We start from the raw sequence: 56479 nt of genomic DNA, 5'->3' as shown, positions 1-56479 counted from the left end.
CCGGCGACCGGCTGGTTGCGACGCTACCGCGTGCGCGTCCACGGCAAGGTCGAGGAAAGCGCACTCGCGGGGCTGCGCGAAGGCATTGCCGTCGACGGCGTCTTTTATGGTGCCATCGAAGCGACGCTCGACCGCGAGCAGGGCTCAAACGCCTGGCTGACACTCGGCCTGCGCGAGGGCAAGAACCGCGAGGTCAGGAACATCCTGGGCGCGCTCGGTCTCGACGTGACGCGGCTGATCCGCATTTCCTATGGGCCGTTCCAGCTCGACGATTTGCCGGAGGGGCATGTGCTGGAGATCAAGGGCCGCGTGCTGCGCGACCAGCTCGGCGAGCGCCTGGTCGAAGAGTCCGGCGCCAATTTCGATGCCGATATCGCCAAGCCGTTTTCCAACAAGCCGGTCAGGCGTGAGCGCGAGGAGGAGCCCGAGCGGCCGAAATTCACCCGCGACGGGGAACGCCGGCCGATCGGCGAGGGCGGCCTGATCAAGAACCGCAAGCGGCGCGAGGGCAGCCGCGACGAAGCGCTCGGCAAGCTGTCGACAAGCCCTGACAGGAGCTTTGGGCCGAAAAAGAGCTTTGGCGAGCGTGGCCCCAGACCTGAACGCAGCGACTTCGCGGACAAACCCCGTGGCGACAAACCTCGTGGCGGCTTCGGTGGGAAAAAATCCGAACGCGAGCAGCGGCCGATCGAACCGCCGGGCCAGCGCAAGGCCAATGTCTGGATGGCGCCGGGCGCACGGCCGATCGGCAAGGGCAGGGCAGAGGCAGACGCCGCCAAGGCGGCAGAAAACAAGGCGCGCAAGGCATCGTTCAAGCCGTCTTACGGCAAGCCCGGCGGCAAACCGCAAGGCGGCGATGCAAAGCCGTTCGGCAAACCGCGTGGCGAGCGCCCGGATAGTGGTGGCGACCGGCCGCGTGGCGGCCCGAAGGGAAGCAATGCGGATCGTCGGCGGTGAGTTTCGCGGGCGTCCGCTGGCGACGCCCCGCACTTTTGCCATCCGCCCGACCACCGACCGCACGCGTGAGGCGATCTTCAACGTGCTGGCGCATCGCTTTCCTGAAAAACTGGACGGCGCGCGCGTGCTCGACCTGTTCGCCGGCACCGGCGCGCTCGGCCTCGAAGCGCTGTCGCGCGGCGCCTCCTACGCTGTCTTCATCGAGGAATCCGCCGAAGGGCGCGGCCTGATCCGCACCAATGTCGAGGCCTTCGGCCTCACCGGCCGCACCAAGATATTCCGCCGCGACGCGACGGGCTTGGGCGAGGCGGGCACTATCGCCGCATTCGGCCTGGTCTTTGCCGATCCGCCCTATGGCAAGGGCCTTGGCGAACAAGCCTTGCGCTCCGCCAAGGCAGGCGGCTGGCTCGCCCCCGGCGCGCTCTGCGTCATCGAGGAAGCGGCGGCGGCGCCGTTCGAGGCAGGGCCGGGCTTTTCGGTTGTCGACGAGCGCAACTATGGCGAGACGGTCATCCGGTTCATCGAGGCCGCCTGAGTTCGGCTTCCGCGATGGCGCCTTCAAAATGACGAACAATTCGCTTTGCCTCGACCAGCAACCCCGCCTATCGTCCCACCACGAACCGGAGCCACCTATGACATTTCAGGCTGAATGGCTGCGCGGAACGCTCTTGGGGCTGGCCTTGGTGATTGCCGCGCCGGCTCTGGCGGATAACAATCCTGACGACGGCGTCGTCACCGATTTCCTGCTCGACAACGGCATGGAGGTCGTCGTCATCCCCGATCACCGCGCCCCGATCGTCACCCATATGGTCTGGTACAAGATCGGCAGCGCCGACGAGCCGCCGGGCAAGTCCGGCATTGCCCATTTCTTCGAGCACTTGATGTTCAAGGCGACCAGCAACCATGCGGCCGGCGAGCTCGACCGCGCCGTCGCTTCCATCGGCGGTTCGGACAACGCCTTCACCTCCTACGACTACACCGCCTTTCATGAGACGGTGGTGCCGCAGGCGCTGGAGCAAATGATGGGTTTCGAGGCCGATCGCATGCGCAATCTCATCCTCAACGACGACGTCATCAAGACCGAGCGCGACGTCATCCTCGAGGAGCGCCGCTCGCGCATCGATTCCAATCCGCAAGCGGTGCTCGACGAGGAGGTCGACGCCACGCTGTGGCAGAACCAGCCGTACCGCATTCCGGTCATCGGCTGGATGCAGGAGATGGAGAAGCTGAACCGCATCGACGCGATGGCTTTCTACAACAAATATTATACACCCAATAACGCCGTGCTGGTGGTGACCGGCGATGTCGAGCCGGAAACGGTCAAGGCGCTGGCCGAAAAGACCTATGGCAAGATCGCGCGCGGCCCGGATCTGCCGCCGCGCATCCGCCCGGTCGAGCCGGAGCAGAACACCAGGCGCACGGTGACGCTGACCGACGGGCGTGTCAGCGTGCCGAGCTTCACCACGCAATGGGTGGTTCCGTCCTATCACACGGCAAAGCCCGGCGAAGCCGAAGCGCTCGACGTGCTGTCCGAAATCCTCGGCGGCGGCAACCGCAGCCGGCTCTACCAGGAGCTTGTCGTCAGGCAAGGCATCGCCGCCGAGGCCGGCGCCTTCTTCCAGGGCACCATGCTCGACGACACCAATTTCACTGTCTATGGCGCGCCGCGCGGCGATGCCAAGCTTGCCGACATCAAAGCCGCGGTCGACGCCGAGATCGCCCGCATCGCGAAAGACGGCGTTACCAGCGACGAGCTGGAAAAATCCAAGGACCGTTTCGTACGCTCGATGATCTTTGCCCGCGACAAGCAGGAGGACATGGCCAACATCTACGGCTCGACGCTCGCCACCGGCGGCAACGTCCAGGACGTCCAGCAATGGCCGGACCGCATCCGCAAGGTCACCGCCGACCAGGTCAAGGCGGTCGCTGCCCGCTATCTCAATCTCGACCACGCAACCACCGGCTATCTTCTGCCGCAAACCCAGGCTGGGAATTGATGTGATGATGAGCCAGCATGGTCCCGCTCTGCCTTCTCCCCTCGTGGGCTCCTTCCCTTCTCCCAAAAGGGGAGAAGGGAAGCGCGCTCTCACCGGTCCTCTTCTAGCAACCCTGTTCCTCTCCCTTCTCTTCCTCATTCTGCCGGCGCTGTCGGCCCGCGCCGCCATGAACATCCAGGAGGTGACCTCGTCCAAGGGCATCACCGCCTGGCTGGTGGAGGATTATTCGGTGCCGATCGTCGCCATCCGCTTCGTCTTCGATGGCGGCGCGACGCAGGATCCGCCCGGCAAGGAAGGGCTTGCCAATCTGATGAGCGGCCTGTTCGACGAAGGTGCCGGCGACCTCGATAGCGAGGCCTTCCAGATCAAGCTCGACGATGTCGGCGCCGAGATGAGCTTCGATGCGCAGCGCGACGGCATCTACGGCTCGATGCGCATGCTGGCCGAGCAGCGCGACGGCGCGTTCGACCTGCTGCGGGTGGCGGTGAACCAGCCGCGCTTCGACCAGGTGCCGATCGACCGCATCCGCGCGCAGATCCTGTCCGGCATCATCGCCAACGAGCGCGATCCCGATACGCTCGCCCAACGCAAATGGCTGGACGCGATCTACGGCCGGCATCCCTACGCGCGGCCCGACCAGGGCACCAGGCAAAGCGTCGCGACGATCACGCCGGCCGATCTCAGCGCCTTCCACAAGGCGAATTTCGCCCGTGACGGCCTGCATGTCGCGGTGGTTGGCGCCATCGACGCCGAAACGCTGAAGCAGAAGCTCGACCTGGTGTTCGGCAGCCTGCCGGAAAAGCAGGCGCTGACGCCCGTTCCCGACATCGACCTGAAGCTCGGCCAGCAGCTCGAGGTCGTTTACGACCAGCCGCAGGCCTCGCTGCAACTCGCCTATCCCGGCGTGAAGCGGAATGCGCCGGATTTCTTCGCCGCGGTGCTGATGAACGAGATCCTCGGCGGCGGCACCTTCACCTCGCGGCTGTTCGATGAGGTGCGCGAAAAGCGCGGCCTGGCCTATAGCGTCAGCTCCGACCTCGTCGACCACGAGCACTCCGAGGCGCTGTCCATCACCACTTCGACCCGCGCCGACAGGGCGGCCGAGACGCTGGCCGTGGTGCGCGACGTGGTCAAGCGCATGGCCGAGGAGGGGCCGACCGAAGCCGAGCTGGCGGCGACCAAGAAATACATGATCGGCGCCTATGCCATCAACAATCTGAATTCCTCCGGCGCGATCGCCTCAACGCTGGTCGAGATCCAGCTCGGCAAGCTCGGCATCGACTACATGCAGCGCCGCGCCGCGCTGATAAACGCGGTGACACTGGACCAGGTCAAGGCAGCCGCGAAAAAGCTGCTCTCCGCCGAGCCGGCCATCATGGTGGTCGGGCCGAAGCTCGGCGCGGCCAACAAGGGATGAGCCCTAGCTTCGGCATCGCCTTTGGCGGCGGCGGCGCGCGCGGGCTGGCGCATATCCATGTCATCGAGGTGCTGGACGAGCTGGGCATCAGGCCGGCGGCAATCGCGGGTTCGTCGATCGGCGCCATCATGGGCGCCGGCATGGCCTCGGGCATGACCGGCAAGGACATCCACGACTACACGCGCTCGATCCTCGGCCGCCGCGCCGAAGTGGCGACGCGCATGTGGCGGGCGCGGCCCGGCACTTTTGCCGAGGCGGTGCAGGGTGGCCTGCGGGTCAGCCAGTTCAATGTCGAGCGCATCCTCAAGGCGTTCCTGCCCGACGCCATTCCCGAGACCTTCGCCGAATTGAAGATACCGCTGAAGGTGACGGCAACCGATTTCTATGGCCACCAGCTCGCGGTGCTCGACGAAGGCGAGCTGCATTCGGCGCTGGCCGCCTCGGCGGCGATCCCGGCGGTGTTCCGCCCGGTGATGCGCGACGGCAGGCTGCTGATCGATGGCGGCATCTACAATCCCGTGCCGTTCGACCTGATCGAGCTCGACGCCGACATCATCATTGCCGTCGACGTGGTCGGCGCGCCGAGCGAGGCGGGCCGCAAATTCCCGACCTCCGTCGACCTGATGTTCGGCGCCACCCAGCTTATGATGCAGTCGATCATCGCCAGCAAGCTGAACCAGAGTCGCCCCGATATTCTGATCCGGCCGGCGGTGTCGAAATACCGGGTGCTCGATTTCATGAAGGTCGAGGCGCTGATGGCCGAGACGGCGGCGATCAAGGACGAGCTGAAGCGCGAGATCGAAAAGGCGGTCGAAGCGCGCGCCAAAGCCGAAGCCAGCAAGCGCACCAACCGTCTCGGCGGATGATAGGCGTCAGGCGTCCGGCGTCAGCGCCCGCTGGACCATGAGCGTGTCGACATCAGGCGGGCAGGGGCGGTAAGATTGGGCGCGAAGGCCGGCGTTCCTTCGCGCCCCCCTCTGCCCTGCCGGGCATCTCCCCCACGAGGGGGGAGATTGGCTGTCATCGGCGCTTTCGCCTATCACCAGCGTTGCAGGATTGAGCGCCGAGGCTGAAGCTTCCGATCTCCCCCTCGAGGATCGAGATCGGCGCCGTTCTCAGCCCCACTTCATCTCGCCGGTGGCAACCTTGGAGCCGATGTCGAGCGCAACGCCCATGCCGAGGCCGGGAAAGCGGGCTTCCATGGCGCTCTTCAGCGCGGCAGCGTCCTTGGCCTTGGCCAGTTCTTCCTCGAAGGCGATGAGATAGGTCTTGGTGTGCTCGACGCCTGAAAGGTCCGTAGCGGCCTCAGGCGTCATGTGCCCGGGCACGACGATCGCCGGCTTGCGCGCCGCGATCTTTTCGAGATTGGCCAGCCAGGCGGCGCGCAGTTCCCTGGTCGGCGTATCGGCGGTCCAGACATGCACGCCAGCAAAGATCATCACCCCGCCGAACACCGCGTTCAGTGCCGGCACGAAGAGATAGCGCCGATTGGCGAGGCCCTCCGCGGCGACGATCTCGATGCTCTCGCCATCGACGCTGAGCGTCTTGCCGTCGAAAGCTTCGGGGATGACGACATCGGCGAGCGCCTGCGGGCCATTCTCCTTCAGCTGCGGCCCCCAAACGGCGAGTTTCTTTTCGACATTGCCGTTGATGGCGGCCACTGTCTCGGCTGCGGCAATCACCCGTGCCTGCGGGAACGCCTGCTTAATCGGCTTGAGGCCGAAATAATAGTCGGGGTCGGACTGGCTGACATAGATGGTGGTGAGCGTCTTGCCGGTCGCCTTGATCGCCTCGGCCACGGCTCGCCCGTCGGGGTAGGTGAAACCGCCGTCGATCAGCACGGCTTCAGTCGCCCCGGAGATCAGCACCGGCGCGCGGAAGAAGCCGTTTTGCCCGGCCGGAAAATGCTTCCAGGAAAGCCCGCCGGCCGCATGGCCGAACCCGGCGGGAGCAAAGACCGCGGCAGCGCCGGCGGCGAGGGTGGTTTTCATGATGGCTCTCCGTGTGAACATGGATGTCTCCTGGGAATGCGGTACTCGGCGGCGCGCAGCCTCGATGCCTGCAAGATGGCAAAAACGGAATGCGTATTGAAGGCCGACAAAATAGACGTAATGTATGCCATTGCCTGACAATGAGGGATCTGCCATGAGCGAAGCATGAACCTGAACCGGCTGGCCTATTTCGCGGCGGTGGTCGACGCCGGCTCGTTCACGCGGGCTGCCGAGCGGCTGGGCATCACCAAGGCGGTGGTCAGCCAGCAGGTGGCGCGGCTGGAGCGCGATGTCGGAACGACGCTGCTGATCCGCACGACGCGGCGCGTCCATCCGACCGAAGCCGGCCGGACATTCCATGCCCGCTGCCTGCAGGTCCTGCAGCAGGCCGAGGACGCCTTCAACGAGCTCGCGCAGGCGGCAGCAGAGCCGACCGGCACGCTGCGCATCGCCGCCTCCAACGACTACGGCACGTCGGCGGTGGTGCCGGTGGTCGCCGCCTTCAGCGCGCGCTATCCCGCCTGCCGGGTGGAGCTGACGCTGGGCGACGAGACGATCGACCTGGTTTCCGGCCACATCGACGTGGCCATCCGCGTCGGCTGGCTGGCCGATTCCAGCCTGCAGGCGCGGCGCATCGGCACCTTCCAACAGTTCATGGTATGCGGCGCCGGCTTTGCAGACCGGTTCACCGCCGGCGAACCGCAAGACCTTGCCGGGCTGCCCTTCGTCGCAAATATGGCGCTGCGCGAACCGCTGCTATGGCAATTTTCGCGCGGCGACAACGAGCAGCAGGCCGTGCGCATGCAGGCAACGATTTCGATCGACGCGACGCCGGCAGTGCTGGCGGCCGTCCGCGCCGGCGCCGGCCTGTCGGTGCTGCCGGACTTTTTGGTGCGGGACGACCTTGCCGCCGGGCGGCTGGTGCAGATCCTGCCCGAGTGGCGGCTGCCCTCCGGCGGCATCTACACAGTCTACCCCGCCGCCCGCTTCCGCCCGCCCAAGGTGACGAGGTTTGTCGAGATGCTGATTGCGGCCGTGCAGAAGGTGGAGGCAGGCGGGCGGGGGCTGATGGCCGAAGCTGCCAATCTCCCCCCTTGAGGGGGAGATGTCGCCGAAGGCGACAGAGGGGGTCGTCTCGCGTGATGCGCCAACCCCCACTATTGCAAAAGAGGAGCCGCGCCCGGTCAAACCGAACCCCTCTGGCCTGCCGGCCATCTCCCCCTCGAGGGGGGAGATCGGCTGTCACGACCCCAGCCCAGCCGCGTACTCCAGCGCCACCACGCCGTTGCTGAATTGCTTGGCGGAGATCAGCTCGAGCGGCAGTTGCGCGCCGGGCGGGAACAGCAGCTTGCCCTGGCCGACGGCACCGGGGTAGCTGAGCAGCCTGATGCGGTCGACCAGGCCGTGGCGCAGCAATTCCTGCGCGACGCTGAGGCTGCCATGCACATAGATGTTGCCGCCGCTGCCTTGCTTCAGCCCTCTGACCGCGTCCGGCAAGGCGCCCTGCAGCAGCTCTGCCGGCTGCCAGTCGAGCGCCGTCAAGCTGGTCGAGGCGATATATTTCGGCAGCGCGTTGAACCGGTCGGCGAAGTCTCCGGTCTCCTTGGGCCACGAGCCGGCAAAGATCTGATAGGTCGTGCGCCCCAAAAGCATGGCGCCGCTGTCGGCCAGCTCGTCGTCCTTGAATTTTTGCATCTCATCGTTCCAGGCGACGCTCGGCAGCTTCTCGACCTCGGCGATGCCATCGACGCTGATGAATTCGGTGACGATGAGTTTTCGCATGGCGGGTTCCTTTCTGCCGGAGGCGGGCGCGGGTCTTGTGCGAACTGCGCCGTCAACTAGCGCCGCGCTTTGTCAGGGGGAGGGGCTTTCCCCTTCAAAGACCGATACCGTGGGAAAAGCTTCTCCGGCCCGCCCGTCGTTCGGTCATGCCGCAAGGTCCGCTTCGGGTGGGGCCGGTCTTTTTGCCTGTCCCCGATTGGATCTGGTCGTAATCACGGGCTGCCTACAGCTTGGCAATACCGGCTTTCAGCAGTCCTTCGCGGACGTGCTGCACATCAGACTCCTGGGCATAGTGCAGGGTGGCGATAAATGAATCGAGGTCGAATTGGGGATCGAGCGTTCTGATCTTGCCCAGATGCGCCGCGGCCGCGATTTCGTCGCCGAGCCAGCCGTAGCAGGCAGCGGCGAAAGCGTGCTGAGCCGAGTCCATGGTCGACAGATGCATGAAAGCTTCGATCGCCTCGCCATACTGGCGCGCGGCGAAATGCGCCTTTCCCAGATGGCTCCAGAACCTCTCCGGGTGGTGCGGGTTCAACTGCATGGCCTTGCGGATCCATTCGATTCCCTCTTCCGGCCTCCCCAGCCACGTCAATAACTCGCCTTGCTGCACCACCACGAGGTCGTAATTGGGATTGAGGGCCAGTGCCCGCTCTTGATGGTAGCGCGCTGTGGTCAGCTCATTGTTGTTCACGTTCACTGCCGCGAGGATGCGGTGGACATCGGCATCGTTGTTGTCCAGCGCCAGCGCCCTGTCCAGCGCTGCCGAAATGTTGTTCCAGACGGCATCCCTGTCTTTGCACCAGTTATGGACCCAGGCCTGGCCAAGAATGCAGGCCCGCCAGGCATGGGCATGGGCATAATCGGGGTCGAGCGTGACGGCCCTTTCTATCAAGGTTTGCGCGCGTTCATTATCCGCAATCGTGCTTCGGTGATGCAGCACCTTGGCAGCAAGCACACATTCATACGCGGCCATGTTTGCAGGTTTCGCCCGCGCGAGCTGGTCCCGCTGAGCCGCCTCGACACGACCGGGCAGCGTGGCTGCGATCGCCGCCGTCACCTCATCCTGAATCGCGAATATGTCGTCCAGCTTCCGGTCATATTTGTCTGCCCAGATATGAGCGTCATTCGCCGTGTCGATGAGCTGAACCGTCACGCGCACCCTGTCGCCGATCTTGCGGACGCTTCCCTCCACCAGGTATTGGACGGCGAGTTTTTCGGCCACCTCGCGCACATTCACGGCGCGGTTCTTGTAGACGAAGGCGGAATTGCGCGAGATGACGAACAACTCATGGTGGCGAGACAATTCGGTGATGATGTCCTCGGTCAGTCCGTCCGCGAAAAATTCCTGCTCGGGGTCGCCGCTCATGTTGCTGAAAGGCAGCACCACTATCGAAGGTTTCGAGATGGATCGCTTTGCCTCGACTTCTGGCAGGGCAGGACTGTCAAACCCAACGCGATAGAGGCGAACCGGGCGGCTGATGTTCTTTAACGTCTTCTCGCCCAGGTCCTCCATGGCAATTTCGAGCCGGTCGGCAATTTGGGTCGCCACCGCTGCGGTCACGCAGATACCGCCGACGTCGGCGAGTTGCTCGATGCGCGAGGCAATATTGACGCCGTCGCCGAAAATATCATCATCGTCGAAAATGATGTCGCCGAGATTTATGCCGATCCTGAATTCGATACGCCGTTCTTGCGGCACATCCGAATTGCGGCGTTTCATGCGCTGTTGGATTTCCACGGCGCATTTCACGGCATCGGTCACGCTCTGGAACTCAACGAGCATGCCGTCCCCGGTGGTCTTGATGATCCGGCCCTTGTTCTTGGCGATGGCGGGATCGACCAGTTCTATGCGATGGGTCCGAAGACGTGCGAGCGTGCCGGATTCGTCGGCCTCCATTAGCCGACTGTAGCCCGCCATATCGGCAGCCAGAATTGCGGCTAGTCTCTGTTCCATCGCTGAACCAAGAACCAAGCCTACGCTTCCTGGGCTGCCAAATCCAGCACTTTGGGCTTGTGGCTGGAATCAAGAAGTCTTCCTACCGCAGCAGCAAGAAAGGGCGCCTTCCGCCTGGTGGCTGCGAACTCGATCGCATCAATCGCGGGAGGCGCCCCGATCCGCGCGCCAGACCACGCTCGGCAGCTTCTCGACCTCGGCGATCCCGTCGACGCTGATGAATACGGTGACGATGAGTTTTCGCATGGCGGGTTCCTTTTGGCGGGGGCGGATGGCGCTGGTCTTGTGCGAACTGCTCCGTCAACTAGCGCGGCACTTTTCAAGGGGAGGGCTTTCCCTATTCGCTCCCAAAGACCGATGCCGTGGGGAAAAGCTTCTCCGACCTGGACTAAGCTCCCAAGATCGGATTGGTATCTGAGGCAGATATCTCCAAAGAACGAATTGTAAAAAGATCATGGGATTCGGGGTCTTCATTCATCGGTCAGATTCGATCTACAACGACCGCCCCGCTGAGCAATACCAGTTTCCTAGCCAGTATCTGCGCCGCGTCGAAGCATGCGTCGGCGACTGGATTATCTACTACGAGCCAAGCAAAGTAGACGAGAGCCGCGGGTATTTCGCGGTGGCCAAGGTCCAATACGTCATCCCAGACCCCGCGAAGCCTGACATGTACCTCGCTCTGATTGAGCCCGGGACCTATCTCGACTTCGCCAATCCTGTTCCGTTCAACGGGGCGAATGGCATCGTGGAGAAGAGTGTACTCAACGAGGAAGGACGGATTTCCGGTCGCGCCCAATCTGCCGTCCGCCCAATCGGTCCAAGTGATTTCAATCGCATTATCGATCTCGGCCTGGACAACAGTGGGGCATTGCTCCCGCGCATTGATGAGATCGGCACGTCTTTCGGCTTTCAGGATGAGCAGGCGCCATTTGAGTTGGAGCTGAGCCGCGACCGCGTGAGTTACATTGGCTCGCGAATCGTACGGGATCGTATTTTCCGCCGCATCATCTTGCGGGCCTATGACGAACGCTGCGCGATTACGGGACTCAAGTTGATAAATGGTGGCGGGCGAGCAGAGGTTTCTGCCGCGCATATTCGACCGGTTGAAGCCAATGGACCCGATATCATCAACAATGGAATCGCACTGTCTGGTACAGCGCATTGGATGTTCGATCGCGGGTTGATCAGCCTATCCGACGATCTGGAAATCATGATCTCCCGGCAGGTTAACGACCTCGAGAGCGTGCAGGGATTTATAAACAAAACCGGTCGAGCACTTACGCCCAGTCGACATTTTGAACGCCCGCATCCTCATTTCCTACAATGGCACCGCGAGCACTGCTACAAGCAGTGAAAGCACCGTCGGCGTGGGAGTGTGTTGGTGGGCACTTCTGACTCGTCGGAGGCCTTCATTCTCTCGTTGCGAATGGCAGCAATGCGCCCAATATCGGCCGTCGGGATCAGTTTTGCTCTTCCTGCAAGCAGACAGACCGTGGGCCAGTCGTGTTTGCGCCTGATGTCGGCCGTAGGGCAAGCTTTGCCGTCGCCCGAAAGTCTGACGTCGGCGAATACGCTGTAGGTCGCGGTTGCACCATGAGCCGACATTCCGTCGAACATCACCTTTTCGGAATTCAAGGCGAACGCTCGTAGCCGATTTTGTAACGTACCTCATCGGAGAAACGGGTGTGGCTGCTAAGTGTGTATGGTCTTGCCATTGGGCTTTCCTTATAATTCTGCCCAGTGGAACAGGTTCAACATCTCGAACGGAAGTTGGTCGCTATCCTCGCCGCCGACGTGGTGGGGTACAGCCGGCTGATGGGGCTGGACGAGACGGGCACACTCTCGCGGCTCAAGGCGCTCCGGCGCGAATTCATCGAACCCGCGATCGAGGGCTATCATGGCCGCATCGTCAAGCTCATGGGCGACGGCGCTTTGGTCGCGTTCGAGAGCGTCGTCGATGCCGTAGCATGCGCCGTTGAAATCCAACGGGTCACCGCGCAGCAGAACCTCGGTCTTCCCGAAGATACCCGGATCGTGTTCCGCATCGGGATCAACCTTGGTGACGTGATCCCCGACAAGGACGACTTCTACGGCGACGGCGTCAACATCGCGGCCCGGTTGGAAGGACTGAGCGATCCTGGCGGCATCGTCATCTCGGGAACGGCCTACGATCAGGCTCACAACAAGCTCGGCCTGACCTTCAAGTCTCTCGGCGAACAGCGTCTCAAGAACATTCCAGAGCGGGTCCGCGCCTATCGGGTTCTGCTGGAACAGACCGCAGGAGCCAATAAGTCGCGCTCTCGGCGATGGCCTGTGATCGGCGCCACGGTGCTCGTTCTGGCTCTGATAGCGGGGATTGCGGTGATTCTCTGGCCGCAAGCGATTGCCCTGCTGCCCGGTCACGGTTCCACCCCGGTCGGTTCGTCGGTCGGCGAGCCCTCCATCGCCGTGCTGCCGTTTACGGATCTTAGCGAGAAGGCAGGCCAGGATTATTTTGCGGAAGGGCTCGCAGACGATCTCATCACCGATCTCTCGAAGATCTCGGGGCTCCTCGTCATCGCACGCAACTCCGCGTTCTCCTTCAAGGATCGATCCCTCGACGTCGACGAGATCGCGGCGCAGTTGAACGTCCGTTACGTGGTCGAGGGCAGCGTCCGGCGGGAGGAAGATCTAGTCCGCATCAATGTCCAGCTCATCGATGCCCAAACGGGGAGCAACATCTGGGCCGAGCGATACGACCGCGACTACTCCAGGATATTTGCACTTCAAGACGAAGTGATCGGGCGTATCGTTGAGGCACTTTCGGTGCGTCTGACGGAAGGCGAACGAGCACAGATTGCTCGCCTCCCCACGCGAAGCCTGGAGGCATACGATTTCTACACCCGAGCCGAGCAGAAGGTTTATGTGGTCGACAACAGGTCTCTCGGAGAGACCCTGTCCCTGTATCAAAAGGCGATCAAACTCGATCCTACGTTTGCAGATGCTTACTCGGGCTATGCCCGCGCCACGGTGGACGTGCTCGGCTTCGACTACCAGGTGCTCATGCTCAGCGCCGTCGCTCGCCAGCGCTCCTACGAAGCGGCAGGGCGGGCGCTGGAGCTCAATCCGCAATCTGCGCGCGCCTATGCCGTGCTCGGCATCCTGCAGATGCTGGACGGCGAATGGGACCAGGCGATCGCGTCGGTCCAGAAAGCCGTCGCGCTGGACCCGAATGGCGCGGAGGCGGAGCTCAATCGGGCGATCGTGCTGACCTACGCAGGACAGAACCTGGAGGCGCTGGCAGCGATGGAACGCGTGTTGCGGCTCGATCCCAAGCCGCGCGCTCAGGTCTTCGACTATTACGGCTTCGTGCTCTACATGAACCATCAGTACGAGAAGGCTTTGCAGGCGCTGAGCAAGGTCCAGCCGGGAGAGCGCAGCGACCTTGGTCTCGAAACGCTGGCCATGGCAAATGCGCGGCTTGGCCGCATGGCCGAGGCGCACGATGCGGCTGCAGCTATCCTGAAAGAGATACCCGAACAGAACCTCGCTGGTTATCGTGTCGTTTACGCCCACCATCGGCGGCAAGAGGACCTCGATCACCGGCTGGGCGCCCTTCGCGCCGCGGGGATTCCCGAGCGGAGCTTCGATTTTCGCGGGCGGGAGGAGGACCGCCTGGGTGCCGCCGCGATCCGAGCCCTAACGGGCGATCGGACATGGGTAGGACATCAACACAATGGCGCAGCCTTCGTCATGGAGCTGAGTGCAAATGGAGATGTCGCACTGAGCTCGCAAAGCAGCATCATCACCGGCACGTCCAGCGTGGATGGCGACCTCTTCTGCACGCAATCCACCGCGACCTTGCTCGGCCGCAAGTTCTGCGCCCCGGTCTATCGCAATCCCCAAGGGAGCAGCGATAAGCAGGACGAGTATGCTTGGCCGGACTCCGTCACAGTCTGGTATTTCTCGGTGTCTCCGTGACGGGCGCCATTCAACTTGCGGGCTCACGACATCGCGCCGGAGCTAGTTGGCGGCCGCTCTAGCCTCGAATTCCTTCGCCTCCACTGCGGGCCATTCGGCTTCCCCTTTCGCAATGACAGGCGCCGGGTTGGCATCGAAGTCTTCCTCCAGGCCCTCCTTTCCGGAGAACAGGAAGAGCTTGCCATTGACGATGCGGAAGGCTTCCGGGTCAAGGTTCGCGGATGCCTCCTTAACTGACATTCCCCCGGTGCAGAAGCCGCCGAACTGAGGGGCATAGCGCACCGGCTCGGAAACAAAGGCATCCCGGTGTTGGACGCTGGCGAAGTACCACGTTGCTCCGAGCCACTTCCTCGAGATCTTGGGCGAACCCATCGTCGCGCGACCGTCGGTGAAATATGCTACCGGATCATAACCCAGGATGGCGACATTGCCGAAGTATCCGGTGTTCACTCCGTCGCCGGCGTGGGATCCACCGGTGCCGAAGAGGAGGAAGGCGGCGGCTACTCCCGCGCAAAGCAAACTGTCAAACGTTCTGGAACGGTTCTCTGTCATGTTCTCCTCCAGTAGCCTTTCTCGATGTCAGTTGCCGAGGGCGATGCACACCTTGTACGACGACCCCATCGTTTCCTTGGGTTGGCATTTTGCGCCGTGCTTCTTGAGCAAAACCATCACGTCGGTGCTCTGATAGAATGTCGCGCGGCTGAGAGGCGTGTACCCGTATTCCTGGATTGCCTCGACCTGTGCGCCGTGCGAGATCAACAGCTCCGCGATGGCCGTCTGGTTCTCTTCTGCTGCCACATGCAGCGGCGTGATCTTGTGCGTGCTCAACGCGTCGACCTCGGCCCCGTGGTCGAGCAGCAATTTTGCTATGTCCAGGCTTCCTGAGTAGGCTGCCGCATGTAGCGCGGTGAAGCCGCGATCGTTGCGGGCTTCGATGTCCGCCTTGGCCCCGATCAACGCAATGGCGACCTCGGTCTTGCCGGCAAGCGCCGCATCGATCAGCGGGGTCTGACGGCTCTCGTCGCGATCGTTCACATTGGCGCCTTGTGCCAGGAGTTCGGCAACCTTTCCGGCGTCGCCCTCCCGAGCAGCGTCGTTGAGCGGCCCGGCCGTCACCGCACCGACGGCAAACCAAGAAATGAAAGCAACGACCAGAGCCCGACTGACAAGCCGAAGCCAACCGGTTTCGAAAAGCCTGACCCGGATCGGGAAGGCCCTCGGCAGCAACAATCGCCTGTAGACCGTCATCGTCTGACCCTCCGGGCGCGCTCGCCCGCGGATGGACGTGTATGAGATCAGTCTAATACATTTGGCGCAGCGGAGCCATAGGGTGTCCGGGTTATGCGCGAGTCGAAGTCGCGCGAGGCGCCCTGTGTCACCCCCGGCAGCGGGCTATCCGGGCACCAGCACCACGACCGCTAGAATGGCCATCAGCAGGCAGGCGGCCAGGCCGATCATATCGTGCTGCCGGAAGCGCCAGACGGCGTGGCGAGCATTAGGACGCCGATGACGGCGATTTAGAGTGGAACGAGGTTCATCCTTTAAAAGGGCAGCCCACCAGCCTTGCGCTTGTGCGTAGGCGCGAAGTTTAGTGTCAGCTTCTTGATGGGCGCGCTGGCAGTGTCGCTTGGGGAGAACCCTGTGTTTCCGTAGAAAAAGGCGATGTCGAACTGACCATCCTTCGCGAAAAAGGGGGCCGAATGTCTGGAATGGGTCAAACCCGGGGGCCGCCTAACCCAGGCAATGTCCGCTTATGCGCCTTTAGTTACCCAAAGTGGACCGACGGCTTCCGGCCCGATTGAGACGTCCACAAAGCTTCGTGCGATGCCAAGCCGCGCGCGAGCGGATGCGGGCAACGTCGGCAAAGTGGAACAATCCGGCAGCCGGCGGGTTTGTAGGATGAAGGGCGATCTGTTTCGGAGGAAGATTACGATGAAACGCGTCCTTGCCCACCATGCGGTGCGACTGATGCTCGGCGGCGTAACCGCCTGTCTGCTGACGGTCGCCCAAATTCCCAACCCGATTGCGCCATCGTCGCTCGTGTCCGAGGCAAGGGCTGCCACCACCGTTTCGATCAGCACATTCTACGAAGACCTGTCTTCCTATGGTGATTGGGTGTCGTATCACGGAGCGACCGTTTTCGTGCCGGTTGATGTACCTGACGGTTGGCGTCCGTATACCGTTGGACACTGGGCCTATACCGAGCAGTATGGCTGGCTGTGGATATCCGACGAGCCATTCGGCTGGGCGACGTACCATTACGGCCGGTGGGGCTATGCCGACGATATCGGCTGGTACTGGGTTCCAGGCACCCGTTGGGCGCCGGCTTGGGTGAGTTGGCGTCGTGACAGGGAGCATATGATTTGGGCTCCGCTGCCGCCGCGCCGCGATCCGGATTTGATTTCGATCGAGGTGACCTTCGACACGACGCCGGATTATTACTGGGTTGTGGTCCCCACCCGCGAATTCCTTGCTGCGGACATTTCTACCGTCGTCATCCGTGATGAGCCGGAGTTTGTGCGCATTGTCGAGGCGGCCGAGCCGGCCGGCGACGTGACGATCCAGAACAATGTGGTGATCAACAAAGTCATCGATGTTGATGTGATCGAGAAGGAGACGGACCAGAAGGTGACTGCCGTCAAGGTCAGCAAGACCGACGCACCCGAGCAGTCCGGCAAATTGAAAAACGATACGGTCACGGTCTTTCAAGGTGAGGTGAAAGCCGATGCCGATGCCAAACCAGCTAAGCTCAAAGACATCGAGGAGGTGAAGCAGGTTCAGGCTGGCCGCAAATCGAAGCCGACCGAAGGCGCAGCAACGACCGAGCAGGCCGAGCCGGAAAAAACCGCCAAGCCTGAGAAGCCGACGACCAAGGAGCAGCCCGCCGCCGGGCAGCAGCAGACCGAGCCCGAGCAGGCGGCCAAGCCTGAGAAGCCGAAGACCAAGGAGCAGCCGGCCGCAGAGCAGCAGGCCGAGCCTGGCAAGGCGGCCAAGCCTGAGAAGCCGAAGACCAAGAAGCAGCCCGCCGCCGAGCAGCAGCAGGCCGAGCCGGAACAGGCGGCCAAGCCTGAGAAGCCGAAGACCAAGAAGCAGCCCGCCGCCGACCAGCAGCAGGCCGAGCCGGAACAGGCGGCCAAGCCTGAGAAGCCGAAGTCCAAGAAGCAGCCCGCCGCCGAGCAGCAGGCCGAGCCCGAGCAGGCGGCCAAGCCTGAGAAGCCGAAGACCAGGAAGCAGCCCGCCGCCGAGCAGCAGCAAGTCGAGCCGGAACAGGCGGCCAAGCCTGAAAAGCCGAAGGCCAAGGAGCAGCCCGCCGAGCCGGAACAGGCGGCCAAGCCACAGAAACAGAAAAACAAGGCGTGCGATCCGCAGACTGAGAGTTGCTAGCCGTACGGGTAGACTGCGGCACCGCGATTATTCGATCGCGGTGCCCGCTGAACGGCCATTCCCCCCTTGCAATCCCCACATCCTTCGTCCTAATCTCCCTGAGAAAACCTTTTCCCAACCGCCCTCGTAGCTGCTGACCTCACCAATCAGCACTCCGCAGGGCCATAAGAGAAAAGCTTTTCTCAATGGGGAGGATCGATATCCAAATCATGGCGTCCGATGCGCAGCCAACGCCTGTCAAGCAGCCCGTCACTCTCCGTGAGGTGGCAGCCATTGCTGGCGTCAGCGTTGCCACGGCGTCGAAAGCGCTGAACGGGCAGGGGCGGATGACGGCCGAGACGCGAACCCGGATTCGCGAGACGGCGCAGCGGCTTGGCTTTCGCCCGAACAGCCTGGCGCAGAGCCTGCTCAGGCGGCGCTCCTTTACCGTCGGGCTGTTGACCAACGACACCTATGGCCGCTTTTCGCTGCCGCTGATGGCCGGCGTTTCCGATGCGCTGGTCGATGCCGGCGTCTCGGTGTTTTTGTGCAATGTCGAGGACGACCCGCGCCTTGCCCAGCTGCATGTCGATGCCATGCTCGACAAGCGCGTCGACGGCATCATCGCCACTGGCAAGCGCATCGACCGCCACCTGCCGGTCGACCTCGCCAATCTCGGCATTCCGGCGATCTACGCCTTCACCGAGCCCGATCCCAATGCCATCGCTTTTGTCTCTGACGATGCCGGCGGGGCGCGGCTGGCGGTCGAGCATTTTTGCCGGCTTGGACGCCGGCGCATCGCCCATGTCAGCGGTCCCGCGAGCTTTGCCGTGGTGCATGCGCGGGCCGAAGCCTATCGCGAGGTGCTGGCCGAAAACGGCCTGCCGGTCATGGAACCGCTGCTCGGCCCGTGGTCGGAGGCCTGGGGCCACGAGGCGGTCAGAAAACTGTTCGACGGCGACGACGGCACGCGCGAAAAGCCCGATGCGGTGTTTTGCGGTAACGACCAGATCGCGCGCGGCGTCATCGATGCCTTGCGTGAGCGCGGTATCGGCGTGCCGGACGAGGTCGGCGTCATCGGCTTCGACAATTGGCAGATCGTGGCCGAGGCGACCCGGCCGCCGCTGACCTCGGTCGACATGAACCTGGCCGCGCTCGGCCGCGAGGCCGGCCTTGCCTTGCTTTCGCTCGTCGGCGGCGAACCCGCTTTGCCGGGCATCAGAAAACTGCCGTGCCGGCTGGTGGTGCGTCAGTCATGCGGCCGTCCGCCGGACGGCTGAACGAAACGGGCCGTGTCGATAGTCACCCGCTTGGGGGCGCGGCTGAATTAAAACCATGTGGAGGAGAAGCATGAGAACCACCATTACCGGGCTCGCCATCGCCGCGAGCATTCTGGGCACGCTGGCAACAGCCGGCTCGGCCGCCGCCGACACCGCCAACATCTGGGTTCGCGCCGACGGCTCGAACTTCATGCCGCGCATTGTCGATGCCTTCAACAAGGGGCATCAGAACCAGATCAAGCTCGACATCATCCCCAATGCCGAGATCATCCCGAAATACGGCGCAGCCGCCGCCGGCGGCACCGCGCCCGATGCGCTCTCGCTCGACCTGATCTACACGCCGTCCTTCGCCGCCGCCGGCCAGCTCGAAGACATCACCGACTGGGCGAAATCGTTGCCTTATTTCGCCAGCCTGTCGCCGGCGCATGTCAAGACCGGCACCTATAAGGGCCGCATCTACGGGCTGCCGTTCTCGGCCGATAGCTCGGTGCTGATCTGGAACAAGAAGCTGTTCAAGCAGGCCGGCCTCGATCCGGAAAAAGGCCCGACCAACTGGGCCGAGATCGAAGCCGACGCCGAAAAGGTCAACGCGCTCGGCGGCGACATCAAGGGCTTCTACTTCTCCGGCAATTGCGGCGGCTGCAACATCTTCACGTTCACGCCGCTGATCTGGGCCTCGGGCGGCGATATCCTGACCGAGGACGGCTCCAAGGCGACGCTGGATACGCCGCAGATGCGCGGCGCCATCGACCTCTACCGTTCGATGGTCAAGAAGGACCTGGTGCCATCAGGCGCGCAGACCGACACCGGCTCCAACTTCTTTGCCGCCTTCGCCACCGGCAATATCGGCATCTCGCCGTCCGGCGCCTTCGCCATCGGCGCGCTCAACACGCAATATCCCGATATCGACTACGGCATCACCTTCCTGCCCGGCAAGGATGGCGGCTGGTCGTCGTTTGCCGGCGGTGACAATTTCGTCGTCACCAAGGGCACCACCAAGGTCGCGGTGGTGAAGGAGTTCCTCGACTTCGCCTATTCGCTCGAAGGCCAGACCATCCTGGCGAAGTACGGCAGTCTGCCGGTGCGCGGCGACATCGCCAATGAGGCGCTGAAGGACCTCGACCCGCGCTACAAGGTCGCCGCCGAAGCCATGTCCAAGGGCCGCACGCCCTATTCGGTGGTGTTCAACGATCTGATCAACTCGGCCAACGGGCCGTGGAACCAGATGATGAACGAGGTCTTCTTCGGTGAAGACGTCGACGGCGCCATCGCCAACGCGCAGGAGACCATGCAGTCGATCATCGATTCGGCGCCGCAGAAGTAAAGCGCCCACCTCCCCCTCGAGGGGAGGTCGGACCGCAGGTCCGGGTGGGGTCGTTGCGGCAGTGCTCGACGTTCTTTTCTGTTGGCGCACTTCGCAGGCGACCCCACCCGCAGCACTCCACCTCCCCTTAAGGGGAGGTCGGACCGAAGGTCCGGGTGGGGTCCTCAGTGAAACGCGCCGACAGAAAGAAAACGTCGGCGCACGTCGCAGAGGACCCCACCCCCGGCCTTCGGCCGGACCCTCCCCTCAAGGGGAGGGGGACGTCCCACTAATGGAAGACCCGCATGACCACCATCACAGCAATCTCCGCCCCGGCACGCCCCCGCAAACTGGTCGGCGCCGGGCGCCGGCAGTGGATCGGCCTGCTCTATGTCGCGCCGGCCGTTGCCCTTGTTGTCGTCTTCTTCATCGTGCCGCTTTGCATGACCGCATGGATGTCGCTGCACAACTGGCCGCTGATGGGCGCGCATAGTTTCATCGGCCTCGACAATTACTGGGCGATCCTGCGCGATACCCGCTTCTGGAACGCGCTGAAGTTCACCGGCTATTACACCGTGGTGGTGACGATCGCGATCTTTGCCGTCGCCTTTCCGCTGGCGCTGTTCATCGAAAGGCCGCGGCAGCTGACCGGCTTCTACCGCACGTCCTTCTTCATGCCGGCGGTCATCGGTTTTGCCTCGGCCAGCCTTTTGTGGTCGTGGCTGCTCAACGTCGATTCCGGCCTGTTCAGCCCGGCCGCCTTCGAGCTTGGCCTGACCGAGAAGAAATTCAACCTGCTGGCGACCTTCCAGCCGGCCTTCTGGTCGATCATCGCCATGGTGGTGTGGAAGGTGGCGGGCTTCACCATGATCATCCTGATGACGGGCCTGCAATCGATCCCGCCCGACCTGCAGGAGGCGGCGATGATCGACGGGGCAGGGCCATTCGCGCGGTTCCGGGCGATTACCTTGCCGCTGATGCGCCGCACGCTGGCGCTGGCGCTGATCCTGTCGGTCGCCGGCTCGATCCTCGCCTTCGACCAGTTCTACATCATCCTGCGCGGCGGCCCGCGCAACCAGACGCTGACCGCCGTCTACTGGATCTTCAACCAGTCCTTCGTGTCGTTCAAGCTCGGCTATGGCGCCGCCCTATCGATGGTGCTGCTGGTCATCCTGGTGGCGCTCAGCCTCATCCAACTGCGGCTGCTGCGCCAGCACGAGGGGGTCGACTGATGGCGCAGGCAAGGAGCCGCAAACGCCGCATCGGCATGCAGATCGCCGAGCACGCGACCGGCATCATCGCGTCGATATTGTTCCTGGCGCCGATCGCCTGGACGGTGCTTTCGGCCTTCAAGCCGGCGCAGGAGGCGCGCCAGCCGCCGCTGCCGCCCTGGCCGACCAGCGGCATCTCGCTCGAGAACTACGCCACGCTCAACACCTTCGGCGATGGCCTGTGGCTGCCGGCGCAAAACAGCATCTATGTCTCGGTGATGACGGTGGTGCTGTCGGTAATCGTCAGCGTGCTCGCCGGCTACGGTTTCTCGCGCTTCCGCTTTCCGCTGAAGAACCTGCTCTTCGTCGTCATCCTGTCGACGATCATGATCCCGTTCCAGTCGATCCTGACGCCGATCTTCCTGGTGCTGACAAAAATCGGCCTGCACAACACACTGACCGGGCTGGTCTGCGTCTACGTCACGCTGCAGCTGCCGTTCTCGATCTTCATGATGCGCAACGCCTTCGACGCGGTGCCGCGCGAGATCGAGGAGGCCGCGCGCATGGACGGCGCCAACAATGTCACCATGCTGCTCAGAGTGATGCTGCCGCTGGTCTGGCCGGGCATCGTCACCATCGCGCTGTTCGCCTTCCTCGGCGCCTGGAACGAGTTTCTGGCGGCCCTGGTGCTGATGACCGACCAGTCCAAATTCACGCTGCCGATCATGATGACCGCGCTGCAGTCCGGCCGCTTCGGCGCCATCGACTGGGGCGCGGTGCAGGCCGGCGTCACCGTGATGATGGTGCCGTGCCTGGTGCTCTTCTTGGCTCTGCAGCGCTTCTACATCCGCGGCCTCATGGCAGGGGCCGTGAAGTGACCACAAGAAATCGAACGGAGTAAATTGATGACCGCATCGCAATCCGCCAGTCAGGGCGCCAAGCCGAAACTCGCCTTCCGCCCGCTGCCGGTGCCGCAGGTCGACGTGCGCGGCTTCTGGGGCGACCGCGTCGATGCCGTCGCCTCAAAAACCGCCGGCATCCTCTACGATCGCTGCGTCGAGGCGTGCATGCTCGAGCAGATCGACCCGGACCGACCGTCGCCCGGCGTCGTCATTCCGTTCCACTCACCCTCGCCGGACGAGGCCGCCACCGCCGGCAACGAGTTCACCGGATCGACGGTGACCACTCAGATGTTCTGGGACTCCGATTGGGGCAAGACCATCGAGACCGCCGCCTATTCGCTCTACCGCCGGCGCAACGACGAGCTCGAAAAGAAAATCGATGCCGTCATCGACATGTACGGCAGGCTGCAGCAGCCCGACGGCTATCTGTCGAGCTGGTACCAGCGCATCCAGCCCGGCCTGCGCTGGACCAATCTGCGCGATTGCCACGAGCTCTATTGCGCCGGCCACCTGATCGAAGGCGCCGTCGCTTACTACCAGGCCACCGGCAAACGCAAGCTGCTCGACATCATGTGCCGTTATGTCGACCATATCGCCGAGACGTTCGGTCCCGAGCCCGGCAAGAAGAAGGGCTATTGCGGCCATGAGGAGATCGAGCTGGCGCTGGTCAAGCTGGCGCGGGTGACCGGCGAGCGCAAATACATGGAGCTTGCCAGATATTTCATCGATCAGCGCGGCCAGCAGCCGCACTATTTCGACGAGGAGGCGCGCGCCCGCGGCGCCGACCCCAAGGCCTATCATTTCAAGACCTACGAATATAACCAGTCGCACAAGCCGGTGCGAGAGCAGGACAAGGTCGTCGGTCACGCGGTGCGGGCGATGTATCTCTATGCGGGCATGGCTGACATCGCCACCGAATATGGCGACGACACGCTGCGGGTGGCGCTCGACCGGCTGTGGGACGACCTCATGACGAAGAACCTCTATGTCACCGGCGGCCTCGGGCCGTCGGCGCACAATGAAGGTTTTACTGCCGACTACGACCTGCCCAACGACACCGCCTACGCCGAGACCTGCGCTTCGGTCGGCCTGGTGTTCTGGGCAAGCCGCATGCTCGGCATGGGTCCCAATGCGCGCTACGCCGACATCATGGAGCGGGCGCTCTACAACGGCTCGATCTCCGGCCTGTCGCTCGACGGCTCGCTGTTCTTCTACGAGAACCCGCTCGAAAGCCGCGGCGCCCACCACCGCTGGAAATGGCATCGCTGCCCGTGCTGCCCGCCAAATGTCGGGCGCATGGTCGCCTCGATCGGCAGCTATTTCTATGGCCTGTCGGACGACGCACTCGCCGTCCATCTCTATGGAAACGGCACGGCTCGTTTCGATATTGCGGGCACGCAAATAGAGCTCACCCAGACCAGCAATTATCCGTGGGACGGCGCGGTCTCGATCTCCGTCGAACCGGAAGCTCCGACCGAGTTCACCTTGCATCTGCGCATGCCGGGCTGGTGCCGCAAGGCAGCGCTCAAGGTCAACGGCGCAGATGTCGATCTGGCTGCCATCAGCAGCGACGGCTATGCCGCGATCCGCCGCGAATGGCGCAAGGGCGACCGCGTCGAGCTCGATCTCGAAATGACCGTCGATCGCCTCTACGCCAACCCGCAGGTGCGGCAGGATATCGGCCGCGTCGCGCTGGCGCGGGGTCCGCTGATCTATTGCGTCGAGGAGACCGACAATTCCAGCCAGCTGCATCGCATCGCTCTGCCGCGAACGGCCGACATCGAGGCGCATCAGCAGCCGAACCTTCTGGGCGGCGTCGTGACACTTTCGGCGATTGCCAAGAAGGAAGCTTTCGAAAACTGGGAAGAGGGGCTCTACCGCACCGAACCACCGGCGGTCGAGGAAGCGAAGGTCACCGCCGTGCCGTATTTCGCCTGGGACAACCGCGACCCCGGCGAGATGCTGGTCTGGCTCAGGGACGAATGAAGCCCGACGGCGGCGCCCGACCGATCTCCTCGGCCACAAGTTCCTGAAGCTGCCAGAGGTTGCGGTCGCGGATGCCGCAGGCGTCGAGATGGCGAATGGTCTCGAACAGATATTCGGCGCCCGAACCCCAATGGCCGACGGCCGTGGCCAAGGTCGCCGCTATCGCTCGCTTTTCGAGCTTGCCGGCATAGCGCGGATTGGTGGGATCGACAACGAAACCAAGCGCTTGGCACGTGCCGTCGCTTGTCCTGACCTGCAGCCAGCGCGGCACGTTGACGGCCGGCAGGATGGTCATCTCGCGGCGCAGCAGCTTTTCGAGATTGGTCGCCACCGGCTCGGCGATCTCGAACACCATACCCTGGCATTGGCCGCCGCGGTCGAGCGCCATCATCAGGCCGGGCTGCTCGACGGTGCCCCTGAAGCGTTGCACCGTAAAACAGAACGAACGGTGCCAGCCCGTCGCTACAGCCCGTTCGCCACCGCTGACCTCGCCGGCCGGCTTCCACAGCAGCGAGCCGTAGGCGAACAGCTTCATCGGCCCGGCCGGCGCGCCGGCCAGCACCTCGTCACGAATGCGCGCGTAGTCGGCATCGGTCATGTAGACCATGCCCGGCGTCGGCCCGGCGTCCTCAACCGCCCGCAAGGTGCGGGCGACCAGCGCCTCGGTCAGCGCCATCGGTGACTTGCGCGATGCCGACTGGCGCCGCGATGCGGCGGAAATGACCTTGCTCATCCTCGTGCTCTCAGCCCTGCCGCCATGTTGCCGAAGGCTGAAGGATTCTCAAGGGCCGAATACACCGGCGCAGTCGGCAATTGCCGAAGAGGAGGCATTCGAAAACCGGGAAGGAGGCTGTACCGCACCGAACCGCCGGCGGTCTAGGAAGCGAAGGTCACCGCTGTGCCGTATTTCGCCTGGGACAACCACGACCCCGGCGAGATGCTGGTCTGGCTCGGGGACGCCGGATAGGTATCGCAGAATTGAGCCGCAATGCATGCCTTGAATTCGCCAGGGCGCGCGTCATCTAGCTTTGAGTGGCGCCGGCCACTTGAACGGGTGGAGGCAGATTTTGGCGCTCGAAGCTGTGGCGCGTCCGAACGCCGGTCGCCGCTTTATTGCGGTAGCCGTCGTGGCGGTGCCGTTGCTGTTCGTCGTCAGTGGACTGGCCATTCGCTATGCCGCATTCACTTCGGTCTCGTCGGAGGCAGGCTTCGCGGCCTACGCCCAGGCGCTCTGCCGCTGGGATTGCGCGTGGTATGTCGACATTTCCGAACTCGCCTATGAGCGCTTTCCCATTCCAGGCCAGAGCAATGTCGGACGCTGGGGCTTCTTCCCGCTCTATCCGATGCTGGTGGCGGCCATCCGGTCTGTTTTCCCTTTTCCGACCATCCTGGTCGCATCGATCACATCGATTGCGTGCAGCTATGCCGCCTGTCTGGTGGCGTGGCCGCTGCTCGAGAAGAACATGCGCGCCTATGTGCTGTATTGCGCCTTTCTGCTCAGCGGCCCGTTCTCCTATCACTTCACGACTTTCCTGACCGAACCTCTTTTCGTGCTCCTGACGTCGTGCGTTTTTCTGGCGCTCAAACGCTCCAGCTATCTGGCCGCGGGACTATCGTCGGCTCTCCTGTCGGCAACCAGGCTTGTCGGGGTGCTTGTTGTATTCGCGACCGTCATTCAGATGTTCAGGGATTACCGCGCCAAGGGCGGGTCGACGCTGTCGTTCCCGCGTTGGCTGCTCGGCCGACCGGATCTGCTTGTCGCGATCTTCATCTCGCCGGCCGGTCTATTCGCCTACATCCTGTTCCTCTATCTGACGGTCGGCGACGGCTTTGCCTTCCTGCACGTGCAGCGCGCGTTTGGACGGGTGCCGGGTAATCCGCTCGCCTTTATATGGGATGGGCTCTCGGCCGTTCCGACGGATGGATGGCTCCCCACAGCCCCGCAATGGAGCGCGCTCGCCGCACTCATAGGACTGGCGCTATCGGCGGTTCTGGCGGTTCGCAGGCAATATGGCGCTGCGTTGTTCTGCGCCTGTTGCATCATCCTGCCGCTGATCACGAACCTGGCCTCAATGGTCAGATACGTCGTTGGGCTTGCACCTCTGACAATGTTGCTGGCCATGCTGTTGTCGGCGTCGAAGCTGACATTTCTTGCGGCTCTGGCTCTCTTCCTGGGCGCCTGTTATTTCATGACCGTGGCATGGATCGGGGGCTATCTTGCCCTGGTCTAGCACTCCGGACCCATATCGGCGCTCCGCCTTCGTCGGCGGCTACGCGCTCGCGGCGGTTCTGGCCGGGTCCGAGGTCGTCATCCTTACGCTTGCTCTCAATCCGAACGTCAACGCCGATTACCGCGCCTACTACATTGATCGGACAACGACCTGTCTCAATCGCGATGCGGTCGGCAGCTACACACTTGGCGAGACGGTGTCGTTCCGGTCCGACGGCGCCAAAAAGACAGCCGGCATGATGGTCTGCGGCTGGTCGGGCCCGGTTGCCGACGGCACCCATTCGCTGGGCGAGACTTCGCGGCTTCGCCTGAAGATATCGCCGCTCCGCGACGGCCTGACGGCCACGCTGCAAATGGCCGCCGTCATTCGCTCGCCACAGGTCACGCAAAGAGTGGTGATTTTGGTGAATGGCGTTCGGGTGCATGCGGTGACGTTGTCCGGCAAAGAGCCGCGAACGGTCTCGTTCGTCATCCCACCAGCGACTCTCGCCGAGGCTAAAACACTCGACATAGCTTTCGACTACCTCGACGGCATTCCGCAAACTCCGGCCGCCAGCAACATCTACAAACGCTCGATCAAATTGTTGTCGTTACGGCTCGATCCCATTGAGGCGAGTTAGGGCGGGCGATCACGCTGCTGGATGCGTCTTCGCTGCTGAAAAACCCAGCGGTCGAGCATGAGAAGATTGACCGCTGGAACAAGCAGGCATGTAACCAGAATGGCAATGATCGGCGGCAGGCCGAGTTTGGCCGTCAGAAGCGCCGGCGCCGCGTAGGCGACGGCGAAGCCTGTCGCCGTCAGCAAGAAAAAACGCGGAGCTTCAGTTCGATGCGATCCGCTCGACGCGAAGGTTACGAACTTATGCGCGAGGTAAGAAAACAGGGCGGCTACCGTGTAAGCTACGAGCGAGGCACCGACCGGCGAGAGGTCGAACCGTTGCGATTTTACCAAAGCGGTGGCCATCACGGCATACAGGATCGTTGCAGCAATGCCGACCGACCCGAAACGCGCCAGTAGCCTCAGCCCGGCGTTGCTGGTCGAACGGCGCTCAGACATGCGCACTGCACGCATACTGCGCCCCAAGCGGCAAAGGCGCGAATACCCGCTCGACTCTTCTGGCCAAGGGCCTTGCCGATGGCAGCAGCAGGAAATGCTCGGATCGGATGTCCCTGAAGCCTGTGTCCTGAAAAAGAGACCTTGCTCTCGCCGCGTTGAGCAGGACCGCGTCCTGGTCGAAAGGGCACCGAAACACCGCAAGGCGCGTCATCGGATTGTAGGGGTTGTGCTCGATGACACAGGCGACGCCGCCTGGCCGCACGACGCGCCGCATTTCCATGAAGAAATCGAGCCAGGAGGAGGGCGGAACGTGATGGACGACGCAACTGGCGAAAGCCAGATCGAACGCGCCATCCTCGTAGGGCAGTCTCGGCGTGGTGCAGGCCCTGTAGGTCACACCTGGATTGTCCTGGCCGGCGCGCAAAATTGATTGCTCCGACACGTCGCAGCCATCGAGGCTGTCGAAAGCGCCGTCGAGGTAGGGGTGGAGCGAACCGACGCCGCAGCCGACATCCAGCGCCCTTACAGCCGACCCACCCTGGCGAAGCTTTCGCTCGACCACCAGACGCCGCAGCAGGTCCGCCTTGGCGACAAGGAAGAAGTCGTGGCTGAGCCCGGAAAACCGGATGGAGCCTTCGACCGCCTCGCCATATTCGGATTCATAGCTGTCGAAGAGTTCGGCCATTGGCGGGGACTCCACTCCTGGACTTGTGAAATGACCGGCGGCGCTCACCAGAGGCGGCACGCATCGGCTCGTCGAAGCCGGTGAGCCGATCGATCACATAAAGCGGGCGGCGTTTGACCTCGGCGTGGATGCTGCCGACATAGAGTCCGACCACGCCGGTCATGAAAAGATTAATCCCGCACAGAAGCGACACGATCACCACGGTTGATGTCCAGCCGGCAATGATGCCGGTTTCAAAAAACCAGGCAAAGACGGCGTAGGCGCCGAAGGCCCCTGCAAGCGCGGAAATGGCCAATCCGCCCCAGAGCGCCAGGCGCAACGGCTTCTCGGAGAAGCTGACGATGCCGTGAACTGCGAGGTGCATCATTTTCCAGAATGGGTATTTGGTCTGGCCCAGGGTTCGCGCGTGGCGCTCAAATGGCACAGCCGTCTGCTTGAAGCCCATCCAGCCGAACATGCCCCTGACGAAGCGGTCATGTTCGGGCATACGCTTGAAGGTTTCCAGGGCCTTGCGGCCGACCAGGCGGAAGTCGCCGACGTCGCGCGGAATATCGACCGAGGTCATTTGCTCCAGCAGTCGATAGAATAGACTTGCCGTAAAGACCTTGAACCAGGATTCGCCGTCGCGCTTGACCCGGCGGGCATAGACGATCTCAAAGCCTTCCTTCCACTTAGCCACCAGATCGAGAACGACTTCCGGCGGGTCCTGCAGGTCGGCATCCATGACGATGACGGCATCGCCCGCAGCGGCGTCCATACCGGCGGTAATCGCCACCTGGTGGCCGAAATTGCGGGAAAATTCGATCAGCCGAAAGCGCGGCTCGGCGGCGACCACTTTTTGAAGGTATTCGACGCTTCCATCGACGCTTCCGTCATCGACGAAGATGGCCTCCGTTTCGCCGTCCAGCCGGCGGATAAGCGAACTGATCCGCTCGATCAGCCGAGGCAGCACCTGTTCTTCATTGTATATGGGCAAGACCAGCGAGTAGCGCGGCGGTGACCTGTTCACCGTCATTCCAGCCCGTTGCACCACAGAATCTCGCATGCGGTTGAAAATGGAACGCAAGCTACAAAGTTCCAAAGGCACTTAAGAAATTGCTAATTTAGCTAATTCTGAAGGGGATATGGTGCTCGAGGAGGACTGAAGGGTGTCGTGGTGACGTCGGACGTCCGCATCGAAGCGTGGAATTGTCGGTAGGCTGCCGGCGCAATCGGCCTGAAGGGAAGCAGCCGCTGAGGCATATCCCTTTGACCGCCTTGCCTACTCCCGGGCTTGCCGGTTGAAGCAGCGCTACGGGTGACCTGAGCGTGCGGGCCGACCGCTTTTGCTGCATGTCAGACATGGCTCATGGAACATGGTGGCCGAGCCCGGCCGAGTATCGCGCTTGCAAGGCCGGCGAGCGTCCGGACCGGCAACCTATCGTACCGGCCGAGCCGGCCGGTACGATACAACACTTGCCGGCCTGACGAGGGCCGCCGTCAAGCAGCCGGCCGGATGTTCTGGTTCACCCGGAAGAGGTTGTTCGGGTCGTATTTCTTCTTCAGCGAGGCCAGGCGCTCGTAGTTATCGCCATATGCCGCCTTGATTCTTGCATCGCCCTCGTCATCCATCATGAAGTTCAGGTAGGCGCCACCCAGATCGAATGGATGCACGGCCTCCCAGTAGGCCTTGGTCCAGCGTGTCACCGGTCCCGCTTTCTGTGGGTCCGGATCGATCCCGGCGATGACCATCGACCAGGTCGCATCGCGGTAATTCCAGGGTGTCTCGTCTTTGCCGACGCGATGGACCGCGCCGTCGATCGGATAGAGATGCATGAGCGATAGCTCGCTCGGTGTTTTCGCCGCCTGCTCGAGATGGGCGTCGATCGCCTCGTCGGACAGCGTCTTGACGAAATCGCCCCGCCAGTACCACTGCATTCCCTTCGGGTAGAGCCCATCGAACATGCTCTGCACGGCGGGATAGGGCATCATTCCCATCCAATTGAACCAAGGCGCGGGGAGCGCATCGAGTAGCGGAGCCAGCGCCTCTCTGCCCTTGTCCTCCGGGCCGTTATAGCAGCACATCAGCAGACACATCCGCTTTCCCCAAAACTCTTCCGGGAACGGTGCGCTCGAGAGGATGGTCTTGAGCCCGAGAAAGATGCCGAGTTCTTCGGGCGCGTTCGGCAGGAATTCGCGATAATGCTGCATGATGGTACGGGCGTGGCGCTGATCCCATGCGATCGGCCCCGCAAAGACCATGCTGACCCGGTGAAGCTGGAACACAAAGCTGGTGACGATGCCGAAATTGCCGCCGCCGCCGCGAAGCGCCCAGAACAGGTTGGGGTTCCGCTCCTTGCTGGCGGTGACGAAGCTTCCGTCGGCAAGCACGACATCGGCCTCGACCAGATTGTCGATGGTCAGGCCATATTTGCGCGTCAGATAGCCATGGCCGCCGCTCAGCGTCAGTCCGGCGACCCCGGTGGTCGAGATGATGCCCGCCGGTACGGCCAGGCCAAACGCATGGGTGGCGTGATCGAGGTCGCCCTGGGTGCAGCCCGGACCCACCCGCGCCGTACGGGCGTCCGGATCGACGCGCACGCCGTTCATCGCCGACAGGTCGATCACCAGACCGTCGTCGCAGCTCCCCAATCCGGGTCCGTTATGGCCGCCGCCACGTACCGCAACCAGCAAATTGTTGTCGCGGCCGAAATTCACCGCTGCGATCACGTCTGCGACGTCCACACAGCGGGCGATGATCAGCGGCCGCTTGTCGATCATGCCGTTGTAGAGCTTGCGGGCCTCGTCATAGCTGGCGTCGCCGGCGCGGATGACTTCGCCCCGCAGGCTTGCTGCGAATTTGGTGATGTCTTCATCGTGCATGACATTCCTCCCTATTATTGGACCTGTCGGCCGGCTGATGAAACGCTAGTCCCGTCCGTTGTTCCCGCAAATGTCACATCGTCCATTTCTGTTGCCCGATCGTTCAGGGGAGGATCAGCCATATGTGCGCTTGCTCATATGGCCATATTGCGCTCTTCAAACCGCCGTCCCGGACGATTGCGAGCGCAATGTTCCCGCCAAGTTTCATGAAACCGCTGCGGTGTCGCGAGGCGGTCTCATCCAACTGTCTGACGCTCATTCGGCAATGCCCGACGCAATTGCCGCACTTGGCCCAAATCCTCAGTCGACGCGTAGGCGGCGCGTCACTTGGCCATTGCTTTCCCAATATGTGTGTTTCTTGGCGATCCACGGATCGTTCATCGCCGGCTGAATGTTGCCGCTCATGTCGATCGCGCGCGAGGTCACGGTGTGCTCCCCGGGCGAAGGCTTGGGCCAGTCAAGAGACCACATCTTCCAGGCGAATTCCGCCTCGTCGCTGCCGATTGTCGCCGGCATCCACGGCCCATCGTCGATCTTCACCTCGACCCGGTCGATCGGCGCGCCCCAGGCGGCTCCGACGATCCGGTAATCGTTGCCGATATGGGTGACCCGGGCCGGCGCCGATTTGAGGCGCGCCCGTCCGACGGACGTTTCTACCCACACGGTCTCGCCGTTATGGTCTTCCTCGCGGAGCGTGACGTAGTCGCGTCCCATGAACCGGTTCTCGAAGCGCTGGTCGCGCACGTCGATGCGCTTGAGCCATTTCACGTTGGCGACCCCGTACCAGCCCGGCGCTATCAGCCGCAGCGGGAAGCCATTATCGGCCGGTAGGGCAGCTCCGTTCATCTCGTAGCAAAGGACATTCTTTGGGTCCATCGCATCTGCCAGCGACATGCTGCGCGCGAAATTCTGCTTGAACTTGACGTCGTCGGTCCGCTTGATCTCGCCTTCGTCGGCGGCCCAGAAGACCACTTCGATGCCGCTGTCGAGGACGCCGGCCTCCTTTAGGATCGGGGCGAGCGGCGTACCCGCCCAGCGCGCATTACCGATGCCGCCATTGAAAAACGGAAGGCCGGTATTGCCCGAACATTCGATCGTGAACGTGACTTCCTGGCGCGGCCGTGCCTTGATATCGGCAAGCGTCAGGGTCGTCGGCTTTTTGACCAGGCCGCCGATTTCGAGCTTCCAGGTGCCTGCGTCGATGACTGGCCGGTTGAAATGCGCGATTGAAAAGAACTTGTCATTGGGCGTTACCCAGGAATCGAGATCCTCCCAAACGAGCTGATTCTTGATGACCTCCGGAACCGGGTTCGGTGGCAGTTGGTCGAGCCATTTGACGACTTTCTCGCCGGGCCGGCTTGGAAAGGCATAGGCGTGTTGGCTCGCGAAGAATGCCGCTAGGCCCGCCAGCGCCGCGCTGCCCTTTGTGATGAATTCTCGACGCGGAATCCGCAGGCTTGCTGCGGATTTGGTGATGTCTTGATCGTGCATGGTATTCCTCCCCGTTAGTGGACCTGTCGGCCGGTCGATGAAACGCTAGTCCCGTCCGTTGTTCCCGCAAATGTCACATCGTCCATTTTTGTTGCCCGATCGTTCAGAGGAGGATTAGACCGGATGGGTAGTTGCTCGGGCGGCTGTATTGCCGGATAGTTCGAGATGCCTGGCCGAAAAACGCGTTGTCAAAGGGAGCAGCCGATCGTTTCCGGAGGTGTAGTGCATGGATGTCCTTTCCGATGTGCTCCGAGCCGTTCGCCTCACCGGTGCGATCTATTTCGACGTCGACGCCAGCTCTCCCTGGGTCGGCGAGTCGCCGGGCACGGCCGACATTGCCGCCGCCGTCATGCCGGAGGCAGAGCACATCATTTCTTTTCATGCCGTGATGTCGGGCTCGTGCTGGGCCGCGCTGGCAGACGATTCGGTGCCCCCGGTGCTGGTGAACGCCGGTGATGTCGTTGTCTTCCCCGGTGGTGTTCCGAACGTGTTGAGCTCCTCGCCCGGGGCGCGGGGCGAACCCAATATGGCGATGTATTATCGGCCGATAGACGAGAGCCTGCCGTTCGCGGTGATCCATGGTGGCGGTGGAGACGAGCGGACCCGGTTCATTTGCGGGTATCTTGGCTGCGATGCGCGTCCCTTCAATCCTCTCCTCGCCGCGTTGCCGGCCATCCTGTGTGCCCGCAAGCCCGCCGATGGAAGCAGCTGGGTTATCGACCTTTTTCGGCTGGCGCTGGCCGAAGGTGGCAGTGGGCGGGCGGGCTGTGAAACGATCCTCGCCAAGCTGAGCGAGCTGATGTTCGTCGAGATCATCCGCCGCCATCTCGAGACCCTCCCCGACGATTCGCGCGGCTGGCTGTCAGGCCTGCGGGATCAACATGTCGGCGAGGCGCTCCGGCTCATCCACGCTCGCCCCAGGGAGGAATGGACATTGGACCGGCTCGCCCGCGAAGTAGGGCTCTCGCGCACGGCCTTTGCGAGCCGCTTTACCCACTATGTCGAGGTCTCGCCCATGCACTATCTTGCTCGTTGGCGTCTGCAACTGGCAGGACGTTTGCTCGAACGGCCCGAAATGAGCATCGCGCAAGCGGGGGCCGAGGTCGGCTACGAGTCGGAAGCCGCCTTCAATCGTGCCTTCAAAAAGTTCGTCGGCATTCCACCTGGCACCTGGCGAAAGGGGCGGTCGGCGTTGCTGGAGGCTCAGAGATTGCCCGCTGGCGTCGTGCAATAGGCGAAGCCCTGGCACAAAGAGGAAGACGTGACCGGCAGCCTCGACGTTTTCGGCGAGGCGTTTCAGGTTTCGCGCCTCAATCCTTCGCGCGCTCGACATAGGCGCCATCGGCGGTCATCACCACCACGCGGGTGCCGGCGCTGATGTGTGGCGGCACCAGGGTGCGCACGCCGTTGGACAGCGTTGCCGGCTTGTAGGACGAGGACGCCGTCTGGCCCTTGGTCACCGGCTCGGTCTCGACCACCTCGAAAGTGGCGCGCTGCGGCAGCACCAGCGAGATGGCGATGTTGTTGTACTGCGAGATCTGCACCGGCATGCCTTCGACCAGATAAGGCGCCATGTCGCCGACCACGCTTTCCGGCACCGCGACCTGGTCGTAAGTCTCCGGATTCATGAAGTGAAAGCCTTCGCCGTCGCGGTAGAGGAACGTGTGCTCGCGCTCCTCGACATAGGCGCGCTCGACCTGCTCGGTGGTGCGGTAACGCTCGGAAACCTTTACCCCGTCGGAGATACGCCGCATGTCGAGCTGGGTGACCGGCGTACCCTTGCCAGGATGAATGTTTTCGGCAAAGAGGATCACATAAAGCTTGCCGTCCTTTTCGACGACGTTGCCTTTGCGTAAGGAGCTGGCGATGACCTTCACGGGTTTCCATCCTGATAAAATTTGTTGGCGCAAATCGGCTGGAGAGGCCGTTGCGTGCGGCCTAGCGCATCTTGGCCGCAATCGCCAGCCCTCTGTGCAATTCCCCTGAAGCCGATGACCGTCGCCTCGCCGTGGTGGACGCCGCATGTCCACGCCGACCGCCGGCCGCGGCTGATCCTGCGCAATGCCATTGCCGCCGGCATGCGCGATTGGTTCGCCCGCCGCGACTTCGTCGAGGTGGAGACATCGGCCCTGCAGGTCTCGCCCGGCAATGAAGCGCACCTGTCGGCCTTTGCCACCGAGGCGATCGGGCCGGACGGGCGGCGCCAGCCGCTCTACCTCCACACTTCGCCGGAATTCGCCTGCAAGAAGCTGCTTGCCGCCGGCGAGGAGCGCATCTTCAGCCTCGGGGCTGTCTGGCGCAACCGCGAGCACGGCCCCTTGCACCATCCTGAGTTCACCATGCTCGAATGGTACCGCGTCGGCGAGACCTATGAGAGCCTGATGCGCGACTGCGCCGAGCTCGTCGCGCTGGCGGCCGAACGGACCGGAGCGAAGCGTTTTAGCTTCCGCGGCCGCGAGGTCGACCCGTTTGCCGAGCCGGAAAGGTTGAGCGTCGCCGAGGCCTTTATGCGTCACGCCGGCATCGATCTGCTGGCGACGGTTGCAGCCGACGGCAGCACCGACCGCGCGGGGTTGGATGCCGCCCTGGTCCAGGCCGGATTGCGGACCGCGCCCGACGACAATTGGGCAGACCTGTTCAGCCGGGTGATGGTCGAAAAAATCGACCCGGCGCTGGGGCAGGGCCGCGCCACCATCCTTTTCGGATATCCGATCTCGGAGGCGGCATTGGCCCGGCCGAGCGCCGACGATCCGCGCACCGCCGAGCGCTTCGAGCTCTATTGCTGCGGCGTCGAACTCGCCAACGCCTTCGGCGAGTTGACCGACCCGGCCGAGCAGCGCCGGCGCTTTGCCGCCGAAATGGACGAAAAGCAGCGTGTCTACGGCGAACGCTACCCGATCGACGAGGACTTCCTCGCCGCGCTCGCCATCATGCCGCAGGCGAGCGGCGCGGCGCTCGGCTTCGACCGGCTGGTGATGCTCGCCACCGGCGCGCTCAGGATCGACGACGTAATCTGGACGCCGGTGGCCGCTTCCTGATGATAGGTTGGGCAAGACCGATCTCGCCCGGCTTGAAACCCAGGATTAGATGCTCGGTCCAGGCCGCCGCCGGCTGCGTCTAGCCAGAAGATTGGCGACGACCAGGAGGATGATCGACAGCCCCATCATCAGTGTCGCTGCGGCGGTGATTGCCGGGGAGAGCTTTTCGCGCAAGCCAATGAACATTTCGAGCGGCATGGTGCGTTGGTTGGCGCTGGCCAGGAACTGCACAACGACGACCTCGTCGAACGAGGTGACAAAGGCAAAGGCGGCGCCGGACAGCACGCCGGGCAGGATCAGCGGCAGCATCACCCTGAAGAACGATGTGACGGGCCTTGCTCCGGAGATGGCGGCAGCGCGCATCAGATTGCGGTCGAAACCGGTGAGGCTCGCTCCCACCGTGACAACGACGAACGGGCTGGCGAGCGCGGTGTGCGCCAGGATGATGCCGGCATAGGTGCTGGCTAGGCCGACGCGGGCATAGAACAGATACGAGCCGACGGCGGTGATCACCACCGGCACGATCAGCGGCGACAGCAGCAGCGGCATCACGATGCGGCGGCCGGGAAACTTTTCGTCGGAAAGCGCAATCGCCGTCAACGTGCCGAGTATCGTTGCGATCAGCGTCGTCCCGAACGCAACGATCAGGCTGTTGCCGATCGCCGATTGCCAGCGTTGGGTGCCAAGCACGACCGCGTACCAGCGCGTCGAAAATCCCTCCAGCGGAAAGATGAAGAAGGCGCCGCTGTTGAACGACAAGGGGACAGGAACGAGGATCGGCACGAGCAGGAACAGGATCACCATGCCGCACCATAGCCAGAGCAGGGTTATGCGGATTCTTTCGCCTGTTGTCGGATAGGGAGACAGCAGCATGGCTACACCAGCTTGAGACGGTCGAGGCCGAGGATGCGGGCGAAGACGCCGAACAGCGCCAGGGTGAAGACGAGCAGGATGAAGCTCAGCGCTGCCGCCATCTCCCAGTTCAGCTCGACATTGACGTAGTTGGCGATGAAATTGCTGATCAGCTGGTCGCTTGCCCCGCCGATGAGCGCCGGCGTGATGTAGTAGCCGAGGCAGAGAATGAAGGTGAGCAGGCAACCGGCCATGACTCCTGGAAAAACCTGTGGAAGATAGACGCGGCGGAACGCGGTGAAGGGTTTTGCGCCGAGCGAATAGGCGGCCTTCATCTGCGAGGCCGGGATCGTGCGCATGACGCTATAGATTGGCAGCAGCGTGAACGGCAGCTGGATATGGGTCATGGCGATGATCAGTCCGATGCGGCTGTACATCAGGTCAAGCCGGTCGTCGGCAATGCCGAGCCACAACAGCAAATCATTGACCAGGCCGAATTTCTGCAGGAGCACGGTCCAGGCCGCGGTTCGCACCAGGATCGACGTCCAGAATGGCAGCAGCACCGCGACGATGAGGATGGCGGCGAGGCCCTTGGGCACCGAGGCGATGAGATAGGCGAGGGGGAAGCCCAGTATCAGCGTGGCCAGCGTCACCGCCGCGGCGACGAAGAATGTGCGCATGAACACCTGCAGGAAGATCGCCTGTTGCGGCGGCACTCTGTCAATGCCTCCATCGGCGTTCCAGCGCAGATCAAGCGCGCTAAGCAGGTAGAACGACGTCACGCTATGGGTGCCGCTCTCGATGGCCGGCCACGTGCCGGGCGCCGACCAGAACGGCACGCCTTTCATCACCTCCAGCGGCGGCCTGTCGGCAGCCTCAAGTTGGCGTACCGTCTTGAGCACCTGGCTGCGCGCACCGGGCAGGCGGGCGTTGAGGCTCTTGGCGAGTTCGTAGGCGGTGCCCTTGGCCTGATTGTCCCTGAGGTCGGCGGCAAGGGCCAGGAAGGCGGCATCGCCTGGCAGTCCCGCGCCGTTCCAGCCGCGCAGCGCCTGGCTGGTCTGCGGCAGGGCGTCAGCAATCGTCGGATCATAGACGGCGCGCGACAGCAGCAGGACGATCGGGATGCCGAAGCTCAGCGCCAGCAGCACAAGCAAAGGTGCCGCCAGCGCCAGCGACCGTAATCGATCGCCGAACTCAGCGCGCCGAAGCTTTGCCGTGACGGATTTCGCCGCCTTGGCATCGGCAGCCGACCGGTCGCGCACGATGCGCGGCCGATTCAGTTCCGTGGGCCCAAGCGCCGTCATTTTTCCTACTGCGCGAGCCAGGCGTTGAAGCGCTTGACCAGATCCTCGCCGTAGTCGCCCCAGAATTCGGTGTCGGCGACCAGATAAGCGCTCATATGGTCGGGCGCGTTCGGCAATTTGGGCAGCGCGTCCGGCGCGACAAAGGAAGCTGCATCGGTGCGCACTGGCCCGTAGGTGATGTAGCTGGCCAGCTTGGCGTTGATTTCCGGCTGGCTGATATAGGCAAGGTACTTGTAGGCCAGGTCCGGGCTCTTGGCCCCCTTCGGAATGGCGATCATGTCGTATTCGAGGATCTGGTTGTTCCAGACGATCTTGAACGGCGCCCCGTCCTTGTCGATGGCATTCTGGATACGGCCGTTCCAGGCGGTGGTCATCACCACTTCCTTCGAGGCGAGGAGCTGGGGCGGCTGTGCGCCGGCGTCCCACCAGACGATGTCTTTCTTGATGGTGTCGAGCTTCTTGAAGGCGCGGTCGACGCCTTCCGGCGTGGCCAGCACCTTGTAGACATCGGCCGGCGCGACGCCATCGGCCATCAGCGCCCATTCCAAATTCTGCGCCGGGAACTTGCGCATCGCACGCTTGCCGGGAAACTTGGTCGTGTCGAAGATATCGAGCACCGAGGTCGGCGCCTCCTTCAGCACGTTGGGATCGTAGGCGAGCACGTCGCCATAGGCGTCGAGACCGACACCGCAGTCGAGCGCGGAGCCTTCGAGGAATTTCTCGCGCGGCGCGATCTTGGAATAGTCGAGGCGCTCGAGAATGCCGGCGTCGCAACCTTGCAGCACGGTCGCAGTCTCGACCGTCACTAGATCGATCGGCACGTTGCCGGTGTCGACCATGGCTTTGACCTTGCCGAGATCGCCGAGATATTCCTGCTCGACGATCTTGACGCCGGTCTCCTTGCTGAATGGTTCGAACCACGCCTTGCGCTGGGCATCCTGCCAGGCGCCGCCGCTGGCCATGATCGAAAGCTCGTCGGCGAAGGCGACATGTCCTGAGGTGATGAATGCTGTGGCTGCCGCAAAGGCGAACAGCCGTGCTTTGGTGATTTTCATTGTTGTTATTCCCCTGTTTTCGAGATGGAACCGCCCGTTCCGGCATCTGTCGGGAAGGCGCGGCAGTCGTTGGGCGCGCAGGAAACCGTGACCGGTTCCCCGTTGCCCATGGTCGCTTCGGGGCCGACCTTGACGGTCAACACCTGTCCGTTTTCCAGCCTGGCCAGAAGACGCTGGTGGTCGCCGAGATAGATGCGGCCATCGACCGTGCCGGCCAACGCATTTGCTCCGTTCGAAGCGGGCGCAAGCTTCAGCCGCTCCGGGCGGATAGCGATATGGCAGGCCGCGCCCTCCGCAACACCGATGGCCAGCGCCGTTACCGAACCGCCGCCGTCCAGCGCAACGCGGCACTCCTTGCCAGAGACGCGGTCGACCTTGCCGAGCAGCGTATTGTTCTCGCCGATAAAGCTTGCGACAAACGAAGTTTGCGGCGCGTTGTAGAGATCATCAGGCGAACCGAGCTGGGCAATCCCGCCATTGTTGAAAACGGCGACGCGGTCCGACATGGTCAACGCCTCGCTCTGGTCGTGTGTCACATAGACAATGGTGACACCGAGCATTGTGTGAAGTTGCTTGATCTCGAGCTGCATATGCTCGCGCAGCTTCTTGTCGAGCGCACCGAGTGGCTCGTCCATCAGCACCAGGCTCGGCTCGAACACCAACGCGCGGGCAAGCGCTACGCGCTGCTGCTGGCCGCCGGAAAGCTGTGCCGGCCGCCGGTCGCCGAACTGCCGCAGCCGCACCATGTCGAGCGCACGGCCGACGCGGGCCGCGACTTCCGTCTTCGTAATCTTGCGGACGGAGAGCGGGAAGGCGACGTTCTCTTCAACGCTCATATGCGGAAACAGCGCGTAGTTCTGGAACACCATGCCGATGTTGCGTTCGTAGGGCGGCAGCCTGTCTACCGACCGGCCTTCAAGCGTGATGACGCCGCTGGTCGGCCGTTCGAACCCTGCAAGCATGTTGAGCGTCGTCGTCTTGCCCGAACCGGAAGGTCCGAGAAGGGTAAGGAACTCGCCGCGCGCTACGCCGAGGTTCAGCCGCGTTACCGCGAAGGTCCGGCCGTCATATGATTTCTCGACATCGACAAATTCGACAAATCGCTGGCTGCCGGCATCGCCCGCCCGTGCAGAACCGGCACTGTCGCGTGACAGGGCTGTCGCTTCGGCCATCACGGACGTAAGTCCGTCGAGCTGCGGCAGAAGCTGCTTGTCGAAACGAGGTGGCGCTTGCCGTGCATATATCGGTCTCGCATGACGCTGCCGCACAATGGCGGCAAACCAAACTTGTATGCTCACACAATCGATCGCTAAAGAACCATAGATGCAGACAAGTTTGGCCGTCAAGCGGCTTTCTTCGCGATTGTGTGAGATTTTCCGGGCCGGACTTTGAAAATACCTACCGGACAAGTGCTATTGTCTGGAGCATTGTCTTATGCTAGATGCGCCGATAGCCAGAGCGTCAACACACCGAATCCGTCAATCCGCATGCTTCAGGACCTGCAACTCGCCTCGGATGAAGGCCCGGTCTACCGGCGCCTTGCCGACGCTATTGCCGAACGGATCACGTCCGGCACACTTGCAGTTGGAGACCGGCTGCCGCCGCAGCGCGAGATTGCCCGCGCACTGGGTATCAATGTCACCACGGTGACGCGCGCACTGTCGACGCTCCAGCAGCGCGGCTTGCTCGAAGCACGGCCTGGGCGCGGCACGACGGTCGCGGCCCGCGACGCCGGCGAAAGACCCGGCTTCGTCTCGGCGCCAAGCGACGACACCGGCGTCATCGACCTTTCCGTCAACCGGCCGGCAACCTCGGCCTATCTCGATGCGCTAGCGCTGCTGCTGCCGCGCCTGTCGAAGGACCGGCACTATGCCACGCTTCAGGATTATCATCCGCCCGAGGGGCCGCTTTGGGCGAGGACGGCAATCGCCGAGTGGATGCGACCGGTAGCGGGGGAAGGCGATCCCGGCCGCGTGGTGCTGGCGGCGGGCGCCCAGCACGGGCTGGATTGCGTGCTTGGCGCGGTGACCAGGCAAGGCGAGGTCGTGCTCGCCGACGAAGTGACCTATCAGGGCATCAACGCGCTGTGCCGGGTGCATGGGCTCGACCTCAGAGGCGTCGCGATGGACCGTGGTGGCATGCGGGCCGACGCATTCGACGCGGCCTGCGCGCAGCTCCGCCCACGCGCGGTCTTCCTGGTGCCGACCCTGCACAACCCGACGACCATTACGCTATCCGAGGATCGCCGGCACGAGCTGGTGACCGTGGCCCGCCGCCACAACGTCCTCATCATCGAAGATGACGTCTACCGGCCGCTGGCAGACAATCCGCTGCCATCGCTTGCCAGCCTCGAGCCCGAATTGACGGTTCACGTCGGCGCCTTGTCGAAATGTCTTGCCCCAGGGCTGCGCCTCGGTTTTGTTATCGCGCCACGCGCCATAGCCGGCCAGGTCGCAGCGGCTTTGCGCATCAACTGCTGGAGCATCAGTCCCTTGACGGGGCTGATCGGCGCGCGGCTGATAGAAGAGGGCTTGGCGGCGCGCATCATAGAAACGCAGAAGCAGGAGCTTCGCCAGCGCCAGGCCATCCTCACCGAAATCCTCGGCCGCTTCGATGTCCAGAACCACCCCACTTCGACGCATGCCTGGCTGCGCCTTCCGGAGCCGTGGCGTGGCGCCGGTTTCGCTCGCACCTGCCTGGAACGTGGCGTTGCTGTGCTCCCGGGTGACGCCTTCGCGGTTGGGCGCGAGCCGGTACAGCACGGCGTGCGCATCAATGTCGGCGCCGCGCGCTCGCTCGACGATCTGCGCACGGCCCTGAACACCATGGCCGAACTGTTATCGGCGGGCCATCTGCAATTGCCTGGCTTCGTCTAGGAATTTAATGATGGCAGCGTCGGAAAGGGTCGAAAGCGCCATCGTCGGCGCCGGTGTTGTCGGACTGGCAACGGCACTCCGGCTCGCAGCTGAGGGTCGCAAAGTCCTGCTCATCGACCCCAATGAGCCGGGCTCCGGGGCCTCCTTCGGCAATGCCGGAACGATTGCCGAATATGCCTGCATGCCGGTGGGCAATCCGGCTGTGCTGCGCGCGCTGCCAAAGCTGCTTCTCGATCCTGACAGCCCTTTTTCCTTGCGCTGGCCGGCGCTGTTGCAGCTTGCGCCATGGCTGGTTCAGTTCGTGAGGCAATCGCTTCCGGCGGCCACCCGCGCCAATGCGCTGGCGCTCGCCGGTCTACTGGCCGAGGCCCTGCCGGCCTGGGAAGAGATGGTGGAGGAGGCTGACTTGGCCGACCTGCTGCGCCGCAACGGCTGCCTCTACCTGTATCGCCGCGAGAGCGATTTCGCCAAGGCCGCCGGGGGCAGGGCGCTGCGCGCCGGGTTTGGCGTCCATCAAGAGGTTCTGACACCGGAAGAGGTCGCCGCGCTGGAGCCTGGCCTGCCCGCGACCGGGGCCAGCGGCCTGTACTTCCCCGACTCGATGAATGTCACCGATCCCAAGACAGTGATGCGGCGGCTGCTCAATGCCGCGACCGCCCGCGGCGTTTCGGTAGCGCAGGCTGAGATAACCGGGCTGCGGGTCGAGGCGGACGGTGTCAGGCTCAGCGGTTCCGGCTTTCGCATCAAGGCGAACACGGTGGTGATCGCCGCGGGCGCGCAAGCGCGGGCGTTGGCCATGCAGGCCGGCGACAGGATCCCGCTCGAGACCGAACGTGGTTATCATCTCGAATTCCCGACCGGGGCGCCCCTGCTCCATCGCCCGGTCTGTCCTGTCGATCTCGGCTTCTACATGACGCCGATGAACGGCCGGCTGCGTGTCGCCGGAACCGTCGAGCTCGGCGGGCTTGCAGCGCCGGCAAATCCACGCCGGCTGGCGCTGCTCGATCGCGGTGTCAGGCAGTTCTTTCCACAACTCGGCCGGCCGTCATCCGAGTGGCTCGGGTTCCGGCCGTCGCTGCCCGATTCCCGGCCGGTCATCGGCCCGTCGCGCGGCAGCTCCAGGGTGATTCATGCCTTCGGTCATGGCCACCTTGGCCTGACACTCGCTCCGATCACTGCACGCCTGGTCGCTGAACTGATCAGTGGTCGCGGCGATCCAGCGCGTGTCGCGGCGTTTTCGGCTGGTCGCTTCCGCGCCTGATCGATCGAACATTTCGCCTTCGGGTTGATCAGGAGTCTATTTCCGATCAGGCCAGCGTAGGTGCAAAATCAAAGATCTTGTGCGTCTAGAAGGACGCACCAGCTCTAGATCGGTCGCGCCGACCTGGGGCTAGATGCCTCCTGATTGTCCGCTTCTCCCATTGCAGAAGCGGCACCGGGACAATAGATGGTGCAGCAGCGGCTGCCCTTCAGCCAGCCGGAAATAACAGGATTATGCGCATGACCGATACGCTCGACGCAGCGAAACTGACCGATCGCGTCGCGGCCCTGGTCGAGGCTGCCAAACGGGCCGGCGCCGATGCCGCCGATGCGGTTGCGGTGCGCGGCCGTTCGACCGGCGTCTCGGTGCGGCTCGGCAAGGTCGAAGGCACAGAAGCGTCCGAGAGCGAAGACGTCTCGCTGCGTGTCTTCGTCGGCAAGCGGGTAGCGAGCGTTTCGGCAACGGCGGCATCCGACCCCAATATGCTGGCCGAGCGCGCCGTCGCCATGGCCAAGGTGTCGCCTGAGGATCCCTATCAGGGCCTCGCTGACCCGGCCTTGCTGGTCAAGAAGCCGCGCGACCTCGATCTGTTCGACGCCACCGAGGTGTCGGCGGACCAGCTGAAGGAGGCAGCGCTTGCCGCCGAAGCGGCGGCGCTTGCCGTCAAGGGCGTCACCAATTCGGCCGGTAGCGGTGCCAGTGCCGGGCTCGGCGGCCTGGTGCTCGCCACCTCGCACGGCTTCGTCGGCCATTACGTCGCCTCGCGTTTTTCGCGCTCGACCAGCGTGATCGCCGGCGAGGGAACCGGCATGGAGCGCGATTACGAATTCTCCTCGCGCCAGCATTTTTCCGATCTCGACGCGCCGGAAGACATCGGCCGCAAGGCCGGTGAGCGCGCTGTCCGCCGCATTGGCGCACGCAAGGCGGCGACCGGGCCGGTCGACGTGGTGTTCGATCCGCGCGTCGCGCGCGGCATTGCCGGCCACCTTGCCGGTGCCATCAATGGCGCCGCGGTGGCGCGCAAGACCAGCTTTCTGCGCGACATGATGGGCAAGAAGGTGGCTTCGGCCGCAATCACCGTCACCGACGAGCCGCTCCGGCGCCGCGGACAGGCCTCGCGCCCGTTCGACGGCGAAGGCGTCGAGGGCGAGAAACTGTTCATGGTCGACAAGGGCGTGCTCAACCACTGGTTCCTGTCGACCTCGGCGGCTCGCGAACTCGGCCTCGTTACCAATGGGCGCGGCTCGCGCAGCGGTTCGTCGGTCTCGCCATCGTCGACCAATCTCGCGATCGAGCCCGGGGAAAACACGCCGGAAGAGCTGATCAAGTCGCTTAAGACCGGCTGCTACGTCACCGAAGTGTTCGGCCAGGGCGTCGACATGGTGACGGGCGAATATAGCCGCGGCGCTTCCGGCTTCTGGATCGAAAACGGCGAGCTGGCCTATCCCGTCGCCGAGGTGACCATTGCCTCCAATCTGAAGACGATGTTCCTCAACATGGTTCCGGCGAGCGATCTCGACCGCAATTTCGGCACTGCCGCGCCCACGCTTTTGATCGAAGGAATGACCCTTGCCGGAGCTTGACCCGGCCGTCTCGGCCGGCGCTACTGAAGACTTGCAGCTGTTGCGCGATGCCGCCCGCGAGGCGGGGCTCATCGCCATGCAGTACTTCAACAACAATCCGCAAGTGTGGATGAAGGGCGGCACCTCGCCGGTCAGCGAAGCCGATCACGCCGCCGACAAATATCTGCGCGAGACCTTGCTGACGGCCCGGCCGGATTATGGCTGGCTGTCGGAGGAAACCGTCGACGACCCGGTAAGGCTTGTCGCGCGCCGCACCTTCGTCGTCGATCCGATCGACGGCACGCGCGGCTTCCTCGAAGGGCTGCCCACATGGTGCGTCAGCGTCGCGGTGGTCGAGAAAGGCCGAACGCTTGCTGGCGTGCTCGACTGCCCGGCGAAGGGCGAAATCTATTGGTCGCTGCCGGGCGAGGGCGCATTCCTGAACGGCCAGCGCATCAGCGTGCGTCCGCCGTCGGAAACGGCCGAAATTGCCGGACCGAAGCCGATGATCGACCTGATGCCGGCGAAATGGCATAAGCGGCTGAGGCGGGTGCCCTATATTCCTTCGCTCGCCTACCGGCTGGCGATGATCGCCGGCGGCCAGCTCGATGCCACCTTCGTTAAGGCCAATGCGCATGACTGGGACATCGCCGCGGCCGATCTCATCCTGCGCGAGGCAGGCGGCGCCTTGCTCGATCGGCACGGCCGCGCGCCGCTCTATGCCGGCGAAGTGATCCGTCACGGACCGCTCGCCGCCGGCAGCGGCGAACTCCTGGCCGTGCTCGCCGGCGTCATCGCCGGGCTGGACAATTGACCACTATCAATAGTTCCAAAGTCGGCGGCTTTGGTCTAGACCTGTCCCAAACTCACGATATGTGAAGGATCGACATGGCCGCTGAAGACGGAAAGAAACAGCTTTTGCACCTGGTGTTCGGCGGCGAACTCAAGAAGCTGGGCGGCACCGAATTCCGCGATCTCGACGCGCTCGACATCGTCGGCATCTATCCGGACTATCAATCGGCGCACGCCGTCTGGAAGGCCAAGGCGCAAGCCAGCGTCGACAATGCCCATATGCGCTATTTCGTCGTTCACCTGCACCGCCTGCTCGACCCCGAAAACAAGGCTGTCGGTTGACATCGATGAACCATGAAGCGGTCAAGCGGTCAGCCCCGCGGTCGGCGGTCAGACGTCGCAAGCCGAAGACGTTCTGGCGCAAGATCCGCGAACCGCTGGCGCAGTCGCGATTCGTCAAGAATGCGCTTGCCGCACTGTTTGCGTATTTCGTCCGCCTTGTCCGCGTGACCAACCGCCTGGTCGAAGGATCGGCGAAGTTTTCCGGCGGCGCCTATGCGCAGCTCGAGCCTGGCATCATCGCACTCTGGCACGGGCAGCATCTGCTGACCCCGGCCTATTATCCCAAAGGACGGCCGCTGGTTGCCATGGTATCGCGCAGCGCCGATGCCGAGCTCAACGCCCTGATGGTCGAGAAATTCGGCATCGAGGCCGTTCGCGGCTCTGGCGGGCGCGAAAGCGCAAGGCATCTCGACAAGGGCGGTGCCAAGGCGCTCATCGCCCTCAAAAAGTCGCTCGCCACCGGCAAGAATGTCGCCATGATTGCTGATATTCCCCACGGCACACCGCGCGATGCGGGGCTCGGCGTCGTCCTCCTGGCGCGGCTGTCCGGCCGGCCGATCCTGCCTGCCGCGATAGCCACCAGCCGCCGCAAGGTGATCGAGGGCAGCTGGGACAAGACGACGATCAACTTGCCCTTCGGCCGCTCCTCGATTGTCGTCGGCACGCCTGTCTTCGTGCCGGCCAACGCCGACGCCGCGGAAATGGAACGCAAGCGCCAGGAGGTCACGGCCTCGCTCAATGCCGCGACCGCCGAGGCCTATCGCCTTGTGGACGGTTCGAAATGAGTATGCGCTGGGCGCGCGCCTTCCTGACGGCCTACCGCTTCGCCGGGGCCGTCGCCTACCCGCTGGTCGGACCTTACGTCGCCTGGCGCACGTCCAGAGGCAAGGAGGACCGCATTCGCCGGCGCGAGCGCTACGGCGTCGCCGGACGCGAGCGCCCCGAAGGCCCGGTGATCTGGATCCATGCAGCCAGCGTCGGCGAGACCATCGCCGTCGTGCCGCTGGTCGAGAGCATTCTCGATTACGGCGTCAACGTCGTGCTGACGACGGGCACCGTCACCTCGGCACAGGTCGCCGAAGAACGGCTGGGCGACCGCATCATCCACCAATATGTGCCGCTCGACCTCAAGCCGGCGGTCAGCCGCTTCCTCGACCATTGGCAACCGGACCTGGCGATCATCGCCGAATCGGAGATCTGGCCGATGACCATCCTGGAACTCGGCGCCCGCCGCGTGCCGCAGGTTCTGGTCAACGGCAGGCTGTCCGACCGCTCCTTCAAGTCCTGGAAGAAGCGCGCCAACATTGCCGAAGCATTGTTCGAAAATCTCGCCCATGTCGTCGCCCAGTCGGATCTCGATGGCGAGCGCTTCCTTTCGCTCGGCGCCCGGCCGGTCACCGTGTCCGGCAATCTCAAGGTCGACACCGCGCCGCCGCCGGCCGACGAACGGGCGTTGGCGGCGCTGAAACGCCAGATCGGCGGCCGCCCGACCTGGGCGGCGATCTCGACCCATGACGGCGAAGAGGCGGTCGCCGCCGAAGTTCACGCCATGCTGCACAAGCGCCACCACGGGCTCTTGACCATCATCGTGCCGCGCCATCCCGATCGCGCCGGTCAGCTGGCCGCCCAGATTTCCGGCATGGGCCTGAAGCTGGCGCAGCGCAGCAAGGGCGACAGGATCACCGCCGATACCGATATCCTGCTCGGCGACACGATCGGCGAGATGGGGCTTTATCTGAGGCTGACGGAAATCGCCTTTGTCGGCCGTTCGCTGACTTCCGAGGGCGGCCAGAACCCGCTGGAACCGGCCATGCTGGAGACGGCGGTGCTTGCCGGCCGCAACGTCCAGAATTTTCGCGAGGCTTATCAGCGCCTGCTCGACAGTGGCGGCGCCAAGCTGGTGCGCGACCGCGATATGCTGGCCGGCGCCGTCAATTTCCTTTTGACCGACGAGGCGGCCCGCCATGAGATGATGGCGGCGGGTGCGGCGACGGTCGACGAGATGCGCGGTGCGCTGGCGCATACGCTCAGGTCGCTCGAGCCCTATATCCAGCCGCTGGTCGTCAAGTCGCGCCTGAAGGGCGCGAACGGGCGCTGACGTGACCTCGGAAGCGCCACCCTTCTGGTGGGAAGAGCCGGACTGGCGGGTGACGGCGCTGTCGCCGCTCTCCGCCGTCTATGCGCTCGTCGCCGGTCGCCGCATGCGGCACGCGCCGCGCGAAAAGGTCGAGGCGCCGGTGCTCTGCGTCGGCAACTTCACCGTCGGCGGCACCGGCAAGACGCCAGTGGCGATCGCATTGGCCGAGCAGGCCCGGCGCATGCAGCTCAATCCGGGTTTCCTGTCGCGCGGCCATGGTGGCTCCTTCGCCCAGCCGCATATCGTCGATCCGCACCACGACGCCGCCAAGCATGTCGGCGACGAGCCGCTGCTTCTCGCCGAACACGCGCCGGTCGCGGTGACGCCGAACCGGGCCGCCGGCGCCAGGCTTCTGCTGGAGAAGCTCGGCTGCGATTTCCTGATCATGGATGACGGTTTTCAGAGCGCGCGCATCCACATCGACTATGCGCTCGTCGTCGTCGACGCGCGCCATGGCATCGGCAATGGCCGCGTCATCCCCGGCGGGCCGCTGCGGGCAAACATCGTCGACCAACTGGTCTTCACCAGCGCCTTGCTGAAGATGGGCGAGGGCACTGCGGCCGATACGGTCGTGCGCCAGGCAGCGCGCGCCGGCAGGCCGATCTTCGAGGCGCACACCGCGCCGACCAGCAAGGTGACGCTGGCCGGCAGGCGGTTCCTGGCGTTCGCCGGCATCGGCCATCCCGACAAGTTTTTCGACACGGTAAGCGAGGCCGGCGGCGAGCTTGCGCTGACCCGACCATTTCCTGACCATCATTTCTACAGTGCGGACGAGCTTGCTGAATTGACGGCGACGGCGCGTAAAGCCGGTCTTGGCCTCATTACCACCGCCAAGGACGCTGCCCGCCTGCGTCACGGCGCAGCACCGCCGGAATTCCTCGACGGGCTCGACGTGCTGGAGATCGACACCGTCTTCGAGCTCGGCCACGTGCCGCAACGCATCATCGACGAGACGCTGGATGCCTGGCGGCAGCGCCGGCTTAAAGGCTGACCAGCAGCTCAGCACCGCGATGCGGGGACTGGAATTTGCAACTTTCCGCCGGTCGAACGTATTTTGTTCTTGCTTTGTGCCGGCAGCTATGCTACTAATTTGGGTATAGTGATGATTCACCGACGACCCGCCCTCGGCCCCGAGGCGGGTTTTTTATTTCAAGATAATCTCTAAGGTTTCGGTGTTGCCGGCCTGACGCCGCGGCAGAGCGCGAAGGGTCGCAACGGGGCGGCTTCCATTTGCGTCGGACTAGCGTCGGCGGCGTAGTTCCGGATGCGCTTCGATCTCGCGGCGCAGCGAGGCAGCGGCGTTCACATAAGGTTCCTGCCTGGCGACACTCCAATATTTAAGCTCGTCGAGCGGGATGCTCTCGCCGGTCACCGCGCAGCGCACGAAGGCGCCGGGGCTGGTCACCTGGAAGTCGCCGTCGAGATAGCGGATGCGGGCTTCCTTGCCGCCGGGGCCTTCGAAACGGTTCATCATGGGGTGGTGCCGAAATTCATGACGATGTCATCGCCACAAATTGCGGCGAGGTCAAGCTCGCTTGGCTTTGCCTGGTTCTGTTTCTGGCGGCACTTGTTCGAACAAGCCGGCAAAGCGGATGCCAATGCATGTCGCGCAAAAGTGTGCAGCGGTTTTGCGCGACATGCATAAACACAAGTACCTGAAGCGCGCCGCATCAGGCCGGTCGAACGCGACGCGCGTTAGGCATCTCATTCCTCGGCGATGATAAACTCTTCGATCTTCTCCGCTGGCAGCCCGGCCTGGACGGCGATGCGCCGGGCGAGTTCGGCGGCGGCGGCGCGCGGGCGCCCCAACGGCCGGTCGAGCCAGTAAGATATCGGGCTCAGCGCAGTGCGCTCGTCCACGGCGACGATGCGGCCCGATTTCAATTGGTCCACCGTCAACGGCGGACGCGCCAGCGCAATGCCGAGCCCGTGCGCGGCGGCGTCGAGCACGAGGTTGTAGTCCTCGAAACGGCGGTCGTGCGGCCGCGGCCGATAGTCCATCTCCTGCGCGGCGAACCAGGCGCGCCAGGCCGAAGCGTCGGAATCGTTGATCACCGGATAGTCGAGCAGCCGGGCAGGATCTCCGCGGCCGATCTCCCTGGCCAATTCCGGCGAGGCGACCGGGAACACATATTCTTCGAAAAGCTGCACCGAGATCCGGCCCGGAATGCGACCGCGCCCGCAGCGAATCGACAGGTCGATGCCTTCGTCGGCAAGATCGCCCTGGCGGATGTCGACGTCGAGCACGATGCGCAGCTTGGACGGGTGGTTCTCCAGCGCCGCCATGCGCGGCATCAGCCACAGCCCGCTGACCGAGGGGATCGAGGTCAGCCGCACCACCGCCGTACCGCGCGGCTCGACCCAACGGTCCGAATTGCTGGCGATCAGGGCAAAGGCTTCCGTGGTGCGCAGATGCAGGCGGTTGCCTTCGACGGTCAGAGAGACGCCGCGGGCGCCGCGATCGAAGACTTTCAGCCCGAGCCAGCCCTCGAGCTTGGCGATCTGCCGGCTGACGGCGCCGTGGGTAATGTTGAGCTTCTCGGCCGCCGCCGAAAAGCTGCCGGTCCGAGCGGCGGCGTCGAAGGCGCGCAGTGTTTCGAGCGGCAGCATCGGGTCTAAGCTGTGATCCATAGTCACAGCTGATCCTCGATTTGTTCGTTTGTCAACCGGCCCGCGATAGCGTTTCTCTACTTCATGGCATTGGATCGCGAGGACACCCAGATGAGCGCTTACACCGGCACGTTGAATACGACACAGCGCATGGATGCCAAGGCTGCCATCGCGGTGACGCTGACGGTGGTCGGCTGGGCCTCCGCCTTTCCGGCGATCCGCGCCGGCCTTGCCGCCTTCGGGCCGCTGGAACTTGGCGCGCTGCGCTTTGCCATCGCCGCGGTTCCGGCGGCGATCTTCCTCGCGGTCAAGCGGCCGGTACTGCCCAGGCTCGATGAACTCTGGCGCTTTACCTTCGGTGGTGCCGTCTTCGTCGCGCTCTACACGGTGATGCTCAATTTCGGCGAACTGACCGTTTCGGCCGGTGCGGCCGGCTTCATCATCAATGTCAGCCCGATCTTCACCGCCATCATGGCCATGGCACTGCTCGGCGAACGCTTCTCGGGCCTGGCCTGGGCCGGCACATTCCTGTCCTTCGCCGGCATCGGCATCATCGCCATAGGCGAGGGGCAAGGCTTGCATTTCAACAGCGGTGCGCTGCTTGTCCTCGGCTCGGCGCTGTGCTCGGCCGTCAACACCATCGTCCAGAAGCCGCTGTTTGCCCGCCACCACCCGCTGACCATCTCGGCCTCGAACATGGTGCTTGGAGCGCTCTGCCTGTCGCCGTTCCTGCCGAGCGGCCTGGCGCAGGCGGCGGCCGCCGATACCGCCGGGCTCGGCGCGGTCATCTTTCTCGGCATCGTACCCAGCCTGATTGCCTATGCCGCCTGGGCAACCGCACTTTCCCGGCTGCCGGCGGCGCGTGCCTCAAACTTCCTTTATCTGGTGTCGCCGGTGGCGACGCTGATCGGCTTCTTCTGGCTGGGCGAGGTGCCGACGCTGCTCGGCATAGTCGGCGGGGCGCTGGCGCTGGGCGGCATCGTCGTCGTGAATTTGAAGAGGTAAGTCAGAGGGTTCGGAGGCTTGCTTGAATTAAAAAGAGCCGTATCGAACGGCTCTTTTTGATTTCCCCTCTCCGGTTTGCTTCGCAAACCACCTCTCCCCACCTTGTGGGGCGAGGAACCCAAGGTTTTCAAGATTGCGGCCTTTGGCGATTGGCGTTTCCTCGCCCCCACCAAACTGGGGGACAGGTGGCCGCGGAGCGGCCGGAGAGGGGGCTGCGCCAGCGGACGTCGTAAGCCGCAGGCCCTACCGTCGCCCGAACAGCCGCTCGATGTCGGCGAGCTTGAGCTCGATATAGGTCGGGCGGCCATGGTTACAGGTGCCGGAGCCTGGCGTCGCCTCCATCTGGCGCAGCAGCGCGTTCATCTCTTCCGGTTTGAGCAGGCGGCCGGAACGCACCGAGCCGTGGCAGGCCATGGTCGCGGCTATTTTGTCCAGCCGCCCTTTCAGCGTGTCGACTGTGTCGTTGTCGGCGATCTCGTCGGCGAGGTCGCGCACCAGCTGCTGGACGTTGGTTTCGCCGAGCATCGACGGCGTCTCGCGCACCGCAACGGCGCCGGGGCCGAAGCGCTCGATGCCGAGGCCGAACCGGGCCAGCGTCTCGGAATGCATGGCAAGCCGCTCGGCGTCTTCCTCCGGCAGATCGACGATCTCCGGCAAAAGCAGCATCTGCGACGACACCGCGCGTGAGTGGAGGGCGTTCTTCAAGGCCTCGTAGACCAGCCGCTCATGCGCCGCATGCTGGTCGACGATGACAAGCGAATCCCTGGTCTGGGCGACGATATAATTCTCGTGCACTTGCGCGCGCGCCGCGCCCAATGCCGTGCCGAGCAGCGTCTCCGCCGCTTCGTTTTGGCCGGCGCGCGCGTCGGCACTGTGCAGCGGTCCGGCATCGAAGGCCGTCTGCTCGTCCTCGCCGAACCCGCCGCCCACATCGAGCGGCCGCTGTGGCGAGCGGCCAGGATCGAACCCGGCAAAGCCGGAGGCCCGATAGGCGGCCTCGTAGCTGCGGTGGCCGTTGGCCGGCCCGCCATGCGCATAGGATGCCGCGCCTGGCCGGAACGCCGCCATCATGCCGGCGGCCCCGGTGGTGGCGGCGCGGATGCCGGCATTGGCCAGCGCTTCGCGGATGGCGCCGACGATCAGCCCGCGCACCAGCCCCGGGTCGCGGAAGCGCACGTCTGCCTTGGCCGGATGGACGTTGACGTCGACGATCGCCGGATCGAGCGTCAGGAACAGCACGGTGACGGCATGGCGGTCGCGCGGCAGCACGTCGGCGAAGGCGCCGCGAATGGCGCCGGCGATCAATTTGTCACGCACCGGGCGGCCGTTGACATAGGCGTATTGCTGTAGCGCGTTGGCGCGGGTGAAGGAGGGGACCGAGACATGGCCGGCGAGGTGCACGCCGTCCCGCATCGCGTCGATGGCGATCGCATTGTCCGGAAAGTCGGCGCCCATCACCTGCGCCACACGGCGCAGCCGGCCTTCCGGGCTGTCGTCGGTCGCCGGCAGCTCCAGCGTCGAGCGGTCCGGGCCGGCCAGGGTGAAGCGCACGGCGGGGAAGGCGATGGCGATGCGCTTGACCACGTCGCCAATGGCCGAGCTTTCGGCGCGCTCGCCCTTCATGAATTTGAGCCGCGCCGGCGTGGCGAAGAACAGGTCGCGCACCTCGACCGTGGTGCCGCGATTGGCCGCCGCCGGCCTGACGGCGGAGACGCGGCCGCCGTCGATGCCGATCTCGGCGGCGTTTTCACTGGACGCGGTGCGCGAGCGGATCGACAGCCGCGCCACCGAGCCGATCGACGGCAAGGCCTCGCCGCGGAAGCCAAGCGAGCGAATGTCGTGAATGTTGTCGGCGAGCTTGGAGGTGCAATGGCGCGCAATCGCCAGCGCCAGTTCCTTTTCCGGAATGCCCGAGCCGTCGTCGCTGACGCGGATCAGGTTCAGCCCGCCACCGGCGGTGACGATCTCTACGCGCGTCGCGCCGGCGTCGAGTGCATTCTCGACCAGTTCCTTGACCACGCTTGCCGGACGCTCGATGACTTCGCCGGCGGCGATCTGGTTGATCATCGTTTCGGAAAGCTGGCGGATGGGCATGGCAGCACTATAGGCGGATTCGTGGTCGATGCGGGAGGGCGGAATTGAGGAAATCCACGCAGCTGAACGCGCTCGTGCACTCAACTCATGAGCTTGGGCAGCGCTGCCGCCAGTGCGTCGACGGCAAGGCGGACTTTCATCGGCAGATGTGGCGTCTGCAACCAAACGGCATGAACGTCGTAGAGAAACTTCGGCTGTTCCGGCAACAGCGGGACAAGCGCGCCCGCCTGGATGCGCTGGCGCACCAGCCAGTATGGCAGCCAGGCGAGCCCCATGCCGGCGGCCGCGGCATCGGCGATGGCATCGAGATCGTCGAGCCATAATCTGCCGACGGGCTTAACCTCCATCGCGGGCTGGCCGTTGTGCGGAAACAGCCACGGCTGAACGGCACGCCCGGAACGGCGGTAGATGATCGCATGATGGCTGCCGAGGTCATCTATCTGCTGCGGCTGGCCGTGCCGCTCAAGATAGGGCGGCGACGCGCAGACGACCATATGCTGGCGCGCGATGCGACGCGCTATCACCCCGGTCTGGTCCTCCAGATCGCCCGTGCGGACAGCGAAGTCGCAGCCATCCTCTACGAGATCGGCGATGGCATCGCTGAACGATAGGTCAAGTTCCAGCGCGGGATATTGCTGCGCAAGCCCGAACAGGATCGGGGCAACGCAGCGCCGGCCGAAATGCATCGGCATGAGCACACGCAGCTTTCCGCGCGGCTCGGCAAGCTGGTCGGCCGCCAACGCATCCGCGGCCTCCGCTTCAGCAAGCACCAGCCGGCAGCGTTCATAATAGGCGCGCCCGAAATCCGTCAGGCTTTGGCGGCGCGTGGTCCGGTTGATGAGGCGCACGCCCAGGCGCTCCTCGAGAAACCGGACATGCTTGCCGACCATCGGCCCGGACAGATCGAGAGCGGCGGCCGCGGCCGCGAACGAGCCCAGGTCGACGGCTTTGACGAACACGGCCATGCTCGTAAGGCGATCCATATTCAAAACCCACAGTTTCTGCTGATCTACTCAAACGGCCATTTATCCGCCTGATCGCCGCTGGCATAGCACATTCAGTTCAAATATTTTGGAGTCGTGACCGATGGCACGTATCGTTCGTTTTTATGAGCTGGGTGGTCCCGAGGTTCTGCGCATCGAGAATGTCGACATGTCCGCGCCTGGGCGGGGCGAGGTTCAGATCCGTGTCAAGGCGTTGGGCCTCAACCGGGCCGAGGCGCTGCTGCGTTCAGGCAGATATATCCAGACCGCGCCGTTGCCTTCCGGTCTTGGGCTCGAGGCGGCGGGTATCGTCGAGATGGTCGGTGAAGGCGTGGACGGCTTTGCGCCGGGCGATGCCGTCAGCGTGGTGCCGCCATTGTCGATGGCCCGCTGGCCTGCCTATGGTGAGATTGCCACATATCCCGCCGAGCTCGTCGTCAAGCACCCGCCATCGCTGAGCTGGGAAGAGGCCGCCGCAGCGTGGATGCAATATCTCACGGCCTGCGGTGCGCTGGTCGACATTGCCAAACTTGGCAGGGAGGACTTTGTCGTTATCACCGCGGCGTCGAGCAGCGTCGGACTTGCGGCGATCCAGATCGCCAACATGATTGGCGCGACCCCGATCGCGGTCACACGGACATCTGCCAAGAAGCGGGCTTTGCTTGAGTTCGGCGCGACCCACGTCATCGCCTCGGCAGAGGAGCATCTGGAAGCCAGGCTGAAGCAAATCGCCGGCCCGGACGGCGTGCGCGTGGTGTTCGACGCGGTCGGCGGGCCGATCTTCGAGCCTCTGACGGCAGCGATGGCTCCGGGTGGCATTCTCATCGAATATGGCGGCTTGAGCCTCGACCCGACACCTTTTCCGCTACCTGCAGTGCTGGCAAAGACACTGACGCTGCGCGGTTATCTCGTCCACGAGATCGTGCGCGATCCAGTCCGGCTGCAGGCCGCCAAGGCGTTCATCCTTGACGGACTGAGCTCGGGTTCGCTGAAGCCGGCAATCGCCAGGACCTTTCCGTTCGACCAGATCGTCGAGGCGCACCGTTATCTCGAATCCAACGAACAATTCGGCAAGATCGTCGTGACGGTTTGACCGGGCATTGTGGGATAGCCTCACGCCTGCGCCGCCAGCCAGTCCCGCACCTTGCGGGCGTTGTCGCTGAGCTCGCGGTTCCTCGACCAGATGACATGAAAGCCCTTGCCGGTCGTCATCGTGTGGCCGGTGACGCGCACCAGCAGCCCTGATGCCAGCAGCCGCTCGGCGAGGTGACCCCAGCCGAGCGCGATGCCTTGCCCTTCCATCACTGCCTGGATCACCAGCGCATAGTCGTTGATACGCAAGCCACGCCCGGCATCGGCGATGTCGACACCGGCCGAGGCGAACCACTCGTCCCAGCTGGCGGCCTCGCGAAACGGCTCTTCGAGATGAATGAGGCGGTGCGATGGAAGGTCCGCGACGCGCTCCGGCAGCCCGAACCGGGCCACATAACTAACGCCGGCGACGGGGAATATCACTTCATCGGCCAGCGGCAGCGAATGATAATCCGGCCATTCCCTGGGCTCGCCGCCGCGGACACCAAGCGGGATATCCTCGGCGATGATGTCGAGATCGCGATCGGCGGTCTGGATGCGCAGGTCGATGCCCGGCAATTCGTCGCGAAACTGCTGCAGGCGCGGCATCATCCAGAACGAGGCGAAAGCGGTCGAGGCGGCGAGCGTCACATGAGCGCCGACGGCGATCTGGCGCAGGTCTTCCGCCGACTTGCGAATGTGGGACAGGCCGAGCGAGACGTCGGCATGGAAGCGGTCGCCGGCCTCGGTAAGGCTGACTTGCCGGTGGCGGCGCTGGAAGAGTTTCGCGCCGAGCTGCTCTTCGAGCCCGCGGATCGCATAAGACACGGCAGCCTGCGTCATGCCGAGCTCGCGCCCGGCGGCGGTAAAGCTCGACAGCCGCCCGGCGGCCTCGAAAACGATCAGGCTGCCGGCCGACGGCAGCAGGTGGCGCAAGCTTCGCATAAGCTGAGCTTATACAAGAGATCAGGATTTTCCAGCGTCACAGCTGCATTTTGTCTGGCTAGATTGGTCACCAACAGGAATATGGAGCCTCCATGAACGCACCGGCCGTTGAAGTGAGCGAACA

At 63.7% G+C, this 56479-nt stretch carries 50 protein-coding genes and 1 pseudogene (2 of these 51 cut by a window edge); 30 read left to right on the top strand and 21 right to left on the bottom strand.

The window, feature by feature from the left end:
* The 5 genes from NKJ46_RS06205 to NKJ46_RS06185 form a co-directional block, all read left to right on the top strand.
* Positions 1-957: the 3' portion of a pseudouridine synthase gene (locus tag NKJ46_RS06205; RefSeq protein WP_352663185.1), read on the top strand. 972 nt of this gene lie to the left of the window's left edge; the window shows 957 of its 1929 coding nt (coding positions 973-1929); the start codon falls outside the window, past its left edge; the stop codon is at positions 955-957.
* A complete protein-coding gene (gene rsmD / locus NKJ46_RS06200) occupies positions 938-1492 on the top strand; it encodes a 16S rRNA (guanine(966)-N(2))-methyltransferase RsmD (RefSeq protein WP_352663183.1) in 555 nt (184 codons plus the stop codon). Before NKJ46_RS06205 ends, rsmD begins: the two co-directional genes overlap by 20 nt.
* A gap of 97 nt (positions 1493-1589) precedes the next feature.
* Positions 1590-2954: a M16 family metallopeptidase gene (locus NKJ46_RS06195; RefSeq protein ID WP_352663180.1), complete on the top strand. Its 1365-nt coding sequence runs from the start codon at positions 1590-1592 to the stop codon at positions 2952-2954.
* Positions 2955-3120: 166 nt separating this feature from the next.
* On the top strand, positions 3121-4371 hold the full coding sequence (locus NKJ46_RS06190; protein WP_502903362.1) for a M16 family metallopeptidase: 1251 nt from the start codon (positions 3121-3123) through the stop codon (positions 4369-4371).
* Entirely contained in the window at positions 4368-5237 is an 870-nt protein-coding gene (locus tag NKJ46_RS06185; protein WP_352663174.1) for a patatin-like phospholipase family protein, read from the top strand. The genes NKJ46_RS06190 and NKJ46_RS06185 overlap by 4 nt, the downstream gene beginning before the upstream one ends.
* 249 nt (positions 5238-5486) lie before the next feature.
* Here NKJ46_RS06185 and NKJ46_RS06180 read toward each other — a convergent pair whose 3' ends face one another.
* Entirely contained in the window at positions 5487-6383 is an 897-nt protein-coding gene (locus NKJ46_RS06180) for an MBL fold metallo-hydrolase (protein WP_352663171.1), read from the bottom strand.
* Between the two features lie 144 nt (positions 6384-6527).
* Here NKJ46_RS06180 and NKJ46_RS06175 point away from each other — a divergent pair, with 144 nt between their 5' ends.
* On the top strand, positions 6528-7460 hold the full coding sequence (locus tag NKJ46_RS06175) for a LysR family transcriptional regulator (protein ID WP_352663168.1): 933 nt from the start codon (positions 6528-6530) through the stop codon (positions 7458-7460).
* Positions 7461-7604: 144 nt separating this feature from the next.
* Here NKJ46_RS06175 and NKJ46_RS06170 read toward each other — a convergent pair whose 3' ends face one another.
* On the bottom strand, positions 7605-8144 hold the full coding sequence (locus tag NKJ46_RS06170; protein ID WP_352663165.1) for a dihydrofolate reductase family protein: 540 nt from the start codon (positions 8142-8144) through the stop codon (positions 7605-7607).
* A gap of 223 nt (positions 8145-8367) precedes the next feature.
* Positions 8368-10098 carry an adenylate/guanylate cyclase domain-containing protein gene (locus NKJ46_RS06165; protein ID WP_352663368.1) on the bottom strand — a complete coding sequence of 577 codons (1731 nt, stop codon included), beginning with the start codon at positions 10096-10098 and terminating at the stop codon, positions 8368-8370.
* 454 nt (positions 10099-10552) lie between these two features.
* Here NKJ46_RS06165 and NKJ46_RS06160 point away from each other — a divergent pair, with 454 nt between their 5' ends.
* Both NKJ46_RS06160 and NKJ46_RS06155 read left to right on the top strand, forming a co-directional pair.
* Positions 10553-11452, top strand: a complete 900-nt coding sequence (locus NKJ46_RS06160; RefSeq protein WP_352663162.1) for an HNH endonuclease — start codon at positions 10553-10555, stop codon at positions 11450-11452.
* A 416-nt stretch (positions 11453-11868) separates the two neighbouring features.
* Positions 11869-14058, top strand: a complete 2190-nt coding sequence (locus NKJ46_RS06155) for an adenylate/guanylate cyclase domain-containing protein (RefSeq protein ID WP_352663159.1) — start codon at positions 11869-11871, stop codon at positions 14056-14058.
* Between the two features lie 42 nt (positions 14059-14100).
* Here the strand turns inward: NKJ46_RS06155 and NKJ46_RS06150 are convergent, their stop codons facing one another.
* Together NKJ46_RS06150 and NKJ46_RS06145 are read right to left on the bottom strand one after the other, a co-directional pair.
* Positions 14101-14610: a YHS domain-containing (seleno)protein gene (locus NKJ46_RS06150; protein WP_352663156.1), complete on the bottom strand. Its 510-nt coding sequence runs from the start codon at positions 14608-14610 to the stop codon at positions 14101-14103.
* Positions 14611-14637: 27 nt separating this feature from the next.
* Entirely contained in the window at positions 14638-15174 is a 537-nt protein-coding gene (locus NKJ46_RS06145; protein ID WP_352663153.1) for an ankyrin repeat domain-containing protein, read from the bottom strand.
* 816 nt (positions 15175-15990) lie between these two features.
* Here NKJ46_RS06145 and NKJ46_RS06140 point away from each other — a divergent pair.
* The 6 genes from NKJ46_RS06140 to NKJ46_RS06115 all read left to right on the top strand — a co-directional run bounded on the left by NKJ46_RS06140 (position 15991) and on the right by NKJ46_RS06115 (position 24103).
* Positions 15991-17442 carry a DUF6600 domain-containing protein gene (locus tag NKJ46_RS06140; protein WP_352663150.1) on the top strand — a complete coding sequence of 484 codons (1452 nt, stop codon included), beginning with the start codon at positions 15991-15993 and terminating at the stop codon, positions 17440-17442.
* Positions 17443-17651: 209 nt separating this feature from the next.
* Positions 17652-18701 (top strand): LacI family DNA-binding transcriptional regulator, encoded by a 1050-nt coding sequence (locus NKJ46_RS06135; protein WP_352663147.1) that lies wholly within the window; start codon positions 17652-17654, stop codon positions 18699-18701.
* A 70-nt stretch (positions 18702-18771) separates the two neighbouring features.
* Positions 18772-20025, top strand: coding sequence for an ABC transporter substrate-binding protein (locus tag NKJ46_RS06130; protein ID WP_352663144.1), 1254 nt, complete (start codon positions 18772-18774; stop codon positions 20023-20025).
* A 284-nt stretch (positions 20026-20309) separates the two neighbouring features.
* Entirely contained in the window at positions 20310-21236 is a 927-nt protein-coding gene (locus NKJ46_RS06125) for a carbohydrate ABC transporter permease (RefSeq protein WP_352663141.1), read from the top strand.
* A complete protein-coding gene (locus tag NKJ46_RS06120; protein WP_352663138.1) occupies positions 21236-22093 on the top strand; it encodes a carbohydrate ABC transporter permease in 858 nt (285 codons plus the stop codon). Before NKJ46_RS06125 ends, NKJ46_RS06120 begins: the two co-directional genes overlap by 1 nt.
* A 27-nt stretch (positions 22094-22120) precedes the next feature.
* Entirely contained in the window at positions 22121-24103 is a 1983-nt protein-coding gene (locus tag NKJ46_RS06115) for a glycoside hydrolase family 127 protein (RefSeq protein ID WP_352663135.1), read from the top strand.
* Here the strand turns inward: NKJ46_RS06115 and NKJ46_RS06110 are convergent.
* Entirely contained in the window at positions 24090-24836 is a 747-nt protein-coding gene (locus NKJ46_RS06110; RefSeq protein ID WP_352663132.1) for a gamma-glutamylcyclotransferase, read from the bottom strand. The genes NKJ46_RS06115 and NKJ46_RS06110 overlap by 14 nt on opposite strands.
* Before the next feature lie 156 nt (positions 24837-24992).
* Between NKJ46_RS06110 and NKJ46_RS06105 the strand changes: the two are divergent.
* The 3 genes and pseudogenes from NKJ46_RS06105 to NKJ46_RS06095 form a co-directional block, all read left to right on the top strand.
* Positions 24993-25070: pseudogene (locus tag NKJ46_RS06105) on the top strand (hypothetical protein); the annotation flags it as partial.
* 100 nt (positions 25071-25170) lie between these two features.
* Positions 25171-26334, top strand: a complete 1164-nt coding sequence (locus NKJ46_RS06100) for a putative hexosyltransferase (protein WP_352663129.1) — start codon at positions 25171-25173, stop codon at positions 26332-26334.
* Positions 26321-26953 (top strand): hypothetical protein, encoded by a 633-nt coding sequence (locus tag NKJ46_RS06095; protein ID WP_352663126.1) that lies wholly within the window; start codon positions 26321-26323, stop codon positions 26951-26953. The genes NKJ46_RS06100 and NKJ46_RS06095 overlap by 14 nt, the downstream gene beginning before the upstream one ends.
* Here the strand turns inward: NKJ46_RS06095 and NKJ46_RS06090 are convergent.
* The 5 genes from NKJ46_RS06090 to NKJ46_RS06070 form a co-directional block, all read right to left on the bottom strand.
* Entirely contained in the window at positions 26950-27390 is a 441-nt protein-coding gene (locus NKJ46_RS06090; RefSeq protein WP_352663123.1) for a GtrA family protein, read from the bottom strand. The genes NKJ46_RS06095 and NKJ46_RS06090 overlap by 4 nt on opposite strands.
* Positions 27383-28075, bottom strand: coding sequence for a class I SAM-dependent methyltransferase (locus NKJ46_RS06085; protein ID WP_352663120.1), 693 nt, complete (start codon positions 28073-28075; stop codon positions 27383-27385). The genes NKJ46_RS06090 and NKJ46_RS06085 overlap by 8 nt, the downstream gene beginning before the upstream one ends.
* On the bottom strand, positions 28050-29090 hold the full coding sequence (locus NKJ46_RS06080; RefSeq protein WP_352663366.1) for a glycosyltransferase family 2 protein: 1041 nt from the start codon (positions 29088-29090) through the stop codon (positions 28050-28052). The genes NKJ46_RS06085 and NKJ46_RS06080 overlap by 26 nt, the downstream gene beginning before the upstream one ends.
* Before the next feature lie 464 nt (positions 29091-29554).
* Complete coding sequence (locus tag NKJ46_RS06075; protein ID WP_352663117.1) at positions 29555-30937, bottom strand: FAD-binding oxidoreductase; 1383 nt, start codon at positions 30935-30937, stop codon at positions 29555-29557.
* 300 nt (positions 30938-31237) lie between these two features.
* Positions 31238-32428: a sulfite oxidase gene (locus NKJ46_RS06070; RefSeq protein WP_352663113.1), complete on the bottom strand. Its 1191-nt coding sequence runs from the start codon at positions 32426-32428 to the stop codon at positions 31238-31240.
* A gap of 226 nt (positions 32429-32654) precedes the next feature.
* On the opposite strand from NKJ46_RS06070, the gene NKJ46_RS06065 reads away from it, so the two are divergent.
* Entirely contained in the window at positions 32655-33662 is a 1008-nt protein-coding gene (locus NKJ46_RS06065) for an AraC family transcriptional regulator (RefSeq protein WP_352663110.1), read from the top strand.
* A 76-nt stretch (positions 33663-33738) separates the two neighbouring features.
* On the opposite strand, the gene efp is transcribed toward NKJ46_RS06065, so the two are convergent.
* Positions 33739-34305 carry an elongation factor P gene (gene efp / locus NKJ46_RS06060; protein WP_023674374.1) on the bottom strand — a complete coding sequence of 189 codons (567 nt, stop codon included), beginning with the start codon at positions 34303-34305 and terminating at the stop codon, positions 33739-33741.
* A gap of 114 nt (positions 34306-34419) precedes the next feature.
* Between efp and epmA the strand changes: the two genes are divergently transcribed.
* On the top strand, positions 34420-35466 hold the full coding sequence (gene epmA, locus NKJ46_RS06055; RefSeq protein ID WP_352663106.1) for an EF-P lysine aminoacylase EpmA: 1047 nt from the start codon (positions 34420-34422) through the stop codon (positions 35464-35466).
* Positions 35467-35511: 45 nt separating this feature from the next.
* Here epmA and NKJ46_RS06050 read toward each other — a convergent pair whose 3' ends face one another.
* From NKJ46_RS06050 to NKJ46_RS06035, 4 genes are read right to left on the bottom strand one after another with little or no spacing between them, the layout of a single operon-like run.
* Complete coding sequence (locus NKJ46_RS06050) at positions 35512-36339, bottom strand: ABC transporter permease (RefSeq protein WP_352663103.1); 828 nt, start codon at positions 36337-36339, stop codon at positions 35512-35514.
* Positions 36340-36341: 2 nt separating this feature from the next.
* Positions 36342-37622, bottom strand: coding sequence for an ABC transporter permease (locus NKJ46_RS06045; RefSeq protein ID WP_352663100.1), 1281 nt, complete (start codon positions 37620-37622; stop codon positions 36342-36344).
* Positions 37623-37627: 5 nt separating this feature from the next.
* Positions 37628-38677, bottom strand: a complete 1050-nt coding sequence (locus NKJ46_RS06040) for an ABC transporter substrate-binding protein (protein ID WP_352663097.1) — start codon at positions 38675-38677, stop codon at positions 37628-37630.
* Positions 38678-38682: 5 nt separating this feature from the next.
* Positions 38683-39852, bottom strand: coding sequence for an ABC transporter ATP-binding protein (locus tag NKJ46_RS06035; RefSeq protein WP_502903367.1), 1170 nt, complete (start codon positions 39850-39852; stop codon positions 38683-38685).
* 312 nt (positions 39853-40164) lie between these two features.
* Between NKJ46_RS06035 and NKJ46_RS06030 the strand changes: the two genes are divergently transcribed.
* From NKJ46_RS06030 to lpxK, 8 genes are all read left to right on the top strand, one after another.
* Positions 40165-41553 (top strand): aminotransferase-like domain-containing protein, encoded by a 1389-nt coding sequence (locus NKJ46_RS06030; protein ID WP_352663091.1) that lies wholly within the window; start codon positions 40165-40167, stop codon positions 41551-41553.
* Positions 41554-41563: 10 nt separating this feature from the next.
* Positions 41564-42814, top strand: a complete 1251-nt coding sequence (locus NKJ46_RS06025) for an NAD(P)/FAD-dependent oxidoreductase (protein ID WP_352663088.1) — start codon at positions 41564-41566, stop codon at positions 42812-42814.
* A 239-nt stretch (positions 42815-43053) separates the two neighbouring features.
* A complete protein-coding gene (locus NKJ46_RS06020; RefSeq protein WP_352663085.1) occupies positions 43054-44397 on the top strand; it encodes a TldD/PmbA family protein in 1344 nt (447 codons plus the stop codon).
* Positions 44384-45190, top strand: coding sequence for a 3'(2'),5'-bisphosphate nucleotidase CysQ (locus tag NKJ46_RS06015; protein WP_352663082.1), 807 nt, complete (start codon positions 44384-44386; stop codon positions 45188-45190). The genes NKJ46_RS06020 and NKJ46_RS06015 overlap by 14 nt, the downstream gene beginning before the upstream one ends.
* Positions 45191-45264: 74 nt before the next feature.
* Positions 45265-45510: a DUF4170 domain-containing protein gene (locus NKJ46_RS06010; protein WP_023674378.1), complete on the top strand. Its 246-nt coding sequence runs from the start codon at positions 45265-45267 to the stop codon at positions 45508-45510.
* A gap of 5 nt (positions 45511-45515) precedes the next feature.
* Positions 45516-46295, top strand: coding sequence for a lysophospholipid acyltransferase family protein (locus NKJ46_RS06005; RefSeq protein ID WP_352663079.1), 780 nt, complete (start codon positions 45516-45518; stop codon positions 46293-46295).
* On the top strand, positions 46292-47608 hold the full coding sequence (waaA, locus tag NKJ46_RS06000; protein WP_352663076.1) for a lipid IV(A) 3-deoxy-D-manno-octulosonic acid transferase: 1317 nt from the start codon (positions 46292-46294) through the stop codon (positions 47606-47608). Before NKJ46_RS06005 ends, waaA begins: the two co-directional genes overlap by 4 nt.
* A 1-nt stretch (position 47609) precedes the next feature.
* Positions 47610-48638, top strand: coding sequence for a tetraacyldisaccharide 4'-kinase (gene lpxK / locus NKJ46_RS05995; protein WP_352663073.1), 1029 nt, complete (start codon positions 47610-47612; stop codon positions 48636-48638).
* Between the two features lie 249 nt (positions 48639-48887).
* Here lpxK and NKJ46_RS05990 read toward each other — a convergent pair whose 3' ends face one another.
* Together NKJ46_RS05990 and NKJ46_RS05985 are read right to left on the bottom strand one after the other, a co-directional pair.
* Positions 48888-49121: a DUF2093 domain-containing protein gene (locus NKJ46_RS05990; protein WP_031211156.1), complete on the bottom strand. Its 234-nt coding sequence runs from the start codon at positions 49119-49121 to the stop codon at positions 48888-48890.
* Between the two features lie 230 nt (positions 49122-49351).
* On the bottom strand, positions 49352-50278 hold the full coding sequence (locus NKJ46_RS05985) for a LysR substrate-binding domain-containing protein (RefSeq protein ID WP_352663070.1): 927 nt from the start codon (positions 50276-50278) through the stop codon (positions 49352-49354).
* A gap of 90 nt (positions 50279-50368) precedes the next feature.
* On the opposite strand from NKJ46_RS05985, the gene NKJ46_RS05980 reads away from it, so the two are divergent.
* Complete coding sequence (locus NKJ46_RS05980) at positions 50369-51262, top strand: DMT family transporter (protein WP_352663067.1); 894 nt, start codon at positions 50369-50371, stop codon at positions 51260-51262.
* 243 nt (positions 51263-51505) lie between these two features.
* On the opposite strand, the gene mutL is transcribed toward NKJ46_RS05980, so the two are convergent.
* Together mutL and NKJ46_RS05970 are read right to left on the bottom strand one after the other, a co-directional pair.
* Positions 51506-53356: a DNA mismatch repair endonuclease MutL gene (gene mutL / locus NKJ46_RS05975; RefSeq protein ID WP_352663064.1), complete on the bottom strand. Its 1851-nt coding sequence runs from the start codon at positions 53354-53356 to the stop codon at positions 51506-51508.
* Positions 53357-53436: 80 nt separating this feature from the next.
* Complete coding sequence (locus NKJ46_RS05970) at positions 53437-54339, bottom strand: LysR family transcriptional regulator (RefSeq protein WP_352663061.1); 903 nt, start codon at positions 54337-54339, stop codon at positions 53437-53439.
* Positions 54340-54442: 103 nt separating this feature from the next.
* On the opposite strand from NKJ46_RS05970, the gene NKJ46_RS05965 reads away from it, so the two are divergent.
* Positions 54443-55432: a zinc-dependent alcohol dehydrogenase family protein gene (locus NKJ46_RS05965; RefSeq protein WP_352663058.1), complete on the top strand. Its 990-nt coding sequence runs from the start codon at positions 54443-54445 to the stop codon at positions 55430-55432.
* Positions 55433-55452: 20 nt separating this feature from the next.
* Here NKJ46_RS05965 and NKJ46_RS05960 read toward each other — a convergent pair whose 3' ends face one another.
* The gene (locus NKJ46_RS05960) at positions 55453-56355 is read right to left on the bottom strand and encodes a LysR substrate-binding domain-containing protein (RefSeq protein ID WP_352663055.1); all 903 of its coding nucleotides are present in this window, start codon (positions 56353-56355) and stop codon (positions 55453-55455) included.
* Between the two features lie 92 nt (positions 56356-56447).
* Between NKJ46_RS05960 and NKJ46_RS05955 the strand changes: the two genes are divergently transcribed.
* Positions 56448-56479, top strand: partial view of a trimethylamine methyltransferase family protein gene (locus NKJ46_RS05955; protein WP_352663052.1) — the 5' end (the start) only. 1519 nt of this gene lie beyond the right edge of the window; only the first 32 of its 1551 coding nucleotides appear in the window; the start codon lies at positions 56448-56450; the stop codon falls past the right edge of the window.

The organism is Mesorhizobium sp. M0166 (assembly GCF_040322255.1).
In the GTDB taxonomy this organism is placed as follows: domain Bacteria; phylum Pseudomonadota; class Alphaproteobacteria; order Rhizobiales; family Rhizobiaceae; genus Mesorhizobium.
This window is presented reverse-complemented; position numbering and strand designations above follow the sequence as displayed.

What these genes read in the sequence shown, in the direction of transcription:
- rsmD (WP_352663183.1), top strand. Translation starts at nt 938, where the DNA reads ATGCGGATCGTCGGCGGTGAGTTTCGCGGGCGTCCGCTGGCGACGCCC.
- NKJ46_RS06195 (WP_352663180.1), top strand. Translation starts at nt 1,590, where the DNA reads ATGACATTTCAGGCTGAATGGCTGCGCGGAACGCTCTTGGGGCTGGCC.
- NKJ46_RS06190 (WP_502903362.1), top strand. Translation starts at nt 3,121, where the DNA reads ATGAACATCCAGGAGGTGACCTCGTCCAAGGGCATCACCGCCTGGCTG.
- NKJ46_RS06185 (WP_352663174.1), top strand. Translation starts at nt 4,368, where the DNA reads ATGAGCCCTAGCTTCGGCATCGCCTTTGGCGGCGGCGGCGCGCGCGGG.
- NKJ46_RS06180 (WP_352663171.1), bottom strand. Translation starts at nt 6,383, where the DNA reads ATGTTCACACGGAGAGCCATCATGAAAACCACCCTCGCCGCCGGCGCT.
- NKJ46_RS06175 (WP_352663168.1), top strand. Translation starts at nt 6,528, where the DNA reads ATGAACCTGAACCGGCTGGCCTATTTCGCGGCGGTGGTCGACGCCGGC.
- NKJ46_RS06170 (WP_352663165.1), bottom strand. Translation starts at nt 8,144, where the DNA reads ATGCGAAAACTCATCGTCACCGAATTCATCAGCGTCGATGGCATCGCC.
- NKJ46_RS06165 (WP_352663368.1), bottom strand. Translation starts at nt 10,098, where the DNA reads ATGGAACAGAGACTAGCCGCAATTCTGGCTGCCGATATGGCGGGCTAC.
- NKJ46_RS06160 (WP_352663162.1), top strand. Translation starts at nt 10,553, where the DNA reads ATGGGATTCGGGGTCTTCATTCATCGGTCAGATTCGATCTACAACGAC.
- NKJ46_RS06150 (WP_352663156.1), bottom strand. Translation starts at nt 14,610, where the DNA reads ATGACAGAGAACCGTTCCAGAACGTTTGACAGTTTGCTTTGCGCGGGA.
- NKJ46_RS06140 (WP_352663150.1), top strand. Translation starts at nt 15,991, where the DNA reads ATGAAACGCGTCCTTGCCCACCATGCGGTGCGACTGATGCTCGGCGGC.
- NKJ46_RS06135 (WP_352663147.1), top strand. Translation starts at nt 17,652, where the DNA reads ATGGCGTCCGATGCGCAGCCAACGCCTGTCAAGCAGCCCGTCACTCTC.
- NKJ46_RS06130 (WP_352663144.1), top strand. Translation starts at nt 18,772, where the DNA reads ATGAGAACCACCATTACCGGGCTCGCCATCGCCGCGAGCATTCTGGGC.
- NKJ46_RS06125 (WP_352663141.1), top strand. Translation starts at nt 20,310, where the DNA reads ATGACCACCATCACAGCAATCTCCGCCCCGGCACGCCCCCGCAAACTG.
- NKJ46_RS06120 (WP_352663138.1), top strand. Translation starts at nt 21,236, where the DNA reads ATGGCGCAGGCAAGGAGCCGCAAACGCCGCATCGGCATGCAGATCGCC.
- NKJ46_RS06115 (WP_352663135.1), top strand. Translation starts at nt 22,121, where the DNA reads ATGACCGCATCGCAATCCGCCAGTCAGGGCGCCAAGCCGAAACTCGCC.
- NKJ46_RS06110 (WP_352663132.1), bottom strand. Translation starts at nt 24,836, where the DNA reads ATGAGCAAGGTCATTTCCGCCGCATCGCGGCGCCAGTCGGCATCGCGC.
- NKJ46_RS06090 (WP_352663123.1), bottom strand. Translation starts at nt 27,390, where the DNA reads ATGTCTGAGCGCCGTTCGACCAGCAACGCCGGGCTGAGGCTACTGGCG.
- NKJ46_RS06085 (WP_352663120.1), bottom strand. Translation starts at nt 28,075, where the DNA reads ATGGCCGAACTCTTCGACAGCTATGAATCCGAATATGGCGAGGCGGTC.
- NKJ46_RS06080 (WP_352663366.1), bottom strand. Translation starts at nt 29,090, where the DNA reads ATGACGGTGAACAGGTCACCGCCGCGCTACTCGCTGGTCTTGCCCATA.
- NKJ46_RS06075 (WP_352663117.1), bottom strand. Translation starts at nt 30,937, where the DNA reads ATGCACGATGAAGACATCACCAAATTCGCAGCAAGCCTGCGGGGCGAA.
- NKJ46_RS06070 (WP_352663113.1), bottom strand. Translation starts at nt 32,428, where the DNA reads ATGCACGATCAAGACATCACCAAATCCGCAGCAAGCCTGCGGATTCCG.
- NKJ46_RS06065 (WP_352663110.1), top strand. Translation starts at nt 32,655, where the DNA reads ATGGATGTCCTTTCCGATGTGCTCCGAGCCGTTCGCCTCACCGGTGCG.
- epmA (WP_352663106.1), top strand. Translation starts at nt 34,420, where the DNA reads ATGACCGTCGCCTCGCCGTGGTGGACGCCGCATGTCCACGCCGACCGC.
- NKJ46_RS06050 (WP_352663103.1), bottom strand. Translation starts at nt 36,339, where the DNA reads ATGCTGCTGTCTCCCTATCCGACAACAGGCGAAAGAATCCGCATAACC.
- NKJ46_RS06045 (WP_352663100.1), bottom strand. Translation starts at nt 37,622, where the DNA reads ATGACGGCGCTTGGGCCCACGGAACTGAATCGGCCGCGCATCGTGCGC.
- NKJ46_RS06040 (WP_352663097.1), bottom strand. Translation starts at nt 38,677, where the DNA reads ATGAAAATCACCAAAGCACGGCTGTTCGCCTTTGCGGCAGCCACAGCA.
- NKJ46_RS06030 (WP_352663091.1), top strand. Translation starts at nt 40,165, where the DNA reads ATGCTTCAGGACCTGCAACTCGCCTCGGATGAAGGCCCGGTCTACCGG.
- NKJ46_RS06025 (WP_352663088.1), top strand. Translation starts at nt 41,564, where the DNA reads ATGGCAGCGTCGGAAAGGGTCGAAAGCGCCATCGTCGGCGCCGGTGTT.
- NKJ46_RS06020 (WP_352663085.1), top strand. Translation starts at nt 43,054, where the DNA reads ATGACCGATACGCTCGACGCAGCGAAACTGACCGATCGCGTCGCGGCC.
- NKJ46_RS06010 (WP_023674378.1), top strand. Translation starts at nt 45,265, where the DNA reads ATGGCCGCTGAAGACGGAAAGAAACAGCTTTTGCACCTGGTGTTCGGC.
- NKJ46_RS06005 (WP_352663079.1), top strand. Translation starts at nt 45,516, where the DNA reads ATGAACCATGAAGCGGTCAAGCGGTCAGCCCCGCGGTCGGCGGTCAGA.
- waaA (WP_352663076.1), top strand. Translation starts at nt 46,292, where the DNA reads ATGAGTATGCGCTGGGCGCGCGCCTTCCTGACGGCCTACCGCTTCGCC.
- NKJ46_RS05990 (WP_031211156.1), bottom strand. Translation starts at nt 49,121, where the DNA reads ATGATGAACCGTTTCGAAGGCCCCGGCGGCAAGGAAGCCCGCATCCGC.
- NKJ46_RS05985 (WP_352663070.1), bottom strand. Translation starts at nt 50,278, where the DNA reads ATGGATCACAGCTTAGACCCGATGCTGCCGCTCGAAACACTGCGCGCC.
- NKJ46_RS05980 (WP_352663067.1), top strand. Translation starts at nt 50,369, where the DNA reads ATGAGCGCTTACACCGGCACGTTGAATACGACACAGCGCATGGATGCC.
- mutL (WP_352663064.1), bottom strand. Translation starts at nt 53,356, where the DNA reads ATGCCCATCCGCCAGCTTTCCGAAACGATGATCAACCAGATCGCCGCC.
- NKJ46_RS05970 (WP_352663061.1), bottom strand. Translation starts at nt 54,339, where the DNA reads ATGGATCGCCTTACGAGCATGGCCGTGTTCGTCAAAGCCGTCGACCTG.
- NKJ46_RS05965 (WP_352663058.1), top strand. Translation starts at nt 54,443, where the DNA reads ATGGCACGTATCGTTCGTTTTTATGAGCTGGGTGGTCCCGAGGTTCTG.
- NKJ46_RS05960 (WP_352663055.1), bottom strand. Translation starts at nt 56,355, where the DNA reads ATGCGAAGCTTGCGCCACCTGCTGCCGTCGGCCGGCAGCCTGATCGTT.